Annotated in this window: 53 protein-coding genes (2 of these 53 running past the window's edge); 25 read left to right on the top strand and 28 right to left on the bottom strand. The window is 71.2% G+C overall.

Features of this window, described 5'->3' with window-relative positions:
* Nucleotides 1–737 carry the 5' portion of a hypothetical protein gene (locus AB0J76_RS02950; protein WP_352321337.1) on the bottom strand. Its footprint begins 22 nt before the window's first position, so the window shows 737 of its 759 coding nt (coding positions 1–737); the start codon lies at nt 735–737; the stop codon falls past the left edge of the window.
* 121 nt (nt 738–858) lie between these two features.
* On the opposite strand from AB0J76_RS02950, the gene AB0J76_RS02955 reads away from it, so the two are divergent.
* Nucleotides 859–1767 carry a hypothetical protein gene (locus tag AB0J76_RS02955; RefSeq protein ID WP_352321335.1) on the top strand — a complete coding sequence of 303 codons (909 nt, stop codon included), beginning with the start codon at nt 859–861 and terminating at the stop codon, nt 1765–1767.
* Between the two features lie 15 nt (nt 1768–1782).
* On the opposite strand, the gene AB0J76_RS02960 is transcribed toward AB0J76_RS02955, so the two are convergent.
* From AB0J76_RS02960 to AB0J76_RS02980, 5 genes are all read right to left on the bottom strand, one after another.
* Nucleotides 1783–2136 carry a YbaB/EbfC family nucleoid-associated protein gene (locus AB0J76_RS02960; protein WP_352321333.1) on the bottom strand — a complete coding sequence of 118 codons (354 nt, stop codon included), beginning with the start codon at nt 2134–2136 and terminating at the stop codon, nt 1783–1785.
* Nucleotides 2137–2153: 17 nt separating this feature from the next.
* Nucleotides 2154–2504 (bottom strand): hypothetical protein, encoded by a 351-nt coding sequence (locus AB0J76_RS02965; protein ID WP_352321331.1) that lies wholly within the window; start codon nt 2502–2504, stop codon nt 2154–2156.
* Between the two features lie 528 nt (nt 2505–3032).
* Nucleotides 3033–3395, bottom strand: coding sequence for a nuclear transport factor 2 family protein (locus AB0J76_RS02970; RefSeq protein ID WP_352321329.1), 363 nt, complete (start codon nt 3393–3395; stop codon nt 3033–3035).
* Nucleotides 3396–3516: 121 nt separating this feature from the next.
* Nucleotides 3517–3792: a hypothetical protein gene (locus AB0J76_RS02975; protein ID WP_352321328.1), complete on the bottom strand. Its 276-nt coding sequence runs from the start codon at nt 3790–3792 to the stop codon at nt 3517–3519.
* Between the two features lie 82 nt (nt 3793–3874).
* Nucleotides 3875–4141 carry a hypothetical protein gene (locus AB0J76_RS02980; RefSeq protein WP_352321327.1) on the bottom strand — a complete coding sequence of 89 codons (267 nt, stop codon included), beginning with the start codon at nt 4139–4141 and terminating at the stop codon, nt 3875–3877.
* Between the two features lie 169 nt (nt 4142–4310).
* On the opposite strand from AB0J76_RS02980, the gene AB0J76_RS02985 reads away from it, so the two are divergent.
* A complete protein-coding gene (locus AB0J76_RS02985) occupies nt 4311–5591 on the top strand; it encodes an esterase-like activity of phytase family protein (protein ID WP_352321326.1) in 1281 nt (426 codons plus the stop codon).
* Between the two features lie 9 nt (nt 5592–5600).
* On the opposite strand, the gene AB0J76_RS02990 is transcribed toward AB0J76_RS02985, so the two are convergent.
* Genes AB0J76_RS02990 through xylA form a run of 3 tightly spaced genes read right to left on the bottom strand, consistent with a single transcriptional unit; the run spans nt 5601 to nt 8592 of the window.
* Nucleotides 5601–6704: a Gfo/Idh/MocA family oxidoreductase gene (locus tag AB0J76_RS02990; RefSeq protein ID WP_352321325.1), complete on the bottom strand. Its 1104-nt coding sequence runs from the start codon at nt 6702–6704 to the stop codon at nt 5601–5603.
* Nucleotides 6701–7444, bottom strand: coding sequence for a sugar phosphate isomerase/epimerase (locus AB0J76_RS02995; protein WP_352321324.1), 744 nt, complete (start codon nt 7442–7444; stop codon nt 6701–6703). The genes AB0J76_RS02990 and AB0J76_RS02995 overlap by 4 nt, the downstream gene beginning before the upstream one ends.
* Nucleotides 7441–8592 carry a xylose isomerase gene (gene xylA / locus AB0J76_RS03000; RefSeq protein ID WP_352321322.1) on the bottom strand — a complete coding sequence of 384 codons (1152 nt, stop codon included), beginning with the start codon at nt 8590–8592 and terminating at the stop codon, nt 7441–7443. The genes AB0J76_RS02995 and xylA overlap by 4 nt, the downstream gene beginning before the upstream one ends.
* Before the next feature lie 90 nt (nt 8593–8682).
* On the opposite strand from xylA, the gene AB0J76_RS03005 reads away from it, so the two are divergent.
* Nucleotides 8683–9795 (top strand): ROK family transcriptional regulator, encoded by a 1113-nt coding sequence (locus AB0J76_RS03005; protein WP_352321321.1) that lies wholly within the window; start codon nt 8683–8685, stop codon nt 9793–9795.
* A gap of 4 nt (nt 9796–9799) precedes the next feature.
* Here AB0J76_RS03005 and AB0J76_RS03010 read toward each other — a convergent pair whose 3' ends face one another.
* Nucleotides 9800–10315: a DinB family protein gene (locus AB0J76_RS03010; protein WP_352321319.1), complete on the bottom strand. Its 516-nt coding sequence runs from the start codon at nt 10313–10315 to the stop codon at nt 9800–9802.
* Nucleotides 10316–10404: 89 nt separating this feature from the next.
* Between AB0J76_RS03010 and lysS the strand changes: the two genes are divergently transcribed.
* The 4 genes from lysS to AB0J76_RS03030 are packed head-to-tail and all read left to right on the top strand — an operon-like array spanning nt 10405 to nt 14342.
* The gene (gene lysS / locus AB0J76_RS03015; protein ID WP_352321317.1) at nt 10405–12018 is read left to right on the top strand and encodes a lysine--tRNA ligase; all 1614 of its coding nucleotides are present in this window, start codon (nt 10405–10407) and stop codon (nt 12016–12018) included.
* Between the two features lie 13 nt (nt 12019–12031).
* Nucleotides 12032–12571, top strand: coding sequence for an AAA family ATPase (locus AB0J76_RS03020; protein WP_352321315.1), 540 nt, complete (start codon nt 12032–12034; stop codon nt 12569–12571).
* A 60-nt stretch (nt 12572–12631) separates the two neighbouring features.
* A complete protein-coding gene (locus tag AB0J76_RS03025; protein WP_352321313.1) occupies nt 12632–13360 on the top strand; it encodes a glycosyltransferase family 2 protein in 729 nt (242 codons plus the stop codon).
* Nucleotides 13361–13379: 19 nt separating this feature from the next.
* Nucleotides 13380–14342: a 2-dehydropantoate 2-reductase N-terminal domain-containing protein gene (locus tag AB0J76_RS03030; protein ID WP_352321311.1), complete on the top strand. Its 963-nt coding sequence runs from the start codon at nt 13380–13382 to the stop codon at nt 14340–14342.
* Here AB0J76_RS03030 and AB0J76_RS03035 read toward each other — a convergent pair.
* A complete protein-coding gene (locus tag AB0J76_RS03035; RefSeq protein ID WP_352321310.1) occupies nt 14317–14844 on the bottom strand; it encodes a DUF6886 family protein in 528 nt (175 codons plus the stop codon). The two genes, AB0J76_RS03030 and AB0J76_RS03035, sit on opposite strands and share 26 nt — an antisense overlap.
* A gap of 74 nt (nt 14845–14918) precedes the next feature.
* Between AB0J76_RS03035 and AB0J76_RS03040 the strand changes: the two genes are divergently transcribed.
* Nucleotides 14919–15374 carry a hypothetical protein gene (locus AB0J76_RS03040; RefSeq protein WP_352321308.1) on the top strand — a complete coding sequence of 152 codons (456 nt, stop codon included), beginning with the start codon at nt 14919–14921 and terminating at the stop codon, nt 15372–15374.
* A gap of 2 nt (nt 15375–15376) precedes the next feature.
* On the opposite strand, the gene AB0J76_RS03045 is transcribed toward AB0J76_RS03040, so the two are convergent.
* Nucleotides 15377–15790 (bottom strand): hypothetical protein, encoded by a 414-nt coding sequence (locus tag AB0J76_RS03045; RefSeq protein WP_352321306.1) that lies wholly within the window; start codon nt 15788–15790, stop codon nt 15377–15379.
* 62 nt (nt 15791–15852) lie between these two features.
* On the opposite strand from AB0J76_RS03045, the gene AB0J76_RS03050 reads away from it, so the two are divergent.
* On the top strand, nt 15853–17754 hold the full coding sequence (locus AB0J76_RS03050; protein WP_352321305.1) for a nitrate- and nitrite sensing domain-containing protein: 1902 nt from the start codon (nt 15853–15855) through the stop codon (nt 17752–17754).
* On the opposite strand, the gene AB0J76_RS03055 is transcribed toward AB0J76_RS03050, so the two are convergent.
* From AB0J76_RS03055 to AB0J76_RS03070, 4 genes are read right to left on the bottom strand one after another with little or no spacing between them, the layout of a single operon-like run.
* Nucleotides 17713–18195, bottom strand: coding sequence for an NUDIX hydrolase (locus AB0J76_RS03055; protein WP_352321304.1), 483 nt, complete (start codon nt 18193–18195; stop codon nt 17713–17715). The genes AB0J76_RS03050 and AB0J76_RS03055 overlap by 42 nt on opposite strands.
* A gap of 10 nt (nt 18196–18205) precedes the next feature.
* Nucleotides 18206–19072: a hypothetical protein gene (locus AB0J76_RS03060; protein ID WP_352321302.1), complete on the bottom strand. Its 867-nt coding sequence runs from the start codon at nt 19070–19072 to the stop codon at nt 18206–18208.
* Between the two features lie 24 nt (nt 19073–19096).
* A complete protein-coding gene (locus tag AB0J76_RS03065) occupies nt 19097–19834 on the bottom strand; it encodes an MBL fold metallo-hydrolase (protein ID WP_352321301.1) in 738 nt (245 codons plus the stop codon).
* Between the two features lie 10 nt (nt 19835–19844).
* Nucleotides 19845–19985, bottom strand: coding sequence for a hypothetical protein (locus tag AB0J76_RS03070; protein ID WP_352321299.1), 141 nt, complete (start codon nt 19983–19985; stop codon nt 19845–19847).
* A gap of 151 nt (nt 19986–20136) precedes the next feature.
* On the opposite strand from AB0J76_RS03070, the gene rho reads away from it, so the two are divergent.
* The 3 genes from rho to AB0J76_RS03085 all read left to right on the top strand — a co-directional run bounded on the left by rho (nt 20137) and on the right by AB0J76_RS03085 (nt 24432).
* The gene (rho, locus tag AB0J76_RS03075) at nt 20137–21489 is read left to right on the top strand and encodes a transcription termination factor Rho (protein WP_364388592.1); all 1353 of its coding nucleotides are present in this window, start codon (nt 20137–20139) and stop codon (nt 21487–21489) included.
* Between the two features lie 20 nt (nt 21490–21509).
* Complete coding sequence (locus AB0J76_RS03080; RefSeq protein ID WP_352321295.1) at nt 21510–22520, top strand: putative RNA methyltransferase; 1011 nt, start codon at nt 21510–21512, stop codon at nt 22518–22520.
* 145 nt (nt 22521–22665) lie between these two features.
* Complete coding sequence (locus AB0J76_RS03085; RefSeq protein ID WP_352321293.1) at nt 22666–24432, top strand: prolyl oligopeptidase family serine peptidase; 1767 nt, start codon at nt 22666–22668, stop codon at nt 24430–24432.
* Between the two features lie 50 nt (nt 24433–24482).
* Here the strand turns inward: AB0J76_RS03085 and AB0J76_RS03090 are convergent, their stop codons facing one another.
* Nucleotides 24483–25958, bottom strand: a complete 1476-nt coding sequence (locus AB0J76_RS03090; protein WP_352321292.1) for a GAF domain-containing SpoIIE family protein phosphatase — start codon at nt 25956–25958, stop codon at nt 24483–24485.
* Nucleotides 25959–26147: 189 nt separating this feature from the next.
* On the opposite strand from AB0J76_RS03090, the gene AB0J76_RS03095 reads away from it, so the two are divergent.
* On the top strand, nt 26148–30338 hold the full coding sequence (locus tag AB0J76_RS03095; protein WP_352321290.1) for a HAMP domain-containing protein: 4191 nt from the start codon (nt 26148–26150) through the stop codon (nt 30336–30338).
* Nucleotides 30339–30341: 3 nt separating this feature from the next.
* Nucleotides 30342–30971: a response regulator gene (locus tag AB0J76_RS03100; protein WP_352321288.1), complete on the top strand. Its 630-nt coding sequence runs from the start codon at nt 30342–30344 to the stop codon at nt 30969–30971.
* Nucleotides 30972–31040: 69 nt separating this feature from the next.
* On the opposite strand, the gene AB0J76_RS03105 is transcribed toward AB0J76_RS03100, so the two are convergent.
* Both AB0J76_RS03105 and AB0J76_RS03110 read right to left on the bottom strand, forming a co-directional pair.
* The gene (locus tag AB0J76_RS03105) at nt 31041–32309 is read right to left on the bottom strand and encodes an NYN domain-containing protein (RefSeq protein WP_352318000.1); all 1269 of its coding nucleotides are present in this window, start codon (nt 32307–32309) and stop codon (nt 31041–31043) included.
* Between the two features lie 186 nt (nt 32310–32495).
* Nucleotides 32496–34832 carry a sigma-70 family RNA polymerase sigma factor gene (locus tag AB0J76_RS03110; protein ID WP_352318002.1) on the bottom strand — a complete coding sequence of 779 codons (2337 nt, stop codon included), beginning with the start codon at nt 34830–34832 and terminating at the stop codon, nt 32496–32498.
* Nucleotides 34833–34943: 111 nt separating this feature from the next.
* Here AB0J76_RS03110 and AB0J76_RS03115 point away from each other — a divergent pair, with 111 nt between their 5' ends.
* Nucleotides 34944–35438 (top strand): hypothetical protein, encoded by a 495-nt coding sequence (locus tag AB0J76_RS03115; RefSeq protein ID WP_352318004.1) that lies wholly within the window; start codon nt 34944–34946, stop codon nt 35436–35438.
* Between the two features lie 10 nt (nt 35439–35448).
* A complete protein-coding gene (gene pyrE / locus AB0J76_RS03120) occupies nt 35449–35982 on the top strand; it encodes an orotate phosphoribosyltransferase (protein WP_352318005.1) in 534 nt (177 codons plus the stop codon).
* A 73-nt stretch (nt 35983–36055) separates the two neighbouring features.
* Here the strand turns inward: pyrE and AB0J76_RS03125 are convergent, their stop codons facing one another.
* Nucleotides 36056–36766 (bottom strand): DedA family protein, encoded by a 711-nt coding sequence (locus tag AB0J76_RS03125; protein WP_352318007.1) that lies wholly within the window; start codon nt 36764–36766, stop codon nt 36056–36058.
* Between the two features lie 126 nt (nt 36767–36892).
* Between AB0J76_RS03125 and fbaA the strand changes: the two genes are divergently transcribed.
* The 3 genes from fbaA (at nt 36893) to AB0J76_RS03140 (ending at nt 39772) form a co-directional block, all read left to right on the top strand.
* Nucleotides 36893–37915 carry a class II fructose-bisphosphate aldolase gene (fbaA, locus tag AB0J76_RS03130; RefSeq protein WP_352318009.1) on the top strand — a complete coding sequence of 341 codons (1023 nt, stop codon included), beginning with the start codon at nt 36893–36895 and terminating at the stop codon, nt 37913–37915.
* A gap of 34 nt (nt 37916–37949) precedes the next feature.
* A complete protein-coding gene (locus AB0J76_RS03135) occupies nt 37950–38360 on the top strand; it encodes a DUF3151 domain-containing protein (RefSeq protein WP_352318011.1) in 411 nt (136 codons plus the stop codon).
* Nucleotides 38361–38488: 128 nt separating this feature from the next.
* Nucleotides 38489–39772, top strand: a complete 1284-nt coding sequence (locus AB0J76_RS03140) for an adenylosuccinate synthase (RefSeq protein WP_352318013.1) — start codon at nt 38489–38491, stop codon at nt 39770–39772.
* A gap of 59 nt (nt 39773–39831) precedes the next feature.
* On the opposite strand, the gene AB0J76_RS03145 is transcribed toward AB0J76_RS03140, so the two are convergent.
* Complete coding sequence (locus AB0J76_RS03145; protein ID WP_352318015.1) at nt 39832–40518, bottom strand: GNAT family N-acetyltransferase; 687 nt, start codon at nt 40516–40518, stop codon at nt 39832–39834.
* Nucleotides 40519–40673: 155 nt separating this feature from the next.
* On the opposite strand from AB0J76_RS03145, the gene AB0J76_RS03150 reads away from it, so the two are divergent.
* Entirely contained in the window at nt 40674–41582 is a 909-nt protein-coding gene (locus AB0J76_RS03150) for a glycerophosphodiester phosphodiesterase family protein (RefSeq protein WP_352318017.1), read from the top strand.
* 33 nt (nt 41583–41615) lie between these two features.
* Here the strand turns inward: AB0J76_RS03150 and corA are convergent, their stop codons facing one another.
* Nucleotides 41616–42632: a magnesium/cobalt transporter CorA gene (gene corA, locus AB0J76_RS03155; RefSeq protein WP_352318019.1), complete on the bottom strand. Its 1017-nt coding sequence runs from the start codon at nt 42630–42632 to the stop codon at nt 41616–41618.
* Between the two features lie 484 nt (nt 42633–43116).
* Between corA and purD the strand changes: the two genes are divergently transcribed.
* The 4 genes from purD (at nt 43117) to AB0J76_RS03175 (ending at nt 48002) form a co-directional block, all read left to right on the top strand.
* On the top strand, nt 43117–44334 hold the full coding sequence (purD, locus tag AB0J76_RS03160) for a phosphoribosylamine--glycine ligase (protein WP_352318021.1): 1218 nt from the start codon (nt 43117–43119) through the stop codon (nt 44332–44334).
* A complete protein-coding gene (locus tag AB0J76_RS03165) occupies nt 44331–45167 on the top strand; it encodes a phosphoribosylaminoimidazolesuccinocarboxamide synthase (RefSeq protein ID WP_352318023.1) in 837 nt (278 codons plus the stop codon). The genes purD and AB0J76_RS03165 overlap by 4 nt, the downstream gene beginning before the upstream one ends.
* A 78-nt stretch (nt 45168–45245) precedes the next feature.
* Nucleotides 45246–46511 (top strand): UDP-N-acetylglucosamine 1-carboxyvinyltransferase, encoded by a 1266-nt coding sequence (gene murA, locus AB0J76_RS03170; protein WP_352318025.1) that lies wholly within the window; start codon nt 45246–45248, stop codon nt 46509–46511.
* 201 nt (nt 46512–46712) lie between these two features.
* Complete coding sequence (locus AB0J76_RS03175) at nt 46713–48002, top strand: GTP cyclohydrolase IIa (protein ID WP_125644142.1); 1290 nt, start codon at nt 46713–46715, stop codon at nt 48000–48002.
* Nucleotides 48003–48313: 311 nt separating this feature from the next.
* Here the strand turns inward: AB0J76_RS03175 and AB0J76_RS03180 are convergent, their stop codons facing one another.
* Complete coding sequence (locus AB0J76_RS03180; protein ID WP_352318027.1) at nt 48314–48772, bottom strand: rhodanese-like domain-containing protein; 459 nt, start codon at nt 48770–48772, stop codon at nt 48314–48316.
* 159 nt (nt 48773–48931) lie between these two features.
* Here AB0J76_RS03180 and AB0J76_RS03185 point away from each other — a divergent pair, with 159 nt between their 5' ends.
* Nucleotides 48932–49870 carry an EamA family transporter gene (locus AB0J76_RS03185; protein ID WP_352318029.1) on the top strand — a complete coding sequence of 313 codons (939 nt, stop codon included), beginning with the start codon at nt 48932–48934 and terminating at the stop codon, nt 49868–49870.
* Here the strand turns inward: AB0J76_RS03185 and hisC are convergent.
* The 5 genes from hisC to AB0J76_RS03210 all read right to left on the bottom strand — a co-directional run.
* Nucleotides 49867–50925 carry a histidinol-phosphate transaminase gene (gene hisC, locus AB0J76_RS03190; RefSeq protein WP_352318031.1) on the bottom strand — a complete coding sequence of 353 codons (1059 nt, stop codon included), beginning with the start codon at nt 50923–50925 and terminating at the stop codon, nt 49867–49869. The genes AB0J76_RS03185 and hisC overlap by 4 nt on opposite strands.
* Before the next feature lie 62 nt (nt 50926–50987).
* Nucleotides 50988–51485, bottom strand: coding sequence for a GNAT family N-acetyltransferase (locus AB0J76_RS03195; RefSeq protein WP_352318033.1), 498 nt, complete (start codon nt 51483–51485; stop codon nt 50988–50990).
* A complete protein-coding gene (locus AB0J76_RS03200) occupies nt 51482–52138 on the bottom strand; it encodes an NUDIX domain-containing protein (protein WP_352318034.1) in 657 nt (218 codons plus the stop codon). Before AB0J76_RS03200 ends, AB0J76_RS03195 begins: the two co-directional genes overlap by 4 nt.
* A gap of 31 nt (nt 52139–52169) precedes the next feature.
* Entirely contained in the window at nt 52170–53969 is a 1800-nt protein-coding gene (locus AB0J76_RS03205) for a DUF4434 domain-containing protein (protein WP_352318036.1), read from the bottom strand.
* A 43-nt stretch (nt 53970–54012) separates the two neighbouring features.
* Nucleotides 54013–54998 carry the 3' portion of a glycosyltransferase gene (locus tag AB0J76_RS03210; RefSeq protein ID WP_352318038.1) on the bottom strand. 103 nt of this gene lie beyond the right edge of the window, so the window shows 986 of its 1089 coding nt (coding positions 104–1089); the start codon falls outside the window, past its right edge — the gene reads right to left on this strand; the stop codon is at nt 54013–54015.

Here is a 54998-nt window from a genome sequence, read left to right on the forward strand (position 1 = left end):
CCGCCTTCGCCCTGCCGGTCGGCGTTAGCGCGGGCCCCGGAGGTCGTCTGGCCGAAGAAGAAGCCGAGAATGACCAGGAAGGCGCTGGCCACGAGCTCGGGGATCGCGGTCGCGGTGAACATCGCGATGACGAGGGCGACGCCCAGCAGAATGAGCAGCACCGCGCCGATGAGAATGGCCACCGGTTCGCGCTCGAGGAACGACCAGCGCATCCGCCATTTCCGCTCGCTGATCTCGATGTCCCTCAGGGCCATGTCGATGTCGTCGAGCTGCGAGGCGGCGGTCTGCTCAGCCAGCGCGCGCTGCTCGGTGAGCAGAGAAGAGATCATCCCGTAGAGCTCGTCGCGGACCTCCGGGTCGTCGACCTTCCGGCTGACGACCTCCTGGACGTCCTGCAGTTGTTCCTGCGGATAGACGACGCGAATACGGTCGATGACGGCTCGCTTTCGCTCCAGCAATATGGGCAGGGCGCCGATGGAGACCGTCGCCTCGGCGCCGGTCTTGGCGATTATCGCGCCGGCCGAGGCGCTGATCTTCAGCGCGAGCGTGCCGAACTGTGACGGGTGCGCGATGGCCCGGTTCACCCGGTCGAGCGAATCCTTCAGCTCGGTCAAGGACTGCTGCTCGATCTGCTGCTGGCCGAGCCCCATGAGCTGCATCTGGGGTTCGTAATAAGCCCGCGCGGTCTCCACGTAACTCGCCAGTTGTGAAACCGGGACGATGGGCGTTCGGCTCATGACCGGAAACCTATCCGGACCGGCAGGTGAACAGCGGCGGAAATCTGGGACTGGCGTTATCGATGTTATTGATGGGATGATCCCACAACTGATTGTCGATTCCAGCAGAAGGGGTTGTCGAATGAGTCCGTCTTCCCGGGCGCTGCCGATGGCGGGGTTCATGTTCTCCGCCGTCGGAGTGGGCGGCGTGGTTCTGCAGATGTTGAGCGTGGCCTATCCGGACGGCGATCCGGCGAAGACGCGGGCGGCCGCGGGGTTGTTGCGGCAATTGGCGGGACGCGTGGACGCCAGCCTTGACGACGTCGAGGAGGTCGCGTCCCGGGTCTGGCTGCCGCCGAATTCCGGCGTGGGCATCGACGCGTTCCGGACGTATTTCAACCAGGAGATCGCGCCCTATCCGCCGCGCGTCGCCGCCTACATCCGAGGACTGGCGGACGCGGTCGAGGATTACGCCGAATTGCTGGAACGGACCCAGCACACATTGCGCACGATGGCCATGATCCAGTGGATCGAACTGCTGATGTTCTTCTGCTGGCCGGCGATCGACAAGAAGGTCCAGGTGATGATCAACTGGGCGATACGCAGGTCGCAGGCGCGGCTGTTGCTCAAGATGTTCGAGAACGCCGTGGGCAAGCGGTTCATCTACGCCGTCGGGGGCAGCATGGCCTACACCGTGCTCGACCAGGCGGTCGTCGACGGGCTCAAGCTCGCGAGGGGCGAGGACACCGGCTCCTGGGGGGACCGCGGCGAGTACATGCTGAAGAACTTCGCCGCGGCCATGGTCTTCTACCACGTGGACCCGGCCAACTTCGGCAAGGCCGCCAACGTGCTGCCGAAGAACCCGGCGGCGCGGAACGCGGTCGTGTTCCTGACCGGGTCCACCATCTTCAGCACCACCGCCAACGCGCTCAACCGGCCGGGCGACGTCGTGGACGACCCGGTCAGCCTGTTGCCGACCTGGCAGCAGATGCTCGCCAAGCTGGGGGTCGCCGCGGGCCAGGACCAGTTCAGGCGGTGGCGCCGGTACTGAGTGCCGGTCACGTCGTCAGTCCCGGGTGAAACGACGGATCTCGTCGGCGAAAGGGCTCAGACCGGTCGTCATCAGGCCGGTCATCTGGGCGGCGAGGTCCTCGGCCGCGGCGTTCGCGGCGGCCAGGACGGCCTCGGCCAGGGCGTCCGCGCCCAGTCGCATGGCCCGCGGATCGATGCGCAGGCCGCCGAGCGCGCCGGTCGGCAACACCTCGGCCGTCACCTGGCCGTCGGCGGCCTCGCCACGGCCGCGGACGGCGTCGAGGCTCTCCTGCAACTCCTCCAGCGGGCGGACGTCGGCCTGGAACTGGCCGAGGAGGTGGCGCATCTCGTCGTCGAGGTAGGGGGTGGGGTCTTCGGGGGTGGTCATCGGGGGCTCCAGGGGTGTCAGATGAGCTGTCCGTCCTTGGGGGCGAGCTTGGGCGGGTCGGACACTTCGGGCAGGGATGCGATGGTGGCCCAGTTGGCGACGTCGAAGCTGGTCCGCATGTCGGCCAGGCGGTCGGCCACCGCCGGGTAGACCTCGCGCAGGGCGTCGACGTAGGTCTCGGCCTTTCCCAGGGCCGTCGCGTAGTTCTTCTTGAAGGTGTTCGCGGTCTCGTCGGTGCCGGCGAAGTCGCCCAGTGCGTCGAGGGCGTCGAGGATGCGGCGGGTGTCGTTCGCGAATTCGGTGCGCTCGGCCAGGAAGGCGCCGGCGGCCTTGGTGAAGGTGGTGCCGTGCACCTCGGTGGTCGGCATCCCAGGGCCCTGGGGGCCGGCCGCGCCCGGGGCGGGGGCCGAGGGGGTGGCGCTCGGGGCGGGAGCCACCCCTGAAGGGCTCGGTGTCGCACTGGGGGTGGTGGTCGGGGTCGGGGTCGGGCTCGCGGTGGGGGTCGGGCTTGCGGTGGGGGTCGGGGTGCCGGTGGGGGTCGGGGTGCCGGTCCCGGTCGGGGTCGGCGTCGGCGTCCCGGTCGGAGAGGCTGTCCCGGTCGGAGAGGCTGTCCCGGTCGGAGTGGGGGTTCCGGTCGGAGTCGGGGTCCCGGTCGGAGTCGGGGTCCCGGTGGGCGACGGGGTTGCCGTGGAGGTGGGGGTCGGGGTGGGGTACGGGGTCGTGGGGCTGGGGGTCGGGGGCTCACTGGGGGTCGGGGGCGTGGGGCTCGGGGCGGGCGTACCGGTCGGGGTGGGGGTGGGCGGCTCGTAGGTGGGCATGGCGGTTCTCCTGTCGGTACGTGGCCGCCGGCGGCGCACGGATTTGTCCACAATACCGACAGGAATAGCAGGAAGCCGCTACGACTCGTGGACGGGGGCGAGATCGGCGAAGATGCGGTAGTCCGAGATCAGGCCGTCGTCCCGGGTGCGCCAGATCGACACGGCCACCACCGCGGCGTCCTTGCCGTCGAGCCGCCGGTACGTCACCTCGGTCTCGGCGATCGTGTCGGCCCCCACCTGCCAGTCCCGGACGATCCGGTGCCGCAGGCCGCCGATGGTCGAGTAGAACGTCCGCAGGCCGGCGGCGACGGCGTGGCGTCCCACCATGGGCTCGGCGTTGCCGAACACCAGGGTGGCGTCCTCGGCCAGCAGCTCGGCGAACGTGTCGGGGTCGAACGAGTCGACCGCCTGGAAAACGCGTCGTACCACATCGTGGGACATGTTGATCATTCCTCACGTGGACGGGGTCCGCTGGTGGGGACGATACGGGACGACGCGTTCCCGTGCGACAGGCCGGCGCGTCCGGCGCTTCCGGCACACAGCCGGGCGTTCCGGCGGGTGCTCAGGCGGGCGAGGTCCCGCCGGGAGCGGCCGGCGACTCGAAGGTGATCGACACGATGGCGCTGATGGCGAGGTTGTGCTCCCGGACGCCGGAGGTCCGCTCCGAGGACTCGACGGTGACGACGGAGTCGCCCCGGCGGGTGACGTGGCCGGTGAAGGAGTCACCGCTGAGCAGGCGTACCGAGATGACCCGGTTCTCGTGGCGGGCGTTGTCGAGGAGCGCGATCCAGGAGGTGATGAGCCCGGCTCCGGGGGGTTCAAAAGGGTCTTGGGTCATGAGCAGCCCTCTGCCCCGAACAAGGGGAAGGGAACGGCCGGTCCGGGGACCTCACCGGCAGGAAAGGACGCCCGGCTCGGGCTCAGCGCGTGCAGCCCTCGCCCGACAGGGAGCCGTTCCAGGAGAAGGCCGTGCGGCACAGGTACGTGCCGGGGTCGGGGCCGGCCATGATCGTGACGTTGACGTTCACGTAGCCGACGCCCTCGCAGTCCCGGCCGGAGATCGTGCCGTGGTCGATCCGGCCGAGGAAGCAGGTGTAGGCGCCGTCGGCGCGGGCGGCCTGCGCGGGCAGCAGCGAGCAGATGAGCGCGGCCGCCGCGGCGACGGCCGTACGCCGGATGAGGATCACGGCTCCACGGTAGGAAGCCCTCGGAGGACCACCTAGTACGACATGTCACCGGTCATCGTGAAATTTCGCAGAATGTCGTGTGACGAATTCACGCGCCCTTCAACGGCAGGACATCCAGCGTGGATACCTTTCGACCCTTATCTGTAGATTTGCTGTCAAGGGAAGCGTCATGTCTCGTTCGTTCATCGCCCTGCTGGCCGTCGGCGCGGCCCTCGCCACCACCGTCGCCGCGCCCGCCGACGCCGCCTCGGGACGGCAGCCGCGCGTCCTGTCCGACGTGACGCTGCCCGCCCCCGACCTGGCCGCCTTCGAGCCGGACATCGTCAAGAACTCCCGCGGCGTCAAGCTGGGCGGCCTCGGCAGCGGCCTGTTCCCGGCCAGGCGCGCGGGCGAGTACTGGATGGTCACCGACCGCGGCCCGAACGGCGAGCCCAAGATCAACGGCGAGAAGCGGCGCACGTTCCCGGTGCCGGAGTTCGCCCCGGCGATCGTCCGCGTGGCCGTGCGGCACGACACGGCGCGCATCGTGCAGAGCATCCCGCTGAAGACCTCCGACGGCACCCCGATCACCGGCCTGTCCAACCAGTCCGGCCACGACGAGATCCCCTACACCTGGGACGGCCTGACGCAGCTCCCCTACGACCCGAACGGCCTGGACACCGAGGACCTCGTCACCGACGGTCGCGGCGGCTTCTGGCTGGTGGACGAGTACTCCCCCTCGCTGCTGCACGTGGCGGGCGACGGCCGCGTCCTGGCCAGGTACGTGCCCAAGGGCCTGAAGCTGACCGGCGCCGGCTACCCGGTCCACGAGACGCTGCCCGCGATCCTGGCGACCCGGCAGCAGAACCGCGGCATCGAGGCGCTCGGCGTCTCGCAGGCCGAGCGCGCCCTGTACCTGGCCGTGCAGAGCCCGCTCGCCAACCCCGACAAGAAGACCGGCAAGGCGTCGAGCACGGCCCGGATCCTGCGGGTGGACCTGCGTACCGGCCGCCCGACCGGCGAGTGGGCCTACACCATGGAGAACGTCGCCGCCTTCGACCCGGCGGCCGAGCAGGGCGACATGAAGATCTCCGCCCTGAACGTGCTGAGCCCCGGCCGCCTGCTGCTCCAGGAGCGCACCGACGCCGTGGCCCGCCTCTACACCGTGGACCTGCGCCGGGCGACGAACCTGCTCGGCGGCCGGCACGACGACCCGGCCACCACGCCCTCGCTGGAGGCGTCGCTGCCGTCGGACGTCACCGTCGCCACCAAGGCCCTGGCCGTGGACCTGGCGGCGATCCCCGGCCTGCCCGGCAAGATCGAGGGCGTCGCCCTGCTCGACCCGGTGACGCTCGCCGTGGCCAACGACAACGACTTCGGCCTCGGCACCTTCGACGCCGACGGCCGCCTGGTGGACTCGGGCGTGACCAGCCGGATCCTGACGATCCGGCTGGCCAAGCCGCTCTTCTGAGCCGTCCCGTCAGGACAGCGTGCTCGCGTACGGGTCCCAGCCGGCGGGCAGGGGCTCGGGGGCCGTCGCGGCCGAGGTGATCGGGCGGAACTCGGCGCGTTCGCCCGACTCGGTGATGGCCGTCATGAGCTCCAGCACGTGCAGCGTCAGCTCGCCCGAGGCCCGGTGCGGCGTGCCCGCGCGCAGCGACCGGGCCAGGTCGAGCACGCCGATGCCGCGCCCGGCCTGCTCGGCGGCGACGGGCAGCTCGCGCCAGTCGGCGTCGTGCGGGCCGCGGACCAGCAGCGGGCCGCCGAAGGTGTTGGGGTCGGGCAGCAGCAGGGCTCCTTCCGTGCCGATGACCTCGATCAGCTTGCGGCTGACGGGCGAGTCGAAGCTGAAGGTCGCGGTGGCGGTGGCCGTGCCGGGGAAGTCCAGCAGGGCGTTGACGTGGGTGGGCACGTCCACGGGGAACAGGGTGCCGGCCTTGGGGCCGGAGCCGACGACCCGCTCGGCGCGGGCCCTGCGGGTGCCGCCCGCGACCCGGGCGACCGGGCCGAGCAGGGAGACCAGCGCGGTCAGGTAGTAGGGGCCCATGTCGAACAGGGGGCCGCCGCCGGGCCGGTAGTAGAACTCGGGATCGGGGTGCCAGGACTCCGGGCCCAGGTTCTGGAAGGCGACGGTGATCCCGACCGGCTCGCCGATCAGGCCGGAGCGCAGGGCGTGCGCCGCGGCCTGGAGCCCGGGGCCGAGGAAGGTGTCGGGGGCGCCGCCGACGCGCAGGCCCAGGTTCGCGGCCTCGGCCATGACCTTGGCCGCCTGGTCCATGTCCAGGGCGAGCGGCTTCTCGCCGTACACGTGCTTGCCGGCGCGCAGGGACTCCAGCGCGACGGCCGCGTGCGCGGCCGGAACCGTCAGGTTGACCACGATCTCGACCTCGGGCAGGGCGAGGATCTCGGCCAGGCCGCCCGAGGCGGGCACGCCGTGCTCGCGGGCCGCCGCGGCGGCCCGGCCGGTGTCGAGGTCGGCCACGCCGAGCACCCGCACGTCGGGGAAGGCGGTGAGGTTGCGCAGGTACTGGGCGCTGATCACGCCGGCGCCGACGACCGCGACACCGACGGGCCCGCCGCTCATGAGCCCTCCAGGCCGGTCAGGTGGGCGTGGCTGTCGGCCAGGGCGGTGAACAGGTCGGTCGCGCACGTGTCGAGCTCGACGATCCGCCAGGCGTCCGGCGCGGCGGCCAGGATCTCGGGCACCGGCATCGCGCCCGCCCCCACCGCCGTGTGCGGCTCGCCCTTGACCATCGGCCCGTCCTTGACGTGCAGCGCGAGCGTGCGCCCGGCCAGGCGGCCGAGCAGGGCGGGCACGTCGGCGCCGCCCACGGCCGCCCAGTACGTGTCGATCTCCAGGAACACCTCGGGGACCAACAGGTCGGCCAGCGCCTCGATGGCGTGCCGGCCGTCGATCCTGGGCTCGATCTCCCACCAGTGGTTGTGGTAGCCGATGCGCATGCCGTGCCCGGCCGCCTGCTCGGCCAGGCCGTTCAGCAGGTCGGCGGTGCGCGAGAGGCCGTCGCGGGTGGTGAACTCGGCCTCGGGGACGCCGCCGGGGATGATCACCAGGTCGGCGCCGACCGTGGCGACGGCGTCGAAGACCTCGGCGGGCTCCTGGCTGAGCAGCGCGTACGCGTGCGTGCTGCTCACCGCGAGCCCCAGGTCGTCGATCGCCTGGCGGAAGCCCTTGGGGTCGGCGGTCGGGTCGAAGGGCTCGACGGCGCCGTAACCGATGCCCGCGATGCGCTCAAGGGTGCCGTCGCGGTCGGCGGCGAGCTGCTCCCTGACGGTGTAGAGCTGGACGCTGAGCGGCCTGGTCATCCACGGACCCCCATGAGGTGTTCGAGGGCGAGCTGGTTGAGCCGGGTGAAGTGGAAGCCGCGCCGGGCCGCCGCCTCGGGGTCGAAGTCGTCGCCGGCCAGGTCCTGCCAGGTCTCGCCGGCGGCCAGCGTGGGCCGGGCCAGCTCGTCCACGCGGGAGGCGCGCAGGGCCTCCTGGACCTCGGGGTCGGCGCGGAAGGCGCGCGACTTCTCCTTCAGGATCAGGTACGTGCGCATGTTCGCGGCGGCCGAGTCCCACACGTCGTCGGGGTCCTCGGTGCGCAGCGGCTTGTAGTCGAAGTGCCGGGGGCCGTCGTAGCCGCCGTTCTCCAGCAGGTCGACCAGGAAGAAGGCGCTCTTGAGGTCGCCGTGGCCGAAGATCAGGTCCTGGTCGTACTTGGGGCCGTGCTGGCCGTTGAGGTCGATGTGGAACAGCTTGCCGTGCCACAGCGCCTGGGCGATGCCGTGGACGAAGTTGAGCCCCGCCATCTGCTCGTGGCCGACCTCGGGGTTGAGGCCCACCATCTCGGGGTGCTCCAGGTCGTTGATGAGCGCCAGGGCGTGGCCGATGGTCGGCAGCAGGATGTCGCCGCGCGGCTCGTTGGGCTTGGGCTCCAGGGCGAAGCGCAGGTCGTAGCCGCGGTCGAGGACGTACTGGCAGAGCAGGTCGAGGCCCTCCTTGTAGCGGTCGAGGGCCGCCTTGACGTCCTTGGCCGCGTCGGACTCGGCGCCCTCGCGTCCGCCCCAGCACACGTACGTGGTCGCGCCGAGCGAGGCGGCCAGGTCGATGTTGCGCATGACCTTGCGCAGGGCGTACCGGCGCACGTCGCGGTCGTTGCTGGTGAACGCGCCGTCCTTGAACACCGGGTGGGTGAACAGGTTCGTGGTGGCCATCGGGACCTTCATCCCGGTCTCGTCCAGGGCCTTGCGGAAGGCGGCGATCGCCTTGTCCCGGTCGGGCTCGACGGCCAGCAGGTCGTCGTCGTGGAAGGTGACGCCGTACGCGCCGAGCTCGGCCAGCCGGTGCACGCTCTCGACGGGGTCGAGCGCGGGACGGCTCGCGTCGCCGAACGGGTCACGGGCCTGCCAGCCCACGGTCCAGAGTCCGAAGGTGAAGCGATCGGCGGGTGTCGGAGTGAAGGATGACATTTGCTGACGTCCCCTACCTTTAGTCCATAATCTGTACATAATCCTGAGGAGGCATGCATGGTGGCGTCAAGGGGGGTCAGGCATGATTCCATGCGTGCCCGTAATCTGGCCGTGGTACTCCAGGCCGTCCACGGGCACGGCCCGCTCACCAGGGCGGCGCTGGCCGAGCTCACCGGGCTGACCAAGACCACCGTGTCCAGCCTGGTCGCGGCCCTGCTGGAGGCCGGCGCGGTGAGCGAGTCGGGCGCGGTGCGCGACGGCGAGCGCGGGCGGCCCGGCGTGGCCGTGGAGCTGAGCGGGCACCGGGTGGCCGCGCTCGGGCTGGAGGTCAACATCGACTATCTGGCCGCCTGCGTGGTCGACCTGACCCGGTCCGTACGCCTGCGCCGCATCCGCCCGGCCGACAACCGCGGCTCCGACCCGGCGGGCGTGCTGCACCTGCTGCGCGACCTGGTGAAGGAGGTCGCCGCGGAGGCCGAGGCGGCCGGGCTGCGGATCATCGGCGCCGCCCTGGCCGTGCCCGGCACGGTCGAGGACGGCCTGCTGCGCAACGCCCCCCACCTGGGCTGGCGCGACGTACGGGTGGCCGACCTGCTCGACCTGCCGTGCGCGGTCGACAACGAGGCGAACCTGGCGGCGCTGGGCGAGTTGTGGTTCGGCTCGCGGGCGACGGACTTCCTCTACGTCTCCGGCGAGATCGGCGTCGGCGCCGGGCTGGTCGTGGACGGGACCGTGTTCCGGGGCACGTACGGGCTGGCCGGCGAGCTGGGGCACGTCGTCGTGACCCCCGACGGCCCCGCCTGCCGCTGCGGCGGCCGGGGCTGCCTGGAGGTGTACGCGGGCCAGGACGCCCTGCTCGGCGACCTGGACTCGGTCGCCGCCCTGGCCGACGCGCTGGCCGGCGGCGACCGCCGCGCGCTGGCCGCCTGCACGCGGGCCGGGGAGGCGCTCGGGGTGGCGCTCACGTCGGCCGTGCACCTGCTGGACCCCGGCCGGATCGTGCTCGGCGGCATCTTCGCCCCGCTGTTCCCGTGGCTGGAGACCCCGGCCCGGGACGTGCTGGCGGCCCGGCTGGGGCAGATGCGCGGCACGCCGCCCGCCCTGGTCGTCTCGGCCAACGGCGCCGACGCGGCGGTGCTGGGGGCGGCCGGGCTGATCATCCAGCGGATCGTCGCCGACCCCGCGGACGTGCTGGGCGTGTGACGGGTCAGTAGTAGCCCTTGTTCCCGTCGACCAGCTCTCTGACGATGTCGAGGTGGCCGGCGTGCCTGGCGGTCTCCTCGACCATGTGGATCAGCACCCAGCGCAGCGAGGACGCCGCCGACCGGAAGTCGGGGTGCTTGCCGACGTCGTCGAGCGAGTGGGCGGCGACGATCTCGTTGGAGCGCTCGCACTGCTTGGCGTAGTCGTCGAGGAGCTGGGCCAGCGTGACGCCCTCGACCAGCATGTCGGCGTCCTCGGGCTCGTCCTGGAACTGCGGGTTGCCCTCGGCGCTGCCGCCCAGGAAGAGCACCTCGAACCAGCAGTGCTCGGTCCAGCGCATGTGGGAGACCAGGCCGGCCACCGTCATCAGGGGCGAGGTCGGCAGCACCGGCCGGTGGGCGTCGGCCTCGGCCAGCCCCTCGCACTTCCAGTGGACGATCGCGCGCTGCATGTCGAGCCAGCCGACGAGCTGGGTACGTTCGTCGGCCACGAAGGGCGGACGTACACGGGGTGGCGTCATGCGCCGGAGGCTACTGCAGGGCCCGTCGGCGACGCACCGGATTTTCGGCCGGTTCGCGTATGACCCGGGCGAGCCGCGACAATGGCTCGATGGCGGAAAGTGCAGAGGCCGACTGGGTCTCCAGGTTCGCGGACGAGGTGATCTCCGAGGCGGAGCGTCGTGCCCCGGGCAAACCGATCGTCTGCGCCTCCGGGCTCAGCCCCTCGGGCCCCATCCACCTGGGCAACCTGCGCGAGGTCATGACCCCCCACCTCGTCGCCGACGAGATCAGGCGGCGCGGCCTCGACTGCGTGCACCTGCTGTCCTGGGACGACTACGACCGTTTCCGCAGGGTGCCCGCGGGCGTCGACCCGTCCTGGGCCGAGCACATCGGCAAACCGCTGACCTCGGTGCCCGCCCCGCCGGGCAGCCCGCACGCCAACTGGGCCGAGCACTTCAAGGCGCCGATGACCGCCGCGCTGGCCGAGCTGGGCGTCGACTACCGGGGCATCAGCCAGACCGAGCAGTACACCTCGGGGGCCTACCGGGAGCAGATCCTGCTGGCCATGCGCGAGCGGTCGCGGATCGACGCGATCCTGGCGGCGTACCGGACCAAGGACGGCGGCCGGGAGGTGGCCGACTACTTCCCGTACAAGCCGTACTGCGAGCTGTGCGAGCGCGACCTCACCAAGGTCACCGCGTACGACGACGAGACGACCGAGCTGGCCTACACCTGCGAGTGCGGGTTCGGCGAGACCGTGCGCCTGGCCGAGCACGACCGCGGCAAGCTGGTGTGGAAGGTCGACTGGCCGATGCGGTGGGCGCATGAGGGCGTGGTCTTCGAGCCGTCGGGCGTCGACCACCACTCCCCCGGCTCGGCCTGGATCGTCGGCGGCCAGATCGTCGGCGAGATCTTCGGCGGCGAGCAGCCCATCGGACCGATGTACGCCTTCGTCGGCATCACCGGCATGGCCAAGATGAGCAGCTCCAAGGGCGACGTGCCGACCCCGGCCGACGCGCTGGAGATCATGGAGGCGCCCGTGCTGCGCTGGCTGTACGCCCGCCGCAAGCCCGCGCAGTCCTTCAAGATCGCCTTCGACCAGGAGATCCAGCGCCTCTACGACGAGTGGGACGCCCTGGCCCGCAAGGTCGCAGCCGGCCAGGCCCAGCCCGCCGAGCTGGCCGCCCACGCCCGTGCCGTGGGCACCGCCGCCGGGCCCCTGCTGGCCACGCCGGTCCCGGTGCCCTACCGCACACTGGCCTCGATCCTCGACATCACCACCGGCCACGACGAGCAGGCGCTGCGCATCCTGCGCGACCTCGACGCCGTCGACCGGCTCGACGAGGCCCGCCCCCGGCTCGACCGGGCGCAGCGCTGGGTGGCCGACCACCTGCCCGCCGACCAGCGCACCCACGTGCGCGAGACGCCCGACCAGGAGCTGCTCGACTCCCTCGGCCAGACCGAGCGCGAGTCGTTGCGGCTGCTGGCCGACGGCCTCGACGACTGGACGCTCGACGGCCTCACCAACCTGGTCTACGGCGTGCCGAAGCTCCAGGCCGGCCTCGACGCCGACGCCAAGCCCACGCCGGAGCTGAAGGCGGCCCAGCGCGCGTTCTTCGTCCTGCTCTACCGGCTGCTGGTCGGCCGCGACACCGGGCCGCGGCTGCCCACGCTGCTCATGGCGGTGGGCGCCGACCGGGTGCGGAAGCTGGTCGGCGGGTGAGGGGCGGCCGCGGGTGAACGGCGTCGTCCTGGTCACCGGGATCTCGGCCGCGGGCAAGTCCACGGTCGCCCAGGCGCTGGCCGAGCGCCTGCCGCGGTCGGCCCACGTCCGGGGCGACACCTTCCGCCGCATGGTCGTGGGCGGCCGGGCCGAGATGACGCCCGGGTCGGAGGAGGAGGCGGTGCGCCAGTTGCACCTGCGCTACCGGCTCGCGGCCCGGACGGCGGACTTGTATTTCGAAGCCGGATTTACAGCAATTGTGCAAGATGTGGTTCTTGGAGAGGACTTGGAGCGGTTCACTCGGTGGATCCGCACCCGTCCGCTGCGGGTGGTCGTGCTCGCCCCCGACGCCGCCGCCGTCGAGCGCCGCGAGCGCGAACGCGCCAAGACCGGCTACGGCACCTGGACGATCGCCCAGCTCGACGCCGCCCTGCGGGCCGGGACGCCGCGCATCGGCCTGTGGCTGGACACCTCCGCCCAGTCCCCCGCCGAGACCGTCGAGGAGATCCTCGCGCGGGCGGACGAGGCATTGGTCGGTGGAGATCGCATATAAGTAGGATCACTGCAAGGCAGTGTCAAGTGGGCTGCATGTGTGCAGGTGCACCTTGTACCCATGAACAAGCAGCCCTTCGCCGCCAGTGTCAGTGTCATCGTCCCCGCGATGAACGAAGCCGAGAACCTTCCCCACGTCTTCGCCACGCTGCCCGACTGGATCGACGAGGTGATCCTGGTCGACGGCAACTCGACCGACGACACCGTCGCCGTCGCGCGCAGGCTGCGCCCCGACCTCCGGGTCGTCGTGCAGAGCCGGCGCGGCAAGGGCAACGCCCTCATCGAGGGCTTCCAGGCCGCCCGGGGGGACATCATCGTCATGATCGACGCCGATGGATCCACCGACGGCAAGGAGATCCGCTCGTTCGTCGAGACCCTCATCGACGGCGCCGACTTCGCCAAGGGCTCCCGGTACGCCCCCGGCGGCGGCTCCGACGACCTCAGCCCCATCCGGTCGCTGGGCAACAAGTTCCTCACCGGCCTGACCAACATGCTGTACGGCACCCGCTTCACCGACCTGTGCTACGGCTACAACGCCTTCTGGCGCGACCACCTGGACGTCATGGAGCTCGACTGCGACGGCTTCGAGATCGAGACCCTCATGAACGTCCGGGCCGCCCAGGCCGGCCTGGTCATCCACGAGGTGCCCAGCCACGAGCGCTCCCGGATCCACGGCGCGAGCAACCTGCACGCGGTGCGCGACGGCTGGCGCGTGCTGAAGACGATCATGCGCGAGCGTACGCGCGGGACCGCCCTGATGCCGCAGACCGAGGTGGCGCTGGCGAAGTAGGAAGTGACATCCTCCGACAATGCGCTACATAGTGATCGGAGCAGGAGCAGTCGGCGGCACCATCGGCGCCCGCCTCCACCAGGGCGGGCACGAGGTCGTGCTCGTCGCGAGAGGCGCGCACCACGAGGCGCTCAAGCGTGACGGACTCCGCCTGATCACCCCCGATTCCGACGAGACCCTGGCCATCCCCGCCGCCTCCGGCCCGATCCCCACCCGCGACGACGACGTGCTGATCCTGGCCACCAAGTCCCAGGACACCCTGGCCGCCCTCGATCCCTGGCCGACGGACCTGCCGGTCGTGTGCGCGCAGAACGGCGTGGCCAACGAGCGCACCGTCCTGCGCAGGTCCGAGCGGGTCTACGGCATGTGCGTGTGGCTGCCGTCCCAGCACCTCGAACCCGGCGTCGTGGCCGCCCACGGCCACCCGTACTCGGGCCTGCTGCACGTCGGCCGCTATCCCCAGGGTGTGGACGACCTCGCCGGGAAGATCGCCGACGACCTCGGCAAACACGGGCTCCTCGCCCGCGCCACCCCCGACGTCATGCGCTGGAAGCACGGCAAGCTGCTCAACAACCTCGGCAACGCCGTCGAAGCCCTCGTCGGGCACGCCGACGGCATGGCCGAGCTCGCCGACCGGGCCCGTGCCGAGGCCATCGGCGTGTTCGAGCACGCGGGCATCCCCTACTCCACCCCCGAGGACGAGCGCCGGGTCCGCGGCCACCAGGTGGACGTCGTCCCGATCGAAGGCGTCCGGCGCGGCGGCGGGTCGTCCTGGCAGAGCCTGGCCAGGGGCAGCGGCTCGATCGAGGCCGACTACCTCAACGGCGAGATCGTCCTGCTCGGCCGCGAGCACGGCGTGCCCACGCCGGTCAACGAAGTGCTGCGCCGCGAGGCCAACCGGGTCGCCCGCGAGAAGCTGCCGCCCGCCTCGATGCCGGTGGCCGAGCTGACCGCGCTCATCGACGCGCGTTCCGCAGCCTGATCCCGCTGAACTCCATGCTGCTGCCGGTCACCTCGTGCCAGAACGGCCACAGGTTGTCCAGCACCCGCAACTGGATCCCGGCCTGCTCGTGCAGCTCGAACAGGTCGCCCACCGGCTCCGGCGGGCCGATCGGGACGACCGGCTCCCTCGACACCAGGGCGTGCGGCGGGTCGCCGATCGGCGCGAACCCGGCCGCGGGCAGGCGGTAGGCGTACAGGCGGACGTCCATGACGGCCCTGAGCCAGGCGTACTCGACGGCGTGCACGCGCTCGCCGCAGCCCGCGCCGGCGATCCTGGCCACGTCCTCGTCGGTGGTGTGCGGCCCGCGCCAGGCCATCGCCCGCGGGCAGGCGCGCGGGAACCAGTGGTCGGGGCAGCGGTCGTGGCCGACCGCCCACACGTACGGCTCGCCGAGCGAGGACGTCTGCGCGACCCGGGGCACGAACCGCTCGATGGTCGGGTCCTCGGAGAAGTGCAGCACCTGGCCTGGCTCGGGTCTCATACCCGCCATCATGCGCATACCCCGTCTCCGTCAGGGCAGAAGAAACGCGCTCTGACGACAAGGGGTGAGTTCGGATGGTCTTATTGGGTCTGATCCTGGTCCTGCTCGCCGGCGGCGCCGTCGCCTTGGTGGCGACGGAGGAGAGCTCCAGGTACATCCTGTTCGGCAACACCTACCAGCTCGACCACGTCCAGATGTTCCTCGCCGGAGCGGTCGTCGCGGCCGCCCTGCTGGCGGGGATCTGGCTGATCGGCGCCGGGTCGCGCAGGACCGCCAGGAAGCGCCGCAGGCTGCGGGCCGCCCGCGCCGAGGAATCCGACCGGGTCTCCCGCCTGGAGAACGAGAAGCGGGACCTCGAACGGCGGCTCGAACGCGACCGCAACCGCGCCGCGCACGACGGCGTGACGGACGGCGGAACGGACGGCCGCGTCGCACACGAACGGGTCGCGAGCGAGCGAGCCGCGCACGAACGGGTGGACGGCGACCGGCTGGTGGCCGGCGGCCGCCGCCCCGACGACACCAGGCCGTGAGCTCATGGGCGCGAGGGCAGCAGCTTGCCCTCGCGCCAGAGCGCGAAGCCCGTGACCAGCGCTCCCATGCCTTCCCAGAGCCCCACGCCGAAGAACTCGCCCGGCGCCGCCCCCGTGACGACCAGCGTCGTGAAGACCGCGAACGTCACCAGCCGGAACGGCACGGTCCACCGGAAGAACGGCGTGTAGTCGGCGGATGCCGCGAAAACGTAATAGACCCCCATGTTCACCGCCGCCATCGACGAAGCCGCCATGTAGACCAGCGTGTAGTCGCCGGACGGCCGTACGCCGAGCACCTCGAAACCCAGCAGGACCAGCAGGGAGTCCGGCGACAGCAGCCCGACGAGCCCGAGCGCGAAGGCGAGCACGCCGAAGACGCCGATGGTCCAGCCGGCGGCGGAACGCGGAAGACGCACAGAAATCCTTCCAAAGGGGGGTGTAATCTGCGAGGCGATCTCATCATGCACCCGGAGGTCGCATGCCCCCCACGCGTGGCCGTCCCATTGCTCTGAAGCTCCTGATCCTCCTGCTCGTGCCGCTGCTGTCCCTGGTCGGGCTGTGGGCGTTCGCGGCGGGCCTGACCGGCGGCGACGGCCTGCGCCTGCTGGAGATCAACAAGCTCGCCTCCAACCTGGCCACGCCGTCGGAGCGCGTCAACGCCGAGCTCCAGGACGAGCGGCTGGCCTCGGTCGAGTTCCTGGCCACCCACCGCGGCGCGGACAAGCTGGCCAGGCAGCACGGGCAGACCGACCGGGCCGTCGCGGCCTTCCGCAAGCTGGCCAAGGACCAGCGCGGGATGTCGCCCGAGATGCGCACCCAGCTCGACGCCCTCAACGCCAAGCTCGACCTGCTGTCCGGCATCCGCGCCGAGGTGGACGGCAACACGGTCGCGCCGCTGACCGTGATCGACGGCTACAGCCAGATCGTGGACGCCTCCTTCCGCATGTACGACGCGATGGTCCTGGTGCCCGACATGTCGCTGTACCGGCAGGCGCGGGCCGTCACCATGCTCGGCGAGGCCAAGGACCTGGTCTCCCGCGAGCGCGCGATGATCGTCGTGGTGCTGGCCAGAGGGCGGGTCGAGGCGGTCGAGCGGGAGGCGTTCACCGGGATGGTGGCGACCCGGCGGCTGCTGTACTCGCAGGCGCTCTCACACCTGGACGGCGGCCTGCGCGGCCCGTACGAGCAACTGGCCGCCTCGCCCGTCTACAAGGAGTTCCTCGACGCCGAGGACGCCATCCGGGGCCAGGCCGCGATGAACGGCCTGCCCGCCACCGCCGCCACCTGGGAGATCGACGGCCAGAACCTGTGGGCCGTGCTCGAACGCGACCAGGGCCAGGCCGTGGAGGGCATCGTGGCCCGGGTGACGCCGGCCGCCGGGAGCATCCTGATCAAGATCGGCGTGGCCGGCGGCGTGGGCCTGCTCGCCGTGCTCGCCTCGATCCTGCTGTCGCTGCGCTTCCGCAGGCGGCTGGTCCGCGAGCTGGCCGGGCTGCGCGACGCGGCCACCGAGCTGGCCGAGGTGCGGCTGACCGGGCTGATCGAGCGGCTGCGCACGAACACCCGCCCGCCCACGGCCGCCGAGGTCGCGCCGCTGGAGGTCAGGACGGAGACCTCCGAGGTCGCCGACATCGTACGGGCCTTCAACCACGTGCAGTCCACGGCCGTGGAGGCCGCCGTCGACCAGGCCAGGCTGCGGCACGGCGTCAGCCAGGTCTTCGTGAACCTGGCCCGCCGCAACCAGTCGCTGCTGCACCGCCAGCTGCTCCAGCTCGACAGCATGGAGCGGGCCACCGAGGAGCCCGACCTGCTGGCCGACCTGTTCAAGCTGGACCACCTCACCACCCGCATGCGCAGGCACGCCGAGAGCCTGATCATCCTGTCCGACCAGGCCCCCGGACGCGGCTGGCGCAACCCGGTGGCCATCCTCGACGTGCTGCGCGCGGCCGTCGCGGAGGTCGAGGAGTACGAGCGCGTCGAGATCCTGCCGCCGCCGCAGACCGCGCTGCTCGGCGCGACCGTCACGGACGTGGCCCACCTGCTGGCCGAGCTGGTCGAGAACGCCACCCTCTTCTCACCCCCGCAGACCAGGGTGGACGTGCGCAGTTCGAGCACCCCGAACGGCCTGATGATCGAGATCGAGGACCGCGGCCTCGGCCTGCCCCGCGTCGAGCTGGACGAGCTCAACGACCGGCTGGCCAAGATGCCGGAGTTCGACCTGGCGCAGAGCGACCGGCTGGGCCTGTTCGTGGTCGGCCGGCTGGCCGCCCGGCACGACATCAAGGTCACCCTCGCGCCCTCGCCCTACGGCGGCCTGACCGCGATGGTCTTCCTGCCCTCAGCCATCCTGGCCGACCAGCCGGTCCTCGCCGGGAGCTAGGTAGGCCGTCCCGCCCGAGGTTCGCGCCCGCGCGGCCGCCAGCAGCCGCCGGTGGCCGTGGGCGGGCAGCAGGCGGGCGGCCTCCTCATGGGTGTAGAAGCCGTGGTCGTCCAGCTCCTCGGCCTGCAAGGTGATCACCGTGCCCGGCGGCAGCTCGCCGCAGTCGAACATGAAGTTGACCATCGCGTACGGCACGTAGGCCAGGCCGTCGACCCAGCTCACGGCGAGCAGCCGGCCTACCTCCAGCGTCAGGCCGAGCTCCTCGGCCACCTCCCTGGCGCACGCCTGCGCCGGGTGCTCGCCCGCGTCGATGATGCCACCGGGGAAGGACCAGTGGTCGCGGTAGTTGGGCTTGACGAGCAGGGCGCGGCCCCGCTCGTCGGTGATGTAGGCCGCGGCCCCGGTGACGACCCTGTTGACGGTGGACCAGAAATCGTTCACCGGGCCAACGTTACGGCAGCACCTGCAGCAGCGCCTGGGTCCTGGCCTTGGCCGGTTCCTCGATCCGCTGGCTCTCCTTGCCCGCCGCGTCCAGCACGACCAGCGTGTTGTGCGCGCCGCCCGCCACGCGGACGACCAGCCGCCCGTCGGCCAGGTAGAAGGCGCCGATCAGCCGGCCCTTGACGGCCGGGGTGAGCTTCCGGCCCGTCACCAGGTCGACCACGGCCGGCTTGAAGGCCGCCGGCCAGCTGCCGTCGCCGAGCGCGGCGGAATCGGCGGGGACCGCGACGACCGCGTTGCGGCCGTTCGGCGACAGGCTCTGCACGTGGGTGACGAGCTTGACGCCCTTGGCCCTGACGGCCTTCCCGGTCTGGACGTCGAGCCGGTAGACGGCGTCGGCCTCGCCGGTGTAGCCCGCCAGGTACCGGCCGCCCGCCGCCCACGCCAGGTGGCACACGCCCTTGGTCGTGCCGAGCCGGCGCCTGCCGGTGCCGTCGGCCTTGACCGCCATGACGGTCTCGCCCTTGCCGACGTAGGCGACCTGCGTGGAGTCGGGCGACCAGACGGGGGTCAGGCATGGCGTGCCGCCCTGGAGCTTCGTGGCCGCGGTGACGGTCTTGGCGCCGTCCTTGACCTGGAGGTTGCCGCCGTCGGTCACCCAGGCGGCCTTCCTGCCGTCCGGCGAGACGGCGAACTGCGGCAGCGCGCCGATCTTGGCGAGGGTGCTCCACTCCCCGCCTTCGTAGCGGGCGAGCCGGTGGCCGTCGCCCGCGTAGACGGCGGCGCCGGAGAGCTCGGGCGCGGTGGCCGCCGACGCGGGGGCGGGGGCCAGCAATGCGACGCCGAGGGCGAGCCCGGCCACAACACGAATCTTCATGACAGCCTATGGTGCCGTAACGGATCAAAGACGCATGAACGGCTCGCTGAAGTGCGCGGTGGCGATGGTCGCCCGCTCGGCCCGCAGCGCCGCCAGGACCTCGGTGCGCGTGCGCGCGGCCGTCTCCTGGTCGTCGTCGTAGGCGTAGTGGATGCCCGGGTCGGCCAGTTGCACCGGGTGGAGCACGAGGTCGCCGGTGATGGCCAGGTCGCCGACCCTGGCGATCTGGTGGCCGGCGGTGTGGCCGGGCGTGTGCTGGACGTGGACGCCCGGCGCGATCTCGGCCTGCCCCTCGACGACGTGGAGCTGGTCCTTGAGCAGGGTCAGCAGGTCGGACATGGCTCCGGAGGCCGAGTCCACCTCGGCCCGCTGGAGCACGTGGCGCGCGTTCTCGAACACCGGCCGGCCGCCCGTGACCGCGCCGCTGGCGTGGTCGCTGTGCAGGTGGGTGAGGACGACGGTGCCGATGTCGGCGGGCATGACGCCCACCGCCGCCAGCTCGTCCGTCAGGACGCCGGGCACGGGCGCCCAGCCGGCCGCCGGGGAGTCCTCCCCGCCGATGCCGGTGTCGACGAGGGTGAGGCGGCCTGCGCCGTCACGCAGCAGGTAGCAGTGGAAGTGCAGGACCCACGGATCGTCCGCCGGGCCGGAGCCGGGGAACATCTCGGCGAGCGGGAGGCGGATCGCGGGGCCCATCGGGCCCACCGCGTCGCAGAGCGGCGTCACCTCGACGCCGGAGACGGTGATGGGGCTGTGCTTCATCCCGCCTAGGTTAGGCGGCGACGGGCTGCCGCGGAACGTACTCGTTCTCCAGGTCGGCGGCGTAGACGGCGCGGCAGCAGTGGGCGCACCGGTACATGATCGGGCCCTCGTCGAGCGTGTGCTGGCACTGCGGGCAGTGGACGGTGTTCATGGCGTTCCCCCAAGGAGCTCGGATGTGTCCATGGAACCCCCGCCGAGTTGCAGGGGTCCTGCATGTCACTTGACACGGTGCCGCTGCGCTGATGGGGGTTGTGTGTCTTCGCCGCACCGCCGGCCGGGCGTCTTCCTCACGGCGTGGTGCGATGAAGAACATTGTCACGCGTACGGGCCGGGACGCGCGGCAGAACACACCAGAACCGTCCGGGAATAGTCCAAGAGGGCTAGGCGTTTCATGGGGCGGAACGTGTGGTATCTTCCCCACAAGCGTTGAGCTTCTGCTCCGCTGGTTTTCCTCGTCAAGCCCCGCCCAGGTTCTCCGGGCCCGGCTTCTTCATCGAACTCGCCGATCCCGCATCGGCGCATCTCCCCCAAAGGGGCTCATCATGTCTGTTCACACCATTCCGCAACAGCGCGCGGAAACGCCCGCAGGGCAGGTGAGCGGCCTCCTCGACGTGCAGGAGAAGTCCGCCTTCATCCGCGCGGAACACCTTCCCGGGCCGGGCGACGTACGCCTGCCGGTCGAGCGGGTCAGGCAGCTGGGGCTGCGGCGCGGCGACCACGTCGTGGCCTCCGTGGCCGGGAACAAGCCGGCCGCCGTCCAGTCCGTCAACGGCCTGACCGAGTGGCGGGACCGGCCGCGTTTCGAGGAGCTGACGCCCGTCCACCCGGACGAGCGGCTGGTCATCGAGACCGGGTCGCTCAGCACCCGGGTCATCGACCTGGTCGCGCCCATCGGCAAGGGGCAGCGCGGTCTCATCGTGGCGCCGCCCAAGGCCGGCAAGACGATGGTGCTGCAGGCGCTGGCCGCCGCGGTCACCCGCAACCATCCCGAGGTGCACCTCATGGTCGTGCTCGTGGGCGAGCGGCCCGAGGAGGTGACCGAGATGCGAGCCTCCGTCCAGGGGGAGATCTTCTCCTCCACCTTCGACCACCCCGACCGCGACCACGCCGCCGTCGCCGAGCTGGCCCTCGAACGCGCCAAGCGCCTGGTGGAGGGCGGCGGCGACGTCGTGCTGCTGCTCGACTCGCTGACCCGGCTCGGCCGGGCCTACAACAACCTCGCGCCCGGCGGCGGCCGGGTGCTCACCGGCGGCATCGACGCCCGCGCCCTCTACCCGCCCAAACGTTTCTTCGGCGCGGCCCGCAACGTCGAGGGCGGCGGCTCGCTGACCATCCTCGCCAGCGCCCTCGTGGACACCGGCTCGCGCATGGACAACAGCCTGTACGAGGAGTTCAAGGGCACCGGCAACATGGAGCTCCACCTCGCCCGCGACCTGGCCGAGCGACGCCTGTTCCCGGCGGTCGATCTGGAGGCCTCCGGCACCAGGCGCGAGGAGATGCTGCTGCATCCGCAGGAGCGCCAGGTGATCTGGCGGCTGCGCCGCACGCTCGCCGGGCTGGACCGGCAGCAGGCCCTGGAGACGCTCGTCGGCAAGCTGCGCGCGACGCCGTCCAACGCCGCGTTCCTGCTGGAGGCGCTGCGCGCGGCGGCGTGAGGCCGCTGGAGAATGGGCGCATGCTGGCCGACATCGTCGAACACCTGATCTGCCCCGTCTGCCACGCGGACGTGGAGCTCGCCGAGGGCGCCCTGCGGTGCGCGCGGGGGCACTCCTTCGACGTCGCCAAGCAGGGGTACGTCAGCCTGCTCACCGGGTCACGCCCGCCCGGCACCGCCGACAGCCCCGCGATGGTGGCCGCGCGGGCCGAGTTCCTGGCGGCCGGGCACTACGCCCCGCTGGCGCAGGCGCTGGCGGAAACCGTACGCGTACGGGTGGCGGCCGGAGAAAAACGTGAATCTTCTACTGAATCGAATGACGAAACCGGGCCGAGAGCGTACGGTGGGGCGGGAGTGGAGGCCGGTCCGCAAGATGGGCCGGTGACCGTCGAGGGTCTCGGCGCGGCGGGCAGGGTCGCACCGCTGATCGTCGACGCCGGCACGGGCACCGGACACTATCTGGCGGCCGTGCTCAATGCGGTGGACGATGGCATCGGGATGGCGTTCGACGTGTCCAAGCACGCCGTACGGCGGGCGGCGCGGGCGCATCCGAGGCTGGGGGCGTTCGTGGCGGACGTGTGGCGGCCGCTCCCGATCCGGCATGGGGTGGCCGATGTGGTGATCGATGTGTTCGCGCCCAGGAACGGGCCCGAGTTCCGGCGGATCCTGCGCCCTGGAGGGGCCGCGGTCGTCGCGACCCCGGCCGCGGCGCACCTGAGCCCGCTGGTCGAGGAGCTGGGGCTGCTCTCGGTGGACGAGGAGAAGGATCGCCGGGTCGCCCGCAGCATGCAGGGGTTCGCTCAGACCGGGCGGCGCACGATCGAGTTCGACATGGAGCTCGGACCGGACGAGCTGATCCAGGTCGTGGGAATGGGCCCGAGCGCGTGGCACACTGATTCCGCCGAGCTGGCCGCCCGCATATCCGGTTATTTCCGCCGACATGCCAAGAATGGCCAGAAGAAAGTTACGGTCAGAGCCGCGTTTCATCTGTCTATCTTCGAGCCTGAGTCCCGTTCAAGACCTGTTCCTTGACGGGCATCTGCGACTGGTGTTACTAATGGGGCATTTAGTCCGAAATTCCCCCACATTCCCCGAGTATTTCCCCGACTCAGGCGCAATACTGGACGGCATCCCGCACCCAGAGGGCGTGGGCCATCGATGGGAGGGGGCGCGCCGGATGAAGGCGGAGGAACGCTGGCAGGCCAGGTTCCGCGCGTCGCGCATGACGCTGCCGACCTGGGCCCGCCAGGCCCCGAACCGCTCCATCTACCGCTCCAACGCCACCGGGACGTGGGAGGTCTACGCCTGGGACCGGGCGACGGGCGCCGTGCGCCAGGTCACCGACCGGCCCAAGGGCACCGCGTACGCGGCGATCGACCCGGCGGGACAGTGGATCTACTGGTTCGCCGACACCGACGGCGACGAGTTCGGCACCTGGTGGCGCCAGCCGTTCGCCGGCGGTCCGAGCGAGCCGGCCGCGCCCGGCCTGCCGCCGGGTCAGCCGGGCGGCATCGCGCTGTCGGCCACCGGCCTGGCCGCCATCAGCCTGGCCAGCGAGGGCACGTTCCGGATCCATCTGGTGCCTCCCGGCGGGCCGGCCGAGCTGCTGTACGAGCACGCCGAGGCCGCCTGGGTGACCGACATGTCCCTCGACGGCTCCCTCATCGCCATCAACCACGGCGAGTACGGCGACTTCCGGCGTCCGGCGCTGCGCGTCGTCGACCAGCACGGCGAGACCGTCGGCGAGCTCTACGACGGCCCCGACAAGGGCGTGCACGGCCTCCGCTTCGCCCCGGTGCTCGGCGACCGCCGCCTGCTGACCCTGCACGAGCGCCGCCAGCGCCACGAGCCCCTGGTCTGGGACCCGGTCACCGACGAGCAGCGCGAGATCTGGCTGAAGGACCCCGGCGACCTGGCCGCCGAGTGGTTCGACGACGGCCGCGGCCTGCTGATCGTGCGCGACCACCGTGCCCGCAGCTACCTGCACCGCTACGACCTGGCGGGCGGCGTCCTGACGCTCATCGACACCCCGCACGGCGTGATCGACGAGGCCGCGCCGCGGCCCGGCGGCCACATCGAGTACTCCTGGTCCAGCGGCTCGCGCCCGCCGGTCATCCGGTCGAGCAACGGCCAGGTCGTGCTCAACGCGGGCGGCCCGCCGGCGCCGCCGAGCGTGCCCGTCGAGGACCTCGACGTCGAGGGGCCCGGCGGGCGCATCCACGCGCTGGTGTCCAAGCCCGAGACCGGCGCGGCGCCCTATCCGGCGGTCTTCCTCATGCACGGCGGCCCGACCGACCACGACCGCGACGCCTTCTCCCCCGAGGTCGCGGCCTGGGTCGACGCGGGCTTCGCCGTCGTCCGCGTCAACTACCGCGGCTCGACCGGCTACGGCTCCGCCTGGCGCGACGCGCTGCACGGCGACGTCGGGCACATCGAGCTGGCCGACATCGCCGCCGTCCGCCAGTCGCTGGTGGACCGGGGCACGATCGACCCCGCCCGGCTGATCCTGGCCGGCACCGCCTGGGGCGGCTACCTCTCGCTGCTCGGGCTCGGCGTCCAGCCGGGCCTGTGGGCCGCGGGCATCGCCGCGGTGCCCATCGCCTGCCACCAGACCTGCTACGAGGACGAGGCCGAGAGCCTGCGCGCCTACCAGCGCGCCCTGCTCGGCGGCTCCCCCGACGAGCAGCCCGAGCGGTACGCGTTCTGCTCGCCGATCACGTACGTGGACCAGATCAAGAGCCCCCTGCTCATCCTCGCCGGCGAGAACGACACCCGCTGCCCGCTGCGCCAGATCGAGAAGTACGTGGCCAAGCTGGCCGAGCACGGCCGCGAGCACGAGCTCTACACCTACGGCGCCATCCGCGGCTCGCTCGTGGTCGCCGAACGCATCGCGCAGACGGCCCTGCAACTGGAGTTCGCCCGCAAGCACGTGCACGTCGGCTGACCTGTCGCGCACGTCGTGGGAGCGCTCCTGCGGGGGCGTCGCCGGGCGGGTCAGCGCGCGCGCAGGACCACGATGGCCAGGTCGTCGGCGCTCGGCTCGGCGGCGAACTCCGCCGCGCCCCTGCGGATGCGCTCGGCCACCGCCCTGGCCGACAGCCCGGCGCACTCGGCCAGCAGCTTGGCCAGGCCGCCGTCGTCGTCGAGCAGCCGCCCGCCCGAGCGCCGCTCGGTCACGCCGTCGGTCACCGCCAGCAGCACGTCGCCGTGGTCGAGATGGATGGTGTCGGCCTCGAACACGACCTCGTGGAAGACGCCGAGCAGCGACTGGGGCGTGGTCACCGCCTCCACCTTGCCGCTCGGCTTGAGCCGCAGCGCCTCGGGATGGCCGGCGGACACCAGCCGCACCTCCAGACCGGACTCCACGGGCGTGATGTCGCCGTGCAGCAGCGTGAGGAACCTGGCCCGCTCGCCCTCCTCCAGGATCGCCTGGTTGAGCCGGCCGAGCACCGCGGCGACGCCGTAGCCCTCGCGGGCCAGCAGGCGCAGCGTGTGGCGGGCCAGGCCGGTCACCGCGGCGGCCTCGGGCCCGGTGCCGCAGACGTCGCCGATGGCGAAGCGCCAGGAGTCGTCGCCCGCCTTGAACAGGTCGTAGAAGTCGCCGCCGACCTCGTTGGCCTCGCCGGCGGGCTCGTAGATGACGCCGTAGTCGAGGCCGGGCACCTCGGGCTCGTTGGGCGGCAGGAGACTGCGCTGCAGCGCCCGGTTGGCCGCGGCCTGCTGGGCGTAGAGCCGGGCGTTGTCCATGGCCAGCGCGGCGCGCCTGCCGATGTCGTCGGCGAACTGGATGACCTCGTCGGGGAAGCGGTCGGACCGGCCCAGGCACATCATGCCGAGCCCGCGGCCGCGCGCGGTGAGCGGCACGGCCAGCACCTGGGAGTCGTTCAGGTGGATGACGGACGTGGCCCTGGTGTCGGCCGCGCCGACGTCCATGTCCGTGAGCTGCTCGCGCAGGCCGTCGATGCGGGCCTCGTCGGCGTGCCAGAGGTAGACCAGCCGCAGCGGGCCGCCCGAGTTGCCGGCGGTGTAGACCGCGCACCAGCTCGACAGGCGGGGCACGACGATCTGGGCGATGATCGCCGGGACCATGTCGGGGTCGAGGGTGCCGGCCAGCAGGTCGCTGGCGTCGGCCAGGAACCCGAGCCAGTGGGGGCCCCGCGCGCTCTCCTCCGCCCATTCGGCGGCCACCTGGTCCACGGAGCCGGGTAGCGTGAGCCTTGCCCAATGGACACGGGAATCGCCCGCGAAGGTGACTCCCCACTCCTCCACGTTCACGGAAGGAGCCTTCGGGTCACCGTGCGCGGTGATCCGCTGCCGCAGTTCGACCTGGACTGCGTCCCCGTAATGCTTCCAAATCACCTCAAACGGCTCGTCAGAGACCTGCTCCGCCAGATCGCCGGCCACCTGCTCGGCGGTGTGGAGCACGCTGACGGTGGCCCACGCGGTCATCACCTCGCGCGTGAACCTCATCGCAGCCGTCACAGCGGTATCGCCAGGCGCGAAGGTCGCGGCCAGGACCGCGTGGGGAGAAGCAGTCATCCCATCGTGCCTACCACACTTCTCACTGACTTGGGGTAAATCCAAGGGCAGGACTACGAGCTACTCATCGTGACAGACTTGAATCACTCGCCGGGACCCATCGCGAGTGAAGGAGGCCCCATGACCACGGCCAAGGCCGCATCAAGCCCGGAGGAGCGGACCTATACAGAATCGGATCTCGTTCCCGTGCTGGAGACTCTCTTCTCCTGGCGTGACGGCGATTTCCGGCGTCGGGTCCCGCACGCTCCTCCCGGCATCCTCAGCGAAGTGCGCCTGCTGCTGAACGAAGTGGCCGACCGCCGCGAACATCTCGCCAACGAGCTGGCAAGGGTTCGCAAAGAGGTCGTCAAGGAAGGGCGCTTCGGCGAGCGGCTGACGCCCGGCCCGGGCGTCGGGGCGTGGTCCGAGAGCGTCGAGTCGGTCAACATGCTGATCGACGCCCTGGTGAGCCCGGTCAGCGGCGCGGCCGACGTGATCGACGCGGTCGCCAAGGGCGACCTGTCGCGGCGCATCGACCTCGACCGGTCGGCGCGCGGCGAGGTGCGCCGCCTGGGCAAGGCCATCAACGGCATGGTCGACCAGCTCGCCCTGTTCAACTCCGAGGTCACCCGGGTCGCCCGCGAGGCGGGCACCGAGGGCAGGCTGGGCGGCAGCGCCAACCTGCGGGGCATGTCGGGAAGCTGGCGCGACCTCACCGAGGCCGTCAACACGATGTCCTCGCGCGTGGCCGCGCAGGTCCGCGACATCGCCGTGGTCACCACGGCGGTCGCCAAGGGCGACCTCAGCCGCAAGGTCACGGTCGACGCCGTGGGCGAGATGTTCGAGCTGAAGAACACCGTCAACACGATGGTCGACCAGCTCTCGGGCTTCGCCGAGGAGGTCACCCGTGTGGCCCGCGAGGTGGGCACCGAGGGCCAGCTGGGCGGCCAGGCGCAGGTCACCGGCGTGTCGGGCGTCTGGAAGGACCTCACCGACAACGTCAACTTCATGGCCAACAACCTGACCTCGCAGGTGCGCTCGATCGCCACCGTCGCGACGGCGGTCGCCCAGGGCAACCTGTCAAAGAAGATCACCGTTGACGCCGAGGGCGAGATCCTGCAACTCAAGGACACCCTCAACACGATGGTCGACCAGCTGTCCTCCTTCGCCGACGAGGTCACCCGCGTCGCCCGCGAGGTCGGCACCGAAGGCAAGCTCGGCGGACGCGCCGAGGTGAAGGGCGTGTCGGGCGTCTGGAAGGACCTCACCGACAACGTCAACTCGATGGCCAACAACCTGACCTACCAGGTGCGCAACATCGCCCAGGTGACGACGGCCGTGGCCAACGGCGACCTCACCCGCAAGATCGACGTCGACGCCCAGGGCGAGATCCTCGAACTCAAGTCGACCATGAACACGATGGTCGAGCAGTTGTCCTCGTTCGCCTCCGAGGTCACCCGCGTGGCCCGCGAGGTGGGCACCGAGGGCCAGCTCGGCGGCCAGGCGCAGGTGCGCGGCGTGTCCGGGGTGTGGAAGGACCTCACCGACAACGTCAACTCGATGGCCAACAACCTCACCTCGCAGGTGCGCCAGATCGCGGCCGTCTCGTCCGCGGTGGCGCAGGGCAACCTGTCGAAGAAGATCACCGTTGACGCCCAGGGCGAGATCCTGCAGCTCAAGGACACCCTCAACACGATGGTCGACCAGCTGTCGTCGTTCGCCGACGAGGTCACCCGCGTCGCCCGCGAGGTGGGCACGCAGGGGCAGCTCGGCGGCCAGGCGCGGGTGCAGGGCGTGTCGGGCGTGTGGAAGGACCTCACCGACAACGTCAACTTCATGGCGAACAACCTGACCTATCAGGTGCGCAACATCGCCGAGGTCACCACGGCCGTGGCCAACGGCGACCTGACCCGCAAGATCGACGTCGACGCCCAGGGCGAGATCCTGGCGCTGAAGACCACCATCAACCGGATGGTCGACCAGCTGTCCTCCTTCGCCTCCGAGGTCACCCGCGTGGCCCGCGAGGTGGGCTCGGAGGGCCAGCTCGGCGGCCAGGCCCGGGTCGAGGGCGTCGAGGGCACCTGGAAGCGGCTCACCGAGAGCGTCAACGAGCTGGCCGGGAACCTGACCACGCAGGTGCGCGCCATCGCGACCGTGACCAGCGCCGTGGCCCGGGGCGACCTGACCCGGTCGATCGCCGTCGAGGCGCAGGGCGAGCTGGCGGAGCTGAAGGACAACATCAACTCGATGGTGGCCAACCTGCGCGAGACCACCCAGGCCAACCAGGAGCAGGACTGGCTCAAGTCCAACCTGGCCCGCATCTCCCGGCTCATGCAGGGCCACCGCGACCTGTTCGAGGTGGCCAAGCTGACGATGAGCGAGCTCACCCCGCTGGTCTCGGCCCGCTACGGCGCCTTCTACGGCATCGACCCCGAGGGCGACCACGAGCTGACGCTGATCGGCGGCTACGGCGTGCGTCCCGACCGGGGGCCGCGCCGGCGCTTCGCGATCGGCGAGGGCATCGTCGGCCAGGCGGCGGCCGAGGGCCGGCACATCATCCTCGACGACGTGCCGCCGCAGTTCATCACCATCGACAGCGGGCTCAGCCAGTCCACGCCCGCGCAGATCGTGGTGCTGCCGATCCTGTTCGAGAACCGCGTGCTCGGCGTGCTGGAGCTGGCCTCCTTCACCCCGTTCGGCGAGGTGCACCTCGACTTCCTGACGCAGCTCGTCGAGACCATCGGCGTCACGATGAACACGATCATCGCCAACTCCCGCACCGAAGACCTGCTGACCGAGTCCCAGCGGCTCACCCGTGAGCTGCAGGAGCGCTCCGACGAGCTCCAGCGGCAGCAGGAGGAGCTGCGCAGGTCCAACGCCGAGCTGGAGGACAAGGCGGCGCTGCTGGCCAAGCAGAACCGCGCGATCGAGATCCAGAACTTCCAGATCGAGCAGGCCCGCCGCACCCTGGAGGAGCGCGCCGAGCAGCTCGCGGTCTCCTCGCGCTACAAGTCCGAGTTCCTGGCCAACATGTCCCACGAGCTGCGCACGCCGCTCAACAGCCTGCTGGTGCTGGCCAAGCTGCTGACCGAGAACGCCGAGGGCAACCTGACGTCCCAGCAGGTCGAGTTCGCCCGCACGATCCACAGCGCGGGCTCGGCGCTGCTGCAGCTCATCAACGACATGCTCGACCTGTCGAAGGTCGAGGCGGGCCGGATGGACATCCATCCGATCCAGGTGTCGCTGCCCAAGATGGTCGACCTGCTGGAGGCGGCCTTCGCGCCGCTGGCCCAGGACAAGGGCCTGTCGTTCGGCGTCGAGGTGGCCTCCGACGTGCCGAGCGAGCTGCGGGCCGACGAGCAGCGCCTGCAGCAGGTGCTGCGCAACCTGCTGTCCAACGCGGTGAAGTTCACCCCGAAGGGCGAGGTCAAGCTGCGGGTCGCGGCGGCGCCCCGGGACGTCGACTTCGACGACGACACCCTCCACGACGCCACCGACCTGCTGGCCTTCCAGGTGATCGACACCGGCATCGGCATCGCGCCCGACAAGCGCGAGGTCATCTTCGAGGCGTTCAGGCAGGCCGACGGCACCACCAGCCGCAAGTACGGCGGCACCGGCCTCGGCCTGGCCATCTGCCGCGACATCGCCCGGCTGCTCGGCGGCGAGATCCACGTCGAGAGCGAGCTGGGCAGGGGCAGCACGTTCACCCTCTACCTGCCGGCCTCCTACACCGGCCCGCTGGCCGCCACCGACGGCAGCACGGCCCCGCGCCGGCAGCTCATGACCTCGCCCGCCGAGGAGCAGGCCGCCGCCGCGACCCTGCCCGAGCCGCCGCCGCTGGACATGCCGATGCCCGAGCTGGTCGAGCCGCCGGTGGAGACGCCCGCCCAGTGGCAGGGCGACGACCCGCTCAACGGCGCCAAGATCCTCATCGTCGACGACGACATCCGCAACGTGTTCGCCCTCACCAGCGTGCTGGAACGACACGGATCGACGGTCGTCTACGCCGAGAACGGCCGCGAGGGGATCGAGCAGCTCGAACGGAACGAGGACGTCGCGCTCGTGCTGATGGACATCATGATGCCGGAGATGGACGGCTGGGCCACGACCTCGGCCATCCGGCGCATGCCGCAGTTCGCCGACCTGCCGATCATCGCGCTGACCGCTAAGGTCATGCGTGGTGATCGCGAGAAGAGCATCGCCTCGGGCGCGTCCGACTACGTGCCCAAGCCGGTCGACGTCGATCGCCTGCTCGAACGGCTGCGCGGCTGGCTCAGCCGTGGGCGGGGAGCCACGACCGACTCGTCGCCCTCAACCGCTGAAGGGTCGTGATCGATGCCGGACCGTGCAAAGATCCTCCTGGTCGACGACCGCGAGGAGAACCTGATCGCCCTGGAGGCGATCCTCAGCTCGCTCGACCTGGTGCCCGTACGCGCCAGGTCCGGCGAGGAGGCGCTCAAGGCGCTGCTCAACACCGAGTTCGCGCTGATCCTGCTCGACGTCCGCATGCCGGGCATGGACGGCTTCGAGACGGCCGCCCACATCAAGCGGCGGGAGCGGACCAGGAACATCCCGATCATCTTCCTGACCGTGGTCGACAGCGCCCCCGACTACGCCTTCCGCGGATACGCGGCGGGGGCGGTCGACTACCTCACCAAGCCGTTCGACCCTTGGGTGCTGCGGGCGAAGGTGTCGGTGTTCACCGAGCTCTACAACATGAACAAGCGCCTGGCCGAGCAGGCGTCGTTGCTGCGCGAGCGGCTGACCGGCGAGTTGCCGCCCGGAGCGGGTGACCACGCCTCGGTGCTGCCGGAGTTGTCCCGGCGGCTGACGGCGGTGGAGGACGAGCTGGCCCGGGTGCGGGAGCTGGCCCGCAAGTCGCAGGATCCGGCGCTCGCCGTGCCGCTGGCCGACCTGGGCGATCGGCTCGCCCACCTGCGCGCCGGCTTCGACGCGCTCTCCTGACCCCGTGCCGTCCGACGCCCGGGCCGCCGCTCACGGCGCCCGGGCGTCCGGTTCGCTGTGCGGGGTGGGTCAGTGGCGGGCGCGTTCGAGGGCGTCCCAGAAGCCGCGGCGCAGGGCGTGGCGGACCTCGTCGTGCAGCAGGAAGTCGATCGGCAGCGAGGAGCCCTGCAGGAGGCGGGCCTCCAGGTCGGAGGGCATGCGGGGCTTGCGGGCCAGCACCGCCTCCAGCCACAGCGCGGGCGCGTCGCGGGCCACGGACTCGCCGAAGTCGTGCCCTTCGCGATGGGCGGCCTTCACGGCGTCGGCCAGCGTGGTGGCCCCGGCGGTGACGGCGGGCGGCGGCGAGACGGGCGCGGCCTGCGGCCCGGTGTACGGCCCGAGCTGCGCCGGCTGGTAGGCGCCCCCCGAGGACGGCGTGGCGAACTGCCCGGTGGTGGGCGAGGCGGACTGCGGCTGCTGCAGCGGCCCGGTGGCCGGCGCGGACGGCGGCACGGAAGGCGGGATCGACGGCGGCTGCTCCTGGTACCCCGAGTACGAGGGCAGCATCGGCGGCGTGGCCGACCGCCCGCCCGAGGACGCCTGCCCGTTGGCGGACGACTGGCCGGAGGAGGGGGCCGCGTGGCTCCCGGAGGGCTGCCCGGCCGCGTGGCTGCCCGCGGACGGCGCGGTCGGCGCGGTCGGCGCCGGCGGCAGCGAGGCCGTCGGGGTCACCGGGGGCGCGGCCGGCGGCGCGGGCGGCAGCGAGTGGGCGGCGTGCCCGTTGCTGAGCGGCTGGTGGTGGCCGTTGGAGGACTCGGTGACGCCGCTCACCATCGTGACGTAGGGCCGCAGGTGGGCGTTGCCCAGCTCGACCAGGTCGTCGCACTCCTGCCGCAGCGACCGGGACACGGCCCACCCGCCGTCGGCGGCGATGTGGATGACGGTGACCCTGATGCCGAGGTCTTGTGCGTCGCACACCACCTGGGCGAGATCTTCGTCGCCGCTGACGACGACGGCGTCGCAGATGGCGTTGTTGCGGGCGAGGGTCATGAGGTCGCGGTGGACCTGGGCGTCGACGCCTTCGCGGCGGCCCGGCCGGATGCGCGAGAGCCTGAGCTTGAGGCCCGGGATGTCGGCCAGCGCGTCGTGCTCCGGGGTGCGGCGGCCCTCGACGGTCGCCTCGTACCAGTAGCACCGCAGCAGCGGCAGGCCCGTGCGTTCGCGCGACAGGTTGGTCATCAGCTGGAGCAGCCCGGGATAGTCCCAGGCGACGGCCTCTCGATGGCGAGTGCCGTGCACGGCCATCGCTCCGTCTGCCAGCAGATAGCCGGCGTCCACGAACAGCGCACAGCGATCCACTGACACCGCCCCTTTCCTGGTGGTCCGACCTTGCTGGCTCTGCACCGTCAGAGACCGGACTCGGCGGCCCTCTTTCAGGGTAATGAAAGCAGGTGATCGCGCGAGGGTGAATCCCGACGATTCGACCGCGGGCCGCCGTGCAGCCAGACCATTTAGGCAGACCGTACCAGTTCGTCCTGTTTGCGGTCATGAGCGTGCCCGGACGGTCAGCGCGGCCGCTCCGAAGAGCACGACGTCCTTGTCGGTCACGATCGTCAGCGCCGGATCGCGGCCCAGCTCGGCGTCGACCGTGTCGACGTCGACGCCGAAGGTCATGCCCGTGGCGCCGTTGGCGGAGCCGTCGAAGACGTTGGCGCGCTCGCGGTCGCCGCCCTCCGGGACGATCGCGCCGGTGCCGAGCGAGACCTTGTCGCCCTGGAGGTCGGCGTCGCCCTCCCAGGTGACCAGCTCGGCCCGGGCCGGCGCGGCGGCCCGGCTCAGACCGCCGAGCGGCATGCGCACCTTCCTGGCCGCACCGCCGATCACGGTCGCCGTGTCGAGCACCACGGCCTGGCTGTACGGCTCCCGCGGCCCGGCCACGACCACCACCAGGCTCCACCCGGCATGGCTGGAGGCCCCCTCGGCCATCGGCGCGTCGGCCGCCCACCACAGACCGCCCGGCCGTGCCTGCCCGGCCAGCGCGGTGACGTCGGCGAACGCCTGGTAGGCCGGGCCGAGCGGCATGTCGAGCGCCGTGACGTGGTCGGGACGGACCGACACGTACGTGCGCCGGCCCGGCGCCCTGACCTTGACCGGCCCCGCCGCCGCGCCGCTCGCCGACCAGTAGAGGCCGGCCCACACGACCCGGCCGTCCTTGGGCAGGGTGAGCCGGGCCGCGCTGGAGGCGCTGGTGGCCGGGCTGGAGTCCTGGTCGAGCGGGGTCATCGGCCACAGGTCGTTGTCGCGCTGGTCGCCCTGGCGGCGCCTGGCCTCGGGACAACCGTCGTGCTCCTCGGGACAGCTCAGCAACGTGTTGCCGATCGCCCGGACGGCCACCCTGCCCTCGGTGGCGAACCGGGCCGACGCCCCCACCGTGCGCACGCCCTGCGCGGCCCGCGCGTTGACGTGGAGGTCGTCGGCGTCGACGCGCACGGCGGGCCCGGCGCCCTCGGGGGCCAGCTCCGACACCTGCACGCGCAGGAACACCGCCGTGCCCTGCCCAGCGGCCAGCGGCTGCCTGGCGCACCGGGCGCCCTGGCCGGCCTGCCGGCAGGACCAGCCGTCGACCGTGCCCACGGGTTCGAGCAGCGCCACGCCGTGCCCGCGCCTGGCCGGGGGCAGGAGCGTCACGCCGGGCGGCAGCTCGACGGTCGCGGCCAGCTCGCCGCTCGGGCCATCGCCGTCGTTGCGCAGGCGCATGCCGACGATGCCGGGCTGGGCGCGTACGAGGGCGCCGAGCGCGCCGATCGTGGCCCGCAGCCGCGCCCTGCCCCGCGGCTCCTTCCGCGGCGGCGGGACGCGCGCCGGCGGCTCGCTCGCCACGGGCAGCGGCACCGGCCGCACCGACGCAGAGGGCTGGGCCAGCGGCGTGGGCGTGGCCGCCGGCCGCTCGGCCACCGGCGACTCCCCGGACACCAGCACGAACGCCGCCACCGCCGCGGCCGCGACCGCGACGCCGCCCGCCGCCACGACCTGCTGCCGCGAGGGCGCCCGCCGCAACCAGCCGAACAGCCGCAGCAGCCAGCCGGCTCCGCCGCCGGCCGCGCCCGCCTTGGCCAGCGCCGCGGCGTAGCCGCCGAACACCGGGCCGGCGATCAGCGGGCCGACGATGACGCGCAGGCCGCGGTTGACGTCGGTCAGTTCGAGCAGGACGCCGTGGCACTCCTCGCACTCGTTGACGTGCTCGTCGACCGCGCGCGAGTCACGCCTGGCCAGGCCGCCCCTGACGTAGGCGCCCATCTTGCCGAGCACCGGACGGCACTCGTGCTGCGGCGCCGCGCGCAGGTGCATCTGCAGGTACGCCTGCCGCAGCCCCTCGCGCGCCCGGTAGGCCAGCGCCGCCACCCCGTTGGCCGACAGCCCGAGCAGCGGCGCGACCTCGGCGGGCTTGCACTTCTCCACCTCGGTGTGCCAGAGCACCGCCCGCCACCGCTCGGGCAGCGACAGGAACGCGCGCGAGATCATCGACCGCTCCAGGCCGACGAGCGCGGGATCGACGAAGGGCACGCCCGCGTCGTAGCGCTCGATCTCGCCCGTGGTCACCTGGCGGCTCTCGACCCGGCCGCGGTCGTAGACGGTGCGGCGCACGACGGTCAGCAGGTAGGTGCGGAACCCCGACTCGGGCCCGCCGCCCCTGCCCACCAGGTCGAGGATCTTCGTGAACGACTCGGCCACGACGTCCTCGGCCTCGGACTCGCCCCTGACGAGCTGCCTGGCCAGCGCACGGGCCGCGGCCACGTGACGCTCGTAGAGCCGTCCGTACGCGGTCGCGTCGCCGGCCCGGACCTCCTTCAGCAGGTCCGCATCGCTTCGCGGCGATTCCACACTCATTGTGACCTCACGATTACAGCGGGTTGCCCCGCGCAATCATTCCGCATTCTGCGTCATGACTAAACCGAAGCGCCGTCTTTACCTCCGAGGACCACGGGAGGACGCATGGACGAGGACGTCACCGATCGGGGCGAGCCGACGTTCCCGCTGGTACGGGCGTACGCGGCCGGGTGGGCCGAGCAGAGCTTCGCGCCCATGAACGACCTGCAGTGCGAGGACCCGCTGACCGGGCTGGCCACGGTGGCCTACCTGCGTACCAGGGTGGGCGAGCTCTACCGGGGGGCGGTCGCGGGCGGGCACCTGCTGGTGGTGGCCGAGCCGTACGGGCGGATCGCGGAACTGGCCGAGCGGCTGGCGGCGGCGCTCAACCTGGCCACGGCGCTGCGCAGGGCCTTCACCGGCGACGAGACGCTGGCGCTGCTCGCGCCCACCCGCGTCGGCGCGGTGACCAGGGAGGACGATCGGCTGGCCGAGAAGGTCGCCGAGCTGCGGGCCACGGAGATCCTGTACGGCCGCCACCCTCGTGTCCGGGTGCGCCGGCTCCCCCGCGCGCACGCGCAGGCCCTGGCTCTCATCAGGACGCTGAGCCTGGGACCCTAAGCTTGGGCGCATGACAGACCGCGACAACCTGCTGGCCGAGATCAAGCGCAAGGCCGTCGTCCACGGCAAGGTCACGCTCTCCTCGGGCAAGGAGGCTGACTTCTACCTCGACCTGCGGCGGATCACGCTCGACGGGGTGGCCGCGCCGCTCGTCGGCAAGGTGATGCTCGACCTGACCGACGATCTCGACTTCGACGCCGTCGGCGGGCTCACGATGGGGGCCGACCCGGTGGCCTGCGCGATGCTGCACGCGGCGGCGGCGCGCGGGCGCACGCTCGACGCGTTCGTGGTGCGCAAGGCGCAGAAGTCGCACGGCATGCAGCGCCGGATCGAGGGCCCCGAGGTGAAGGGCCGCCGGGTGCTGGCCGTGGAGGACACCTCGACGACCGGCGGCTCGCCGCTGACCGCCGTGGAGGCGCTGCGGGAGGCGGGCGCCGAGGTGGTGGCCGTGGCCACGATCGTCGACCGGGGCGCGGCGGCGCGGATGGCGGAGGAGGGGCTCGACTACCGCACCGCCTTCACCCTCCAGGACCTCGGACTCTGAAGACCTCCCTCGCGCCCTGCGCACCAGGGCGCGCCTGCACCCGGCAGTGACTCCGGGCCCCCGGCGCCGGACGCTAGTGCTGGGGGTCGGTGCTGGAGGGCACGCGGTGGTGCTTGCCGTTGGGCAGCGGCAGCCGCTTGCGCTCGCGGCGCTTCTTGACGACCTCGACGATGATCGGGATCAGCGAGATGAAGACGATGATGAACACGCCCGGCAGGATGTACTTGTCGATCTGCTTGGGATCGACCTTGCTGCCGAGGAAGTAGCCCAGCAGCACCAGGCCCTCGACCCAGACCACGCCGCCGATGACGTTCCACACGAAGAAGCGCCTGGCGGGCATCTCCAGGACGCCCGCCACCGGGTTCATGAACGTGCGGACGATCGGCACGAACCGCGCCAGCACGACCGCCCGCGCCGGGCCGAACTTCTGGAAGAACTCCTCGGCGCGGATCACGTGTTCGCGTTTGAACAGCCGCGAGTCGGGCCGGTCGAACATCTTCCTGCCGAACCTGGCCCCCAGGAAGTGGCCGAGCTGGGCGCCCGCGATGGCACACAGCGGTGTGCCGATCACCAGGACGGGGAAGGAGATCGGCGGCGCCTCGCCCACGACCAGCGACGCGGAACTGAAGATCCCCGCCGCCACCAGCAGCGAGTCGCCCGGCAGGAAGAAGCCGAGCAGCAGACCCGTCTCGGCGAAGATGATCGCCAGGACGCCGATGGTGGCGAAGGCGCCGAGGATGGTGAGCCACCACGTCGGGTCGAGGAGATTCCAGAGCCAGTCCACCCCGTGAGCCTACCTGGAGCCGAGCGGATCGGATGTGGCCATCCGGCTCGCGTTGTCACTACCAGTTGTGGTTGGGAGCCGGGATACTGGGCAGGCGCGAAGCCGTACTTCTCAGGGAGATGACTCATGCCCATCGCGACTCCAGAGGTCTACGCCGAGATGCTCGACCGTGCCAAGGCGGGCGGGTTCGCCTATCCGGCGATCAACGTGACCTCTTCTCAGACCTTGAACGCCGCGCTGCGCGGGTTCGCCGAGGCCGAGAGCGACGGCATCGTGCAGGTGTCCACCGGCGGCGCGGAGTTCCTCTCCGGCACGACGGTCAAGGACATGGTGACGGGCGCGACCGCGCTGGCCGAGTACGCCCGGGTGGTGGCCGCCAAGTACCCGGTCACGGTGGCGCTGCACACCGACCACTGCCCGAAGGACAAGCTCGACGGCTACATGCGGCCGCTGATCGACATCTCGCTGGAGCGGGTGTCCAAGGGCCTCGACCCGCTCTTCCAGTCGCACATGTGGGACGGCTCGGCCGTGCCGCTGGAGGAGAACCTGGAGATCGCCAAGGAACTCCTGGACAAGTGCGCCCGCGCCCGGATCATCATGGAGATGGAGATCGGCGTCGTCGGCGGCGAGGAGGACGGCGTCGTCGGCGAGATCAACGAGAAGCTCTACACCACCGCCGAGGACGCGCTGGCCACGGCCGAGGCCGTCGGCGTCGGCGACCGGGGCCGCTACATGCTGGCCGCCACGTTCGGCAACGTGCACGGCGTCTACAAGCCGGGCCACGTGAAGCTGCGGCCGAGCGTGCTGAAGGAGATCCAGGAGGCGGTCGGCGCCAAGTACGGCAAGGACAAGCCGTTCGACCTGGTCTTCCACGGCGGCTCCGGCTCGCTGCTGGAGGAGATCCACGAGGCCATCTCCTACGGCGTGGTGAAGATGAACGTCGACACCGACACCCAGTACGCCTTCACCAGGCCGATCGCCGACCACATGTTCCGCAACTACGACGGCGTGCTGAAGGTCGACGGCGAGGTCGGCAACAAGAAGGCCTACGACCCGCGCGCCTACGGCAAGAGCGCCGAGACCGGCATGGCGGCCCGCGTGGCGGAGGCCTGCCACAACCTCAAGAGCAGTGGGACGAAGATCTCCTAGCCACTTGGGCGGCACGGCGGGTATGACTTGTCCTATGGATAACCTTCTCGCCGGGCCGCCCCCGACTCACCTGCCGGACCTGCCCGAGGCCAGGGAGGCGCTGGAATCCGGGGCCAAGGCCGCCGACGTGGCCGCCCGCTTCCCCGCCCACCCGGCGGCCTGGGCCGCGCTCGCGGAGGAGTACTTCGCGCAGGGCCATGCCGTCACCTCCTACGCCTTCGCCCGCACGGGCTACCATCGCGGCCTCGACCAGCTGCGCAGGAACGGCTGGAAGGGCCACGGTCCCATCCCTTGGGAGCACGAGCCCAACCGCGGCTTCCTGCGCTGCCTGCACGCCCTGTCCAGGGCGGCGCAGTCCATCGGCGAGAAGGACGAGGCCGAGCGTTGCCTGCAGTTCCTCAAGGACAGCAGCGAGACCGGATATGAGGCGCTGACCAAGGGTTAGCGGCGCGTTGGGCCCGCATTGGACCCACGCGCCTTGGGACGAATGGGCAGACTCGGGTAGTCTCTCTACGCAAGAGCCCCTGTCGCACTTGCGCCAGGGGTTTCGTTTTGTGCTCGGGAGACTGAACAATGCCGGCTGCCGTTCTCGTTGGGGCCCAGTGGGGCGATGAGGGCAAGGGCAAGGCCACCGACCTGCTCGGTGGCGACGTCGACTACGTCGTCCGTTATCAGGGTGGCAACAACGCGGGACACACCGTCGTCATCGGTGACCAGAAATACGCTCTGCATCTTCTGCCGACGGGGATCCTGTCGCCGGACGTCGTACCGGTGATCGGCAACGGTGTGGTGATCGACCCGGGGGTGCTGCTGAGCGAGATCGACGGGCTGGCCGAGCGGGGCATCTCCGCCGAACGCCTGCTGATCTCCTCCAACGCGCACCTGATCATGCCGCACCACAAGGCGCTGGACAAGGTCACCGAGCGCTATCTCGGCAAGGCCAAGATCGGCACCACCGGACGCGGCATCGGCCCGGCGTACGGCGACAAGATCGCCCGGATGGGCGTGCGGGTCCAGGACCTGCTCGACCCGGGCATCCTGGCCAAGAAGATCGAGGTCGCCCTGACCGAGAAGAACCAGGTGCTGACCAAGGTCTACAACCGGCGCGGCATCGACCCGGCCGCCGTGCTGGAGGAGTACCTGGCCTACGCCGAACGGCTCAAGCCGCACATCGCCGACACCTCGCTGGTGCTCTCCAAGGCGCTGGACGAGGGCAAGTTCGTGCTGCTGGAGGGCGGTCAGGGCACGCTGCTGGACATCGACCACGGCACGTACCCGTTCGTCACCTCCTCCTCGCCGACGTCCGGGGGCGCGTGCGCCGGGGCGGGCATCCCGCCGAACCGGCTCACGAAGATCATCGGGATTCTGAAGGCGTACACGACCCGCGTGGGCTCGGGGCCGTTCCCGACCGAGCTGACCGACGAGACGGGCGAGTGGCTGCGCAGGACCGGCGGCGAGTACGGCGTCACCACCGGCCGCGACCGTCGCTGCGGCTGGTTCGACGCGGTGATCGCCCGCTACGCCACCCGGATCAACGGCATCACCGACTACTTCCTCACCAAGCTCGACATCCTGTCGGGGCTGGAGCGCATCCCGGTGTGCGTGGCCTACGAGGTCGACGGCGTGCGGTTCGACGAGATCCCGATGACCCAGACCGACTTCCACCACGCGGTCCCGGTCTACGAGGAGCTGCCGGGCTGGAAGGAGGACATCTCCAACGCCAAGTCGTTCGACGACCTGCCGCCGAACGCGCAGTCGTACGTGCGCGCCCTGGAGGAGATGAGCGGGGCGCCCATCTCGGCGATCGGCGTCGGCCCCGGCCGCGACCAGACCGTCGTGGTGCGGTCGCTGGTCTGACCGGCACGTGAGAAGGGGCCCGGCGCGGGAACGCGCCGGGCCCCTCGCGTGTCTCCGGACTACGGCCGGCCGGCGGGCTGCTCGTCCGCCGGGCCTCCGGCGGTGAGGACGGCGGCGGTCATCGGGGTGTGCAGGGTCCAGCCCAGGGTCTCGTACAGGGCCTGCCCCGCTTCGGTGGCGACCAGGATGCCCGTGCGGGCGCCCCGGGAGACGGCGGCGGCGGCGAGCGCGGCCATGACGACCGTCCCGAGGCCGCGCCGGCGGTGTTCGGCGGCCGTCTCCACCTGGTCGATCACGGCGGCCCGGTCCGCGACGGCGAACTGGCCGCGCGCCGCGACCTCGCCCGCGGCCGTGAGCAGCCGCGCCACGGTCACCCCCGCCCTGGTGGTGATCGCCAGGGTGTAGCCCGCGGGGGCCTTCGGGGTGGTGCGGGTCAGGGACGCGGTGGTCATCATGTACTCCTGCTCCTGCACGGACCACCGCGGAGGCAGGGAGGGGGCGACCGCCTCGGCGGGGGCGCAGAGCTTGAGCCAGGTGCCGGGGACGGTGAGGGTGCCGGTCAGGTGGTCCAGGATCTCCGCGGTCGGGGCGGGGACGACGTGCCGCGTCACGTGGCCGGGGAGGCCGACGTCCACTCTGAGGCCCCACGGTTCGGGCACGGGCCGCGGGGCGTTGCGGGAGATCACCCAGCCGTCCACCCATGCCCGGACTGTTGCGGAATGGGCATGTTTGAGAACCTCCGTCATGAGCTCCAGCTTATTGCAAGGTAGTTGCATTTATCGTGCAATAGGCGGGCGGAGAGTTCTCTTGGCACCTTCACCGGCAACCGGGGCGTAGCAGGATAAAAAGGACACGGCGTGGCACTGCCTCAGCGGGCCTCGCGGCGGGTAGTGTCCCCGGTGTGCGCGTTGAGATTCATGGTCACCGAGGAGCTCGGGGCCTGTGGCCGGAGAACACCCTGCCAGGGCTGAGCCACACGATGGAGCTGGGCGTTCACGCGCTCGAGTTCGACGTCGCCCTCACCGCCGATCGCCGCCTCGTGCTCACGCACGACCTGACGGTCTCGGCCGTCACCAGTGCCGACCGCCGGCCGCTGCGGCCGGGCGATCCGCTCTTCCCGTACGTGGGCAAGCCGATCAACGCGCTCAGCCTCGCCCAGCTGCGCACGCTCGACGTGGGCGTACGCCTGCCGCGCCACCTCGACGACCCGTTCGCGCTCACCCAGGTCGCCATGCCGGAGACCAGGATGCCGACGCTCGGCGCGGTGCTCGGGCTGGTCAACGCCTACGAGGCCGAGCACGTACGGCTGCACGTCGAGCTGAAGTCCGACCCGACCAGGCCGGAGCTGACGGCCGACCCGGAGATGTTCACCGAGCTGGTGGTCGAGGAGCTCGACCGGCACGGCAGGCTGGGCAACGCCGCCCTCCTCAGCTTCGACTGGCGCGTCATCGGGCACGCGGCCCGGCTGGCCCCGGCGGCCAGGCGGTTCGCGCTGATCGAGCTCGACACGCTCCACTGGCACGAGGGCGGGCTGGGCGACGACATCCCGGCCGCCGCCCGTGAGGCCGGGGCCACCACGCTCTCGCCCGAGCACGTGATGGTCGACGAGAAGCTGATGGCCCAGGCGGCCGCTGCGGGCCTCGACGTGGCGGTCTGGACGGTCAACGACCAGGCCCTGGCCGCTCGCATGATCGACCTCGGCGTGGCCGGGATCGTGACCGACTACCCCGACCGCATGCGGGAGCTGTGGCGCGAGCGCGGCCTCGATCTGCCGGAGGGCGTCCGGCCGCTCAAGCCCGTGAGCGTCTGAGCGCCGCGAGCCCCGAGCGTCCGGACGCGTCGTTCAGAGCCAGCCGTTGCGGCGGAAGCCGCGGTGCAGCAGCACGCAGGCCGTGATCATCACAGCCAGCACCGCCGGATAGCCCCAGACCTGCTTGGTCTCGGGCATGAAGTCGAAGTTCATGCCGTAGATGCCGGCGATCATCGTCGGCACGGCCAGGATGGCGACCCACGAAGAGATCTTGCGCATGTCCTCGTTGGCCAGGGCGTTCGAGCGGGCCAGGGCGGCCTGCAGGATCGAGCTGCACAGTTCGTTGGAGGACTCGACCTGCTCGCACACGCGGGACAGGTGGTCGCCGACGTCGCGGAAGTACTCGCGCATCTCCGAGGGGATCACGCGGCGCTGCGGCAGCGCCGACAGCGGCGACTGCAGCGGGGTCACGGCCCGCTTCATCTCCAGCATCTCCCGCTTGAGCTGGTAGATCCGGTTGATGTCGCGGGAGCTGACGTCGGCGAAGACGGTCGCCTCGACCTCTTCGAGCTCCAGCTGCATCAGGTCGGCCACCTGGAGGTACTGGTCGACGACGTGGTCGGCGATGGCGTGCAGCACGCCGGCCGGGCCGCGGTTCATCAGCTTGGGCTTGTCCTCAAGACGCTCGCGGACCAGGGTGAGCGGGCAGTGCTCGCCGTGGCGCACGGTGACCACGAAGTCGACGCCGAGGAAGACCATGATCTCGCCGGTGGCGATGATCTCGCTGTTGGCCGTCAGCTCGTCGTGGTCGAGGTAGGCGACCGTCTTCAGCACCATGAACAGCGACTCGCCGTAGCGCTCGACCTTGGGACGCTGGTGGGCCTTGACCGCGTCCTCGACGGCCAGCGGGTGCAGGCCGAAGACCTCGGACAACCACTCCACCTCGGGCGCCTCGGGCTCGTGCAGCCCGACCCAGACGAACGCGTTCGCGCCGTCGGAGCTCTTGTTGTGCTCGCGGACGAGTTCGAGGGACTCGACGATGCCCGGGGCGCAGACCTTCTTGCCCTGGATGTAGGCGCCGAATTCGACGATGGAGTCGACAGGGGGCACGCAGACCTCACGCACCGGCTTGGTGAGCGGGCGTGCGGCATGCGGCTGAACAGGGTGACGGTTGATGCGACGGAAAAGCGTGGACGAGCGCATGGCAGTCCCTTTCCGCCCGACCTGGCACGCTCCACGCGCGATGAAAAGTCACCTCAATCGACACAAATGCGTGGAGGCACGATCAGGCTGCCGGATTGGAGTGGTCGGGGGTAACTGGGGCGTACGTGGGAGAGCACGTACTGCTGGGATCACCAGGTTTCATCCCGGACCACCTCCAATCACAAGAGACGCCGCAAAGCCGCCTTAACCTACCACAGGCGGGTGAACCCAAACGACGATACTCGCCGGAGGCTGCTCGGATCAGGTGGAACCACACAAAGATGCGGGCTTGATCCGGCATTCGACGTGCCCGCAACCCGCCCGGGACGTGCTCCGGAGCCGTCCGGGACCCGCGCCGGGCGAGGGGGCCGGGCCTGCGACAATGGGGCACGTGCGCGTTCTAGTCATTGGTTCCGGAGGGCGTGAGCACGCCCTGTGCCGTTCGCTCAAACTCGATCCCCAGGTCAGCGAGCTCCACTGTGCTCCCGGTAACGCGGGCATCGAAGGCGTCGCGACCGTTCATCCCGTCGATCCCGTCGATCCCGCGCAGGTGGCCGAGCTGGCCGGGCGGCTGGGGGCCGACCTCGTCGTCATCGGGCCGGAGGCGCCGCTCGTCGCGGGCGTGGCCGACGCCGTGCGCGAGGCCGGCATCGCCTGCTTCGGGCCGACCCGCGAGGCGGCCATGCTCGAAGGCTCCAAGGCGTTCGCCAAGGAGATCATGAAGGCCGCCGACGTGCCCACCGCCCGGGCCCGCACGTGCGAGACCGAGGAGGAGGCCGCCGCCGCGCTCGACGAGTTCGGCGCCCCCTACGTCGTCAAGGACGACGGCCTCGCCGCGGGCAAGGGCGTGGTCGTCACGCGCGACCGCGACCAGGCGCTGGAGCACGCGCGGGCCTGCGAGCGGGTGGTCATCGAGGAGTTCCTCGACGGGCCCGAGGTGTCGCTGTTCGCGCTCTGCGACGGCAGCACGGCGGTGCCGCTCCAGCTCGCCCAGGACTTCAAGCGCGCCTACGACGGCGACGAGGGGCCCAACACCGGCGGCATGGGCGCGTACACGCCGCTCCCCTGGGCTCCGGAAGGGCTGACCGAGCAGGTCATGCGCGAGGTCGTGCACCCGACGATCGCCGAGCTGGGGCGGCGCGGGCTGCCGTACCAGGGGGTGCTCTACGTGGGGCTGGCCCTGACCCGGAAGGGGCCGAAGGTGGTGGAGTTCAACGCCCGGTTCGGCGACCCCGAGACGCAGGTGCTGCTCGACCGGCTGGAGACGCCGCTCGGCGGGCTGCTGATGGCCTGCGCCACCGGCGAGCTGGGCCTCGACCCGGTGTTCAAGGACGGCTCGGCGGTGACCGTGGTGATCGCGGCGGAGAACTACCCCGACGCGCCGGTCAAGGGCGACGTGATCACCGGCCTGACCGAGACCGAGAACGCGTACGTCATCCACGCCGGCACCGCGCGCGGCCCCGGCGGCGAGGTCGTCTCCAACGGCGGCCGGGTGCTGACCGTCGTCGGCCACGGCCCCGACCAGGCGAGCGCCCGCCGCAACGCCTACGACCTCGTCGACCGCGTCGAGCTGCGCGGCTCGCACCACAGGACGGACATCGCCCGATGAAGCATCTGCACTCCGGCAAGGTACGCGACCTCTACGAGACCGACGAGGGCCTGCTGCTGATGGTCGCCTCCGACCGGATCTCGGCCTTCGACTACGTGCTGGAGCCCGGCATCCCCGACAAGGGCGCCATCCTCACCCAGATGTCGCTGTGGTGGTTCGACCAGCTCAAGGACGTCGTGCCCAACCACATCCTGGCCAGGGGCGACGACGCGCGCAGCGTGGTGTGCAAGCCGCTGCGCATGGTCCAGGTGGAGTGCGTGGCCCGCGGCTACCTGGCCGGCGGCGGCCTGTCGGAGTACCGCGCGACCGGCACGGTCTCCGGGGTGCCGCTGCCCCCGGGGCTGGAGGACGGCTCCCGCCTGCCGGAGCCGATCTTCACCCCCTCCACCAAGGCCCCGCAGGGGGAGCACGACGAGCCGATCTCCTTCGAGCAGGTGGTCGCCGAGGTCGGCGCGGAGACGGCCGACGAGCTGCGGCGCATCACGCTCGACGTCTACACGCGCGGCGCGGACATCGCCCGCGAGCGCGGCATCATCCTGGCCGACACCAAGATCGAGCTGGGCTTCGACGCCGACGGCGTGCTGACCCTGGGCGACGAGGTGCTGACGCCGGACTCGTCGCGGTTCTGGCCGGCCGACGAATGGCAGCCGGGCCGGGCGCAACCTTCTTTCGATAAGCAATATGTACGTGATTGGTTGCTCTCGCCCGAATCCGGATGGGACAAATCATCCGGAAACCCCCCGCCTCGGCTTCCCGAGCACGTTGTCGAGCGCACAAGGCAGCGATACCTAGAAGCGTATGAGCGCGTCACGGGGGTTCCCTTTAGCGGATGATTCGGCTGGGTCACCTGGTGTCAGCCACTACTGTTGGCCCGATCGAGCCTCACCGTTGATTTCAAGGAGCCGCACGAAATGGTCCGTTACCGCGTGCGCGGTGGCAACGCACTGCGTGGAACCGCGTTCATCCAGGGCGCGAAGAACGCCGTGCTTCCCATGATCGGTGCGGCTCTGCTGGCCGCCAAGGGCCGTACCGTGCTGCGGAACGTGCCGATCATCGAAGACGTCCGGCGCGCGGTCGAGCTGGCCGAGGCGATCGGCGCGTACGTGGAGCTGCACGAGTCCGAGCGCACGCTGGTCATCGACGCCTCCCGGCTGAGCAGCCCGGTGTTGCCGGCCGAGATCGCGCGCCGGTTCCGCGGCTCGGTGCTGTTCACCCCGGCGCTGCTCCACCGGCTCGGCGAGGCGATCGTGGAGGGCGTGGGCGGCTGCAACCTCGGCAGCCGCAACCTCGACTTCCACTACCTGGGCTACAAGCGGCTGGGCGCGGTCGTCGACGAGGGCGAGACCGTCATCCACGTCAAGGCCAGCGGCCTGACCGGCGCGACGCTCTACCTCGACACGCCCTCCCACACCGGCACCGAGAACCTGATCATGGCCGCCGCCCTGGCCAAGGGCACGACGGTGATCGAGAACGCGGCCCTTGAGCCGGAAGTGCTCGACGTCATCGACATGCTCACCAAGATGGGCGCGCGCATCAGCGGCGGCGGCACCGGGTTCATCACCGTCGAGGGCGTGGAGGAGCTGCACGCCGTCGAGCACACCGTGATGCCCGACCGGCTCGACGCGGGCGTGTTCGCGATGGCCGCGGCGATCACCGGCGGCGAGCTCAGCCTCGTGGGCACCGGCCTCGACCTGGGCGTCGTCCGCTACAAGCTGGAGCAGATGGGCGTCGACTTCGCCCGGCAGGGCGCGGTGCTGCACGTGCGCTGCGACCGCCCGCTGCGGCCCATCAACATCATCACCGACACCTACCCCGGGTTCGCGACCGACCTGCAGTCGCCGATGATGACGGTGGCGGCCCTGGCCGACGGCACCAGCTACATCCACGAGCGCATCTTCGACGGCCGCTTCGCCCTGGCCGGCGAGCTCAACAAGATGGGCGCCGACGTCGAGGTCGACGGCAGCCGGGCCGTCGTGCGCGGGCGCACGCCGCTCAAGGGCGCACAAGTCACGGCGCACGATCTGCGCTCCGGTATCGCGCTCGTGCTCGCCGGTCTGGCGGCCGAAGGAGAGACCGTCATCGAGTCCGGATACCTCATCGATCGCGGCCACGCACATCTCGCGGCGCGAATGCGCGCGCTCGGCGCGGACATTACACGAGAGATTTCTGAGCGCTAAAAAACATGAGAAAAACCGCGTTGAGCTGCTGAGACATCTTGTCGGGCGGTCAACCAGAACGACTTTCCGGAAAAGTCGGGCGTGACATTACGGCCCCCGCGAGCGATCGTTCCAAAAGAGAGCACTGCAACGGACGGCAGGATGGGACGAACATTGGTCGAGAGGGCCGAAGAAACTCCCCGAGTGTCACGCCCGGGCGCCATGACACCGGACCTCACCATCGGCGTGGTCGGACCCCACGACCTGGTCGAGCGAGTCATGCTGATGGGTCACGCCGCGGCACCGCTGCCGTGTCGCCTGGTCGCGGCCGCGTACCGCGATGAGCAGGAGGCGCCCGACAAGGTGACGCGGCTCGGTCCCGGTGTCGACGCGTGCCTGTTCGCCAGCCCGGTCCCCTATGACCTGGCCAGGCGATCAGGCGTGCTGACGATGCCCGCGACCTACGTGCAACTCGGCGGAGCGGCATTGGTGGCGGCGCTGGCGAAGGCCGCACTTGACACTCGGATGGACCCGCAACGGGTCAGCGTGGACGTGGTCAGCAGGGCGGATGTCGAGGAGGCGTACACCGACCTCGGCATACCGGCCACGGACGTGCACAGCCGCGACGAGCCCGGAGCCACGGGCACGATCGCGGCCTACCACGAACGGCTGGCCCGCCAGGGCGCCACCTCGGGGGCACTGACGTGCCTGCCCGCGGTGGCCGAACGCCTGCACGCCGCCGGCGTGCCGGTCATCAGGATCAGGCCGACCTCGGCCGCGGTCCGGACGGCGCTGCACACCGCGGCGCTGCTCGGGGCGCATCACCGGCTGGAGGAGTCGCAGCTCACCGTGGTGCTGGTGGAGGTGCCGACGCTGCGCGAGCCCGTGCGGCGCGCGGCGCCGCGCTACTGGCGCGACGAGCTGCGGCTGTCGCTGCACCGGTTGCTGGTCCAGGAGGCGAACCGGATCAACGCGACCGTCTGGCCGATCGACGATCACAGTTACCTGGTCACCGCGACCAGGGGCTCGATCGCCGCGGCCACCGACGGGTTCCGGGTGCTGCCCTTCGCGGCCAGGATCCGGGACGAGCTGGGGCTGGCGGTCGAGGTGGGCGTCGGCATGGGGCGGACGACCCACGACGCGGAGTCGCACGCGCGGGCCGCGCTGGCCCGTACCCAGGCGGGCAAGCAGGCGCAGGGGTTCGCGGTGGACCGCGAGGGCCGGGCCCTCATCCCGGCCCCCCGGATGCCACCCACCGGGTCGACCGCGCTCAAGCCGAAGGGCGTGGAGGTGCTGGCCAGGCTGGCGGCCAAGCTCGAAGGCGGCGACACGGTGGTGGACGCCGAGGGCGCGGGCAAGATGCTCGGGGTGACGCCGCGCACGGCTCGGCGGTTGCTGCGCACGCTGGTTGACGAGGGACTCGCGTGGCCGCTTCCGCCGAACCGCACCCCGCAGCCGGGGCGTCCGCGCCAGCTCTACCGGCTCATCGTGGAGAAGCTCGGACCGCGGTGACCGTTCGGGGGCCCGTCGCCCCATTTCAGGGGCGACGGGTGCCCGGTTCTTGACCTGAGGAGTCAAAGGTACAGACAATCCGCTTGACTCTTGTGGTCTTATTGGTTGACCCGAGTAGATCCGGGTATGTTCTCCCACGCCCCCGATCGACGGGATTCGGACGGGGGCGCCAAACTTTCCCGCACAGCCCCTTCGCCGCCGCCCTTTTTACGGAAGGCGTCCGGACGGGGCTGTGAGGCCGTTTGGCGGCACTGTCGGCCCACCGGGCATGTCCGGATATAGCCGGCCACACCAACCCGCCTGGGTCGCTTTCAGCAGGCGCACGCGATTCCCGATACCGGCGCCGTCAGGGCGTCGACCGGTCGCCGGCTCACGCCCGACGCGGTCTCGACCGGAAAGCCCTCCCTGGCCCAGTACTCGAAGCCGCCGAGCATCTCCTTGACCGCGTAGCCGAGCCTGGCGAACTCCAGGGCGGCCCGCGTTGCGCCGTTGCAGCCAGGGCCCCAGCAGTAGGTGACGACGGTGACGTCCCGGGGGATCAGCGCGGCGGCCCCGGCGGCGATCTCGGCCGTGGGCAGGTGCATCGCCCCCTGCACGTGCCCCTGGTCCCAGCTCTCCCGGCTGCGAGAGTCCACGACCACGACCCCCGGCACGCCGGCGGCCAGGTCGGCGGCCACGTCGGAGACATCGGTCTCGAAGGCCAGGCGGGCGGCGAAGTGGGCGAGCGCGGCGGCGTTGGAGGCGGCGGGGGTGGAGGTGACGGCTGACATCTACGACATGTCCCTTCATTGCTGGTCAGTCGCGATCCTCCCAGCCGGCCCTCGCGCCCAACAGTGGCACGAAAGCCGCCTGTCGCTAATATCGCGCCAAATCCCGAAGTCCGATACCCGCAGGTGCTTTGTCGGAGTCGCCGGATAAAGTCATGACCCATGAGTGCGAACACCACTGACAGCCGGGCTCCCGTCCTCGTCTGGAGTGCCCTGGCGATCGTGTACGTGGTGTGGGGCTCGACCTACCTCGGCATCAGGATCGCCATCGAGACCATGCCGCCCATGCTGAGCGGCGCGCTGCGTTTCGTGACGGCCGCGCTGCTGCTCGGCGGCTTCCTGCTGATCAGGAAGGGCCTGGAGCCGTTCCGGGTGTCGTGGCGGCAGGTCTGCGGGGCCGGGCTGGTCGGCCTGCTCCTGCTGACCAGCGGCAACGGCATGGTGGCCGTGGCCGAGCAGCACATCTCCAGCGGCCTGGCCGCGCTGCTCGTGGCCTCGGTGCCGCTCTGGCTCGTCGTGTTCCGGATCCTGGTCAGGGACCGGCCGGCCGTGCTGACGCTGGCCGGCGTGCTCGTCGGGTTCGGCGGCGTCGCGGCGTTGTCGCTGACCGGCGGCCAGTCGGTGGACACCACCGGGATCGTGGTGATCCTGGTCGCGTCGTTCTCGTGGTCGGTCGGCTCGTTCCTGTCGGCGCGCATCCCCATGCCCGCCAACCCCTTCGCGGCCAGCTCGATCGAGATGCTGGTCGGCGGCGCCGGCCTGGCCGTGACCGGCACGGCGCTCGGCGAACGGCTCGACCTGGCGGCGATCTCCGGACGGTCCTGGGCGGCGCTGGCCTACCTGGTGCTGGTCGGCTCGCTGGTCGGCTTCACCGCCTACACCTGGCTGCTGGGGAACGCGCCGATCTCGCTGGTCTCCACGTACGCCTACGTCAACCCGGTCGTCGCCGTGATCCTCGGCGTGCTGGTCGTGAACGAGCACGTGACGCCGCAGATCATCGCCGGCGGGGCGGTGATCCTGGTGGGCGTCGCCCTGGTGGTCTCCACCGAACGACGCGCCAAGGCCAGGACCGCGCCCCTCGCCGAAGAGGTCAGCGCCTAACCGCGGAACGCCTTGGCCGCGGCGAGGAAGGCGTCGTTGGCCTCGGGGTCGCCGATGGAGACCCGGGCCCCCTCGCCCGCGAACGGCCGTACGGCCACGCCCTCCACCGCGCAGGCGGCGGCGAAGTCGAGGGTGCGCTCGCCGAGCCGCAGCCAGACGAAGTTCGCCTCGGTCGGCGGAACCGTCCAGCCCTGCTCGATCAGCGACTCGCGGACCCGGCTGCGCTCCTTGACCACCCGCTCGACCCGCTCCAGCAGCTCGTCCTCGGCCTTCAGCGAGGCGACGGCGGCGACCTGCGCGAGGTGGTTGACGGCGAACGGGATGATCGTCTTGCGGACGGCCGCCGCCACGGGCTCGTGCCCGATCAGGTAGCCGACCCGCAGGCCCGCCAGCCCGTACGCCTTGGAGAAGGTGCGCAGCACGCAGACGTTCGGCCGGTCGCGGTAGAGCGTCAGGCCGTCGGGGACGTCCTCGTCGCGGACGTACTCGCGGTAGGCCTCGTCCAGCACCACGAGCACGTTCTCCGGCACGCGGTCGAGGAAGGACACCAGGGCGTCGCGGCGGATCGCGGTGCCGGTGGGGTTGTTGGGGTTGCACACGAAGACCATGCGGGTGCGGTCGGTGATCGCCTCCGCCATGGCGTCCAGGTCGTGGTCCTCGCCCGCCAGCGGCACCTGGACGGACGTCACCCCCGCCAGGTCCGCCAGCAACGGGTACGCCTCGAACGACCGCCACGCGTAGACGACCTCGACGCCGGGCTCGCCGACCGTCTCGAACAGCTGCTGGGCCACCGTGACCGAGCCCGCGCCCAGCGCGATGTGCTCGAACGGCACGCCGTACCGCTCGGCGATGGCCTCGGTCAGCCCGACGGCGCCGGGGTCGGGATAGCGGTTGATCTGCCGGGCTCCCTCGGCGACGGCCTCGACCACGGAGGGCAGCGGGTCGTAGGGGGATTCGTTCGAGGAGAGCTTGTACGACCGGCCGTCGGCGGAGACCACGGCCTTGCCCGGCTTGTAGGGGGGCATGGTGTCCAGGATGTGGCGGAAACGAGGCATAGAACTACCTTAAAAGGCCACGCCCGATGAAGCATCCGCCAGCCCCCGCACGTCGGGAGGGCTCATGGCCGGGTGCGCTCCCAGCGGATCTCACCGTCGTGCACGAGGTCGGTGGGGTGCAGGCCGGCGTGCGCGGCGACCGCGGCGGAGGCCGCGTGGCCCGGGTGGATGTGGGCGACGACGGTGCCGAGGTCGTGGGCGTTGCACCAGGAGACCAGGGCGCGGGCGGCCTCGGCGGCCAGGCCGCGGCCCTGCCAGGGCACCCCGACCACCCAGGCGATCTCGGCCGTGCCCGCCTCGACGGTCGCCTGCACGTAACCGGCCAGCCGGCCGTCGGCGCGCAGGCGCAGCACCCAGTTGCGCCAGCCGGGCGGGCCCGCGACCAGGCGTTCGTAGCGGGCGCGCAGTTCCTGCTCGGTGGCGGGGGCGCCGCCGACGAACTCGTGCAGGCGCGGGTCGGCGAGCACGGCCGCCATCTCCGCGGCGTGCTCGACGCGCAGGGGCACGAGCGTCAGGCGAGGGGTCTCGATGACGTCGACGAGGTCGTTCGGGATGGTCACTCCTGAAGCATGGGCGGGTGGAGGAGCTCGGCGGGGCCGCGGCGGTAGAGCTTGGCGGGGCGGCCGCCGTCTCTGGTGGTGGTGGCGCCCGTCTCCACCAGGAAGCCCTCCGCCTTGGTGACCTTCCGGTGGAAGTTGCGGGGATCGAGGGCCCGCCCCCAGACGATCTCGTACACCCGCCGCAGGTCCGCGACGGTGAACTCCGGCGGGCAGAAGGCCGCCCCCAGGGACGTGTACTCCAGCTTGGCGCGGGCGCGGTCGACGCCGTCGAGCATGATGCGGCGGTGGTCGAAGGCCATGACGGAAAGCGCCTCGACCGGCTGCCAGCTCATGTGCGCCTGCTCCGAGGCCGGCAGGTCGGGGGCCAGGCCCAGGTAGGCGACGCTCAGCACGCGCTGACGCGGGTCGCGGTCGGGGTATCCGTACGTCTGGAGCTGCTCCAGGTGCACCGGGGCGCCCGGGAGCCCGGCCCGCTCGGCCAGCACGCGGTGGGCGGCGGCCGGCAGGTCCTCGTCGAGCTGGATGAACCCGCCCGGCAGCGACCAGCGGCGCAGGAACGGCGGGTTGTCGCGCCGCCACACCAGGGCGCTGAGCGCGTGGTTGCGCACGGTGAGCACGACCAGGTCGACGCTGACCGGGATGCTCGGGACCATGGACGGCACGTTACACGGAGTCCCGTCTGCCCTATGCGGATATGCGTACGTGGAGGGGCGTCGTGGCCTCCTTGCCGGACGCCCCCTTGATCCCTATCTTGACCCACTCCCCGGACGGCACCTGGGTCCAGTCGAACGGCACCCAGGCCGTCGCCATCCGGGCCGGGTGCTCGTCCAGCGGGTCCTTGTCCAGCCAGCCGACGGCCGCGACCACCAGTTCCTTGGTGCCGCCGGACCATTGGACGAGCACGGTGCTGCCGTCGAGGTTGTAGCCGCGCACCTCGACGCCGTCCTGCGGGTCGCGGGCCCGCCTGATGGCGTCCACGGCGATCGGGCGCTGCCAGTCGCGGGCGATCTCGTCCTGGAGCGAGGGGTCGCCGCAGGTCATGAAGTCGCTCCACATGTAGGAGACGATCTTCTGGACGTACCGGCCGGCCATCGTGACGGCCTGGTCCAGGCGCTTCTTGTCGGTCTGGCCGCGGGTGCCCTGCGGGGCGCACGGCTGCTTGCCGGACGGCTCGAACGCCTCCACGTTCGCCCACAGCTCCACCTCGTGACCGGCCTGGAGCATCTCGTCGCGGGCCTTGGCCATCTCCCGGTAGTAGTCGCGGGTCGAGCCGTGGTACGCGGTGCCGTACGTGGCCTCGCCCACCACCGGGCGCAGCCGGTCGTCCACCTCGGTGTCGCGCTCGTCCGGCCAGAACAGGCCGACCTTGCCGGTCCCCCGGCTGTCCTGCGGGGCGATGATGCCGACGCCGGTCCGGGCCAGCGCCTTGAACGCCTCGGCCACCTGCGCCGGCGTCTGGCCGAAGCCGACCCGCTTGCGCGCGTCCAGGTACGGGCTGATCAGGATCGGCTTGCCCAGCTCCTGCTCCACGATCCGGTGCTGGTCGGCGTACACCTCAAGGGTGGGGTTGGTGGCCAGCGTGGCCCCCATCTGGACTTCGAACGGCTGGTAGACGCCGCCCAGGGCCTGCCGGTCGGCGAAGCGCACGCCGTAGTCCTGCAGGATGCGCCGGGTCAGCGTGGTGAGGGTGCCGATGTGCCGCTTGTTCGCCCTGGTCGGCGTCTCGGAGTCGCGCGGGGCGAGCGGCAGCGCGGGGAAGACCCGCATGCTGAACTGGTCGGCCAGGTCGAGCAGCTCGTTCAGGCTGTCCTTGGCCGAGCCGGCCACCAGGATCAGGTCGTACGACGTGGCCTTCTTGGTGAAGTCGCAGGTGGCGTCGTCGGAGCCGTCCGGAGGGGCGACCATGCGGTAGTAGATGCGGTCGCCGGCCTTGACCGCGTGTTCCATCTTGGGGCAGCGGAACAGGCCGCCGCCGAACGCCTCGTCCGTGCGGTAGACGTACGTGCGCCCGATCCGGTTGCCGGGGTTGGCCTTGCGCAGGTCCCGTTCGGCGGCGTCGTGGCAGCTCAGGCCGTCCTCTTCGCACGCCTTGTACAGCGGGTCGAGCGTCCCGTCCTTCGCCAGCACCTCGCCGGTGTCGTCGGAGACGCTCCGGAACTGCAGGCCGTACCCGATCCTGATGATCGTGTCGCCGCCGGCGCGGTGGATCTCCTGGAGCTGGTGACGCCAGGTGCACGGGTTCGACTTCGGCGTGATCCAGTAGCCGGTGACGGCGTAGAAGTTCTTGGTCGTGGTGTCGAACGTGCCGCAGGGGTCGGTGAACTCCTTGACCTTCGGCGGCGGCGGCGTCGAGACCGTCCTGGACGGCTTCGGCGTGCTCGACGAGGACGCGACCGGCCGCTCGGACGACGACGGGAAGAGGATGATCACCACCGCGACCACGGCCAGGACGGCTGCGCCCACGAGCAGGAAGAGCCATCGCACGTTCAGGAACCTACCGCTCTCGTGATCTGCCGGAGATAAACCGCTATCGGGTGATCCCGGCCCATGCCTCAAGCTGGGTCACGAACCGCTTGGCCGAATTCGGCCAGTGGTGGTTCGCGCGGGCCGCGGCGTACCCGCGAGCGCCCTGCGCCCGCCGCTCGCGCACGTCGTCGCGCAGCGTCAGCACCGCCTGCGCGACGGCCTTCGGGTCCTCCCAGGGCACGACGACGCCGCTGTCGTACCGCTCCACCAGCTCGACCGCGCGCGGCGACGGCGTCGTGATGACCGGGATGCCGTGCGCCATGTACTCCACGATCTTGGTCGGCATCGAGTGCCGGTAGTTGGGCTCGTCGTGCAGCAGCGACAGCCCGGCCAGCGCCCCGTCGAGCCGCTTGAGCGCCTCGTCGTTGGGCATGAAGTCACGCCACTCCAGCAGCCCGTCGGCGACGGCCTGGTTGAGCATGGGACGGCTCTGCGGATCGGCGTACCCGATCAGTTCGACCGTCACCCGGTACGGCTGCAGCAGCTTGGCCACCTCGACGGCCTCGAACACCCCGCGCGCCCGCGACAACCAGCCGAGGTAGACCACCCGGTCGTCGCCCGGAGGCGTCACCGAGTCCGGCACCCAGGTCTCGTTGGGCACGATCAGGTGGGCGTGCTTGAACCGGCCCGCGTAGGCGGTCTCGGCCAGCAGCAGGTGCATGTGCCGCTCGGCCGTGCCCTCCAGCATGCGGGCGAAGAAGCGCACCGGCGGGCGCAGGAACGAGGGCAGCCACGGCTTGAGCGACAACGTCGCCGGGGTGTCCTCGTGCACGTCCCAGACCACCGGCGGCCGGTTGCGCACGCCCCAGACCGCGAACAGCAGCTCCGGGTCGTGGATCAGGACCAGGTCGACCTTGTTCCGCATGCGCTTGAACAGCCGCCGGGCGGCCCAGACGGCCGCCATGCGTTTGCGCTGGGCGGCCCTGGGCAGATCGACGCCGTTGACCCATGGACGCGGTACGACCCCGTGTGCCGAGAAGGAGGCGG

This window comes from Nonomuraea sp. NPDC049624 (assembly GCF_040675255.1).
GTDB lineage: Bacteria > Actinomycetota > Actinomycetes > Streptosporangiales > Streptosporangiaceae > Nonomuraea.

What these genes read in the sequence shown, in the direction of transcription:
- AB0J76_RS02955 (WP_352321335.1), top strand. Translation starts at nt 859, where the DNA reads ATGAGTCCGTCTTCCCGGGCGCTGCCGATGGCGGGGTTCATGTTCTCC.
- AB0J76_RS02960 (WP_352321333.1), bottom strand. Translation starts at nt 2,136, where the DNA reads ATGACCACCCCCGAAGACCCCACCCCCTACCTCGACGACGAGATGCGC.
- AB0J76_RS02965 (WP_352321331.1), bottom strand. Translation starts at nt 2,504, where the DNA reads ATGCCGACCACCGAGGTGCACGGCACCACCTTCACCAAGGCCGCCGGC.
- AB0J76_RS02970 (WP_352321329.1), bottom strand. Translation starts at nt 3,395, where the DNA reads ATGTCCCACGATGTGGTACGACGCGTTTTCCAGGCGGTCGACTCGTTC.
- AB0J76_RS02975 (WP_352321328.1), bottom strand. Translation starts at nt 3,792, where the DNA reads ATGACCCAAGACCCTTTTGAACCCCCCGGAGCCGGGCTCATCACCTCC.
- AB0J76_RS02985 (WP_352321326.1), top strand. Translation starts at nt 4,311, where the DNA reads ATGTCTCGTTCGTTCATCGCCCTGCTGGCCGTCGGCGCGGCCCTCGCC.
- AB0J76_RS02990 (WP_352321325.1), bottom strand. Translation starts at nt 6,704, where the DNA reads ATGAGCGGCGGGCCCGTCGGTGTCGCGGTCGTCGGCGCCGGCGTGATC.
- AB0J76_RS02995 (WP_352321324.1), bottom strand. Translation starts at nt 7,444, where the DNA reads ATGACCAGGCCGCTCAGCGTCCAGCTCTACACCGTCAGGGAGCAGCTC.
- xylA (WP_352321322.1), bottom strand. Translation starts at nt 8,592, where the DNA reads ATGTCATCCTTCACTCCGACACCCGCCGATCGCTTCACCTTCGGACTC.
- AB0J76_RS03005 (WP_352321321.1), top strand. Translation starts at nt 8,683, where the DNA reads ATGCGTGCCCGTAATCTGGCCGTGGTACTCCAGGCCGTCCACGGGCAC.
- AB0J76_RS03010 (WP_352321319.1), bottom strand. Translation starts at nt 10,315, where the DNA reads ATGACGCCACCCCGTGTACGTCCGCCCTTCGTGGCCGACGAACGTACC.
- lysS (WP_352321317.1), top strand. Translation starts at nt 10,405, where the DNA reads ATGGCGGAAAGTGCAGAGGCCGACTGGGTCTCCAGGTTCGCGGACGAG.
- AB0J76_RS03025 (WP_352321313.1), top strand. Translation starts at nt 12,632, where the DNA reads ATGAACAAGCAGCCCTTCGCCGCCAGTGTCAGTGTCATCGTCCCCGCG.
- AB0J76_RS03030 (WP_352321311.1), top strand. Translation starts at nt 13,380, where the DNA reads ATGCGCTACATAGTGATCGGAGCAGGAGCAGTCGGCGGCACCATCGGC.
- AB0J76_RS03035 (WP_352321310.1), bottom strand. Translation starts at nt 14,844, where the DNA reads ATGAGACCCGAGCCAGGCCAGGTGCTGCACTTCTCCGAGGACCCGACC.
- AB0J76_RS03040 (WP_352321308.1), top strand. Translation starts at nt 14,919, where the DNA reads ATGGTCTTATTGGGTCTGATCCTGGTCCTGCTCGCCGGCGGCGCCGTC.
- AB0J76_RS03050 (WP_352321305.1), top strand. Translation starts at nt 15,853, where the DNA reads ATGCCCCCCACGCGTGGCCGTCCCATTGCTCTGAAGCTCCTGATCCTC.
- AB0J76_RS03060 (WP_352321302.1), bottom strand. Translation starts at nt 19,072, where the DNA reads ATGAAGATTCGTGTTGTGGCCGGGCTCGCCCTCGGCGTCGCATTGCTG.
- AB0J76_RS03065 (WP_352321301.1), bottom strand. Translation starts at nt 19,834, where the DNA reads ATGAAGCACAGCCCCATCACCGTCTCCGGCGTCGAGGTGACGCCGCTC.
- AB0J76_RS03070 (WP_352321299.1), bottom strand. Translation starts at nt 19,985, where the DNA reads ATGAACACCGTCCACTGCCCGCAGTGCCAGCACACGCTCGACGAGGGC.
- rho (WP_364388592.1), top strand. Translation starts at nt 20,137, where the DNA reads ATGAAGAACATTGTCACGCGTACGGGCCGGGACGCGCGGCAGAACACA.
- AB0J76_RS03080 (WP_352321295.1), top strand. Translation starts at nt 21,510, where the DNA reads ATGCTGGCCGACATCGTCGAACACCTGATCTGCCCCGTCTGCCACGCG.
- AB0J76_RS03085 (WP_352321293.1), top strand. Translation starts at nt 22,666, where the DNA reads ATGAAGGCGGAGGAACGCTGGCAGGCCAGGTTCCGCGCGTCGCGCATG.
- AB0J76_RS03090 (WP_352321292.1), bottom strand. Translation starts at nt 25,958, where the DNA reads ATGAGGTTCACGCGCGAGGTGATGACCGCGTGGGCCACCGTCAGCGTG.
- AB0J76_RS03095 (WP_352321290.1), top strand. Translation starts at nt 26,148, where the DNA reads ATGACCACGGCCAAGGCCGCATCAAGCCCGGAGGAGCGGACCTATACA.
- AB0J76_RS03100 (WP_352321288.1), top strand. Translation starts at nt 30,342, where the DNA reads ATGCCGGACCGTGCAAAGATCCTCCTGGTCGACGACCGCGAGGAGAAC.
- AB0J76_RS03115 (WP_352318004.1), top strand. Translation starts at nt 34,944, where the DNA reads ATGGACGAGGACGTCACCGATCGGGGCGAGCCGACGTTCCCGCTGGTA.
- pyrE (WP_352318005.1), top strand. Translation starts at nt 35,449, where the DNA reads ATGACAGACCGCGACAACCTGCTGGCCGAGATCAAGCGCAAGGCCGTC.
- fbaA (WP_352318009.1), top strand. Translation starts at nt 36,893, where the DNA reads ATGCCCATCGCGACTCCAGAGGTCTACGCCGAGATGCTCGACCGTGCC.
- AB0J76_RS03135 (WP_352318011.1), top strand. Translation starts at nt 37,950, where the DNA reads ATGGATAACCTTCTCGCCGGGCCGCCCCCGACTCACCTGCCGGACCTG.
- AB0J76_RS03140 (WP_352318013.1), top strand. Translation starts at nt 38,489, where the DNA reads ATGCCGGCTGCCGTTCTCGTTGGGGCCCAGTGGGGCGATGAGGGCAAG.
- AB0J76_RS03145 (WP_352318015.1), bottom strand. Translation starts at nt 40,518, where the DNA reads ATGACGGAGGTTCTCAAACATGCCCATTCCGCAACAGTCCGGGCATGG.
- AB0J76_RS03165 (WP_352318023.1), top strand. Translation starts at nt 44,331, where the DNA reads ATGAAGCATCTGCACTCCGGCAAGGTACGCGACCTCTACGAGACCGAC.
- murA (WP_352318025.1), top strand. Translation starts at nt 45,246, where the DNA reads ATGGTCCGTTACCGCGTGCGCGGTGGCAACGCACTGCGTGGAACCGCG.
- AB0J76_RS03175 (WP_125644142.1), top strand. Translation starts at nt 46,713, where the DNA reads ATGACACCGGACCTCACCATCGGCGTGGTCGGACCCCACGACCTGGTC.
- AB0J76_RS03180 (WP_352318027.1), bottom strand. Translation starts at nt 48,772, where the DNA reads ATGTCAGCCGTCACCTCCACCCCCGCCGCCTCCAACGCCGCCGCGCTC.
- AB0J76_RS03185 (WP_352318029.1), top strand. Translation starts at nt 48,932, where the DNA reads ATGAGTGCGAACACCACTGACAGCCGGGCTCCCGTCCTCGTCTGGAGT.
- hisC (WP_352318031.1), bottom strand. Translation starts at nt 50,925, where the DNA reads ATGCCTCGTTTCCGCCACATCCTGGACACCATGCCCCCCTACAAGCCG.
- AB0J76_RS03200 (WP_352318034.1), bottom strand. Translation starts at nt 52,138, where the DNA reads ATGGTCCCGAGCATCCCGGTCAGCGTCGACCTGGTCGTGCTCACCGTG.